The sequence below is a fragment of the Pedobacter sp. 22163 genome, assembly GCF_052045595.1.
GTDB lineage: Bacteria > Bacteroidota > Bacteroidia > Sphingobacteriales > Sphingobacteriaceae > Pedobacter.
In genome coordinates, this window is sequence record NZ_JBQEPM010000014.1 from 57672 (window position 1) to 109700 (window position 52029).

Below are 52029 nucleotides of genomic sequence, written 5' to 3' on the forward strand. Positions count from 1 at the left end.
CTGTAATTGATTTTGAGGAATTAGACAGAAAAGCGGTGAAGAATAAGGCTAAACTTCTTAAAAGCTTCGCAATGAAGCGTGATTGGACATTCAAGAAGTAGTGAATAACAATCTCAAAATCAAATGCCAATTAAGCCGCGCATCTCTTTATGGCTTAATTGGCATTTTCGGTTGCTGACAAAACAAGTTGGGCATTTCGGCAAAAATAGAGATGAGCCACTTCCAATGAAATACACGGTTATTTATTGAAGTTTATTAAAAAACCAGTATTATTCCCAAAAAACGTCTACCATTCTTTTGCCAAATTTTCCATTGCGTAATTTAATTGGGCGTTTTTCACTTTTTATAATCTGTTTATGAACTAAATAAGTTAGAATTTGGGAAAGCTGCTTACTAGAATATTTATGCCCTTTTGAACTACACTCAGCGCTAATTTCCCATATAAATTTGGGGGTTGATAGAAAATTGCTCTTGAGTAGTTTTTTTTCAATAAATGATGATGCCTTTCTAGTATCTATTGTCTCGGAAAAATATTCGGGTACGTTTTTAAAGTTTGCATAAAATTCAAGCAACTTTGTTGATTTTCGAATGCTATGAGGAATTTTGTGATTTAGGTTTAATAACATCCAACCTTCAAGGCCAAAACTATTAGCTAGCTTTTCGGCCGTTTTTCCAGTTAAATTTCTAGTACCGTTAATTAAAGAATAAAGGTGACTATCAGAAATCTTAGTGAATTCAGCGATTCCGGGCAATTCTAAACCAGCAATTTCCATTAACATTTTAATGCGTTCGCCGAGAGCTTTTGAATATTCTGCGTTTTCATCTTTCGCCATTCTTCAAATTGAAGAACTATTTTGTCCTAAAAATTATTCAAATTATTTCTTTTATTGAGACAAATTGTTAACTTTACGTGTTGATTTATAATGAGTAATAGATTACTCGTTTATTTGAAGTAAAATAAATAGGCAATTGAATTTTTGAATCTTGAGCGGAAAATGTAGGAGTTTTTTGTGAGCCCAAGATACAGGAGTTATTGCCCATTTACTATCTTTGCCGATAGTGATGGGCTCTCCTTGTATATGCTCACGGCTTTCCTACAAGCTTCCGCAATATATTAAGTTTGAGCTCATCATTATTTGCTCCATTCTTTAAAGTTCATTATTCATATGCTTTTAAGCAAGAATGATGAAATACAAACATTCACATCTTTTCGATCACCTTATCTCATTAGTGATCTGTGCACCAGAATAGCTTTTATCATTAAGGCAGGGAAACCTAATGGGTAATGATAGACTAGGTGTTTCATAATGCGTCTTGCCTTAATTTTCTTTTTAAGATTAAAATTCCTAAAACAACTAACCGGACTCATGCAAAAAACGATCAAAATAGGCGTAAGGACTATGCTATGCCTTTTAACAGGGGTAGAAAAAAACACTCAAGGGCTCGATTTTCTACAAAAAATCGAATTATTGACGAGGGGCATATTTGAAGAGCTTAAGCTCAAGGTATTATTTCGCAGCACCTCATGGGCTGCTAAGAGGGAAAACAGATCTCATGCCTTATTTTTTTGTCATCCGTTTTCACGACTAATTTGTAGATATTTAAAATGATACTGCTATGGAACAGATAAAACCATACGCTGATACCGCTATTCATTTTGAAAAGTTTCGAAAAGGAAACGAAAAAGGCCTTGAATTTTTCTACAAATTATTATATCCGCGGACATATTATTATGGCTACAGGTATATAAAAGATGATGTCAATGCAGGCTGTATCGTAAATGAAGCATTCCTGCGGCTCTGGCTATCCAGAAAAGTTATTACCTGTCCAGAGCATATCGAGACTTTTGTGAGAAAATTAACATCGGATGGATGCAGGGCTTATTATAAAACTTCTTCAAGTAGGTTCCAGCGCAATATGTTGCGGCTGGATGAAATCGAAAACTACCAGGAATTTATCGGTGGTTATGATCCAAGCCTAGAAGATGAAACGGATATCTTCCATCTCAATGAACCCAATGAAGAAGAGAAAAAGCAATGGGCGCGGGTAAAAGCGGTTATTCCAAATCTTAGCACTGACCAGCAGCTCTTTATACGGCTCTGCATTAAATATTCTTTTGACTACGGGCAGATGGCCTGGCATATCGGCGGTATCTCCGATTATCAGGTAGCAAGGAAAGTGGAAAAGACGCTCGAATGCCTGAAGGCTGTTATCTCAGATACAGAAAAGCTCAATAAAATTGAAAAAACCAACAGGTTCAGGTTCGAGGGGGATGTCAGCGAAGAGCAGTCGATGATCCTCAAGATGCGCTATGAGCTCCAGTATAGCTTTACTGAGATTGCGGAAGCGTTAAGCCTCGATCAGGGACACATTCAGAAAGCATTCGCAGCTGCATCACTAAAGATTAAAAAAACAAAAATCAGGTGATATGGAAAACAGTACAATGGTTGTTACCCGCAAAATACAGTTGCTGATCGATTCCAAAGATAGGAAGGTAGTCAAACATGCGATTGATCAATTATATAACTGGCAATCGATCTGTTTCCGTGCAGCTAATATGATCATGAGCCATCACTTTGTTCAGGAACGGGTGAAGGATTTCTTTTACCTGACTGAGGATATAAAACTAAAAATAGCTGATGAAAAGAAGGATGAGAACGGTATGCTTAAATCTTCACGCCAGAATACCACGTACAGGCTGCTGTCTAATCATTTCAAAGGCCAGATCCCAACGAACATCCTGAGCAACCTCAACAATACGCTGATCTCCTATTTCAATAAGGAAAAAGATGCCTATTGGAAAGGCGAAAAATCGCTTAGGAACTATAAACGCAATATCCCGCTGCCTTTTGGGGCAGAGGTGATTTTCAAACTAAGCAGGACTGCTGACAACAGGAATTTTACCTTCAGGCTTTTCCAGATCCCGTTCCGGACCTACCTTGGAAAGGACAGGTCTGATAAAAAGATCATACTTGATCGGATCATCGGTGGAACCTTGAAACTTCGTGCCAGCCAGATACAACTGGACAAAGGCAAAATATTCCTCCTGGCAGCGGTACAGATCGAAAAGGAAAAGCATAGCCTGGATCCTACCATTATCGCTGAAGCATCACTTTCCATAGAACACCCGGTTATCGTCAAGGTGGGCAGGCATGAGCATGCCATTGGAAACCGGGAAGAATTCCTCCACCGGAGACTGGCCATACAGGCTGCGGTAAACAGGGTCAAAAAAGCAGTTCCCTTTAACTGTGGGGGGCACGGCAGGAAGCGTAAAATGAAAAGTTTGGAGGATTACCGCCACATGGAAAAGCGGTACGTGGAGCAAAAGCTGCATGTTTACAGCCGGATGCTAATTGATTTCTGCGTTAAGCACCATGCAGCAACCCTGCTACTGATCAACCAGCAGGAAAAAGAAGAAATAGCAAAGGAAGATCATTACCTTTTGCAGAACTGGAGCTATTATAGTCTAAAAGATAAAATCAGTTATAAGGCAGAAAAAGCAGGCATACAGGTCATTGTTGAATAGCATTAAAAAAGAGGTTTCTTGCAGAACCGTAGAGTGAGATTAAAATATGCTCATAAGCCGACAAGAAAACAGGCATGCAATGGCGGACTTCATGTTAGAAATGCCTGATGGTTTTCAATATGGATATATTGGCCGATGTCTGGCGGTTGTCAGGTGGAAAAGCGGAGAAAATTACTGATTGTGATAAAAGAATTGGATATCGACAGCGTGAAAGATAACTTCAGTACCAGGCTAAAGAAATGTCTGGTATCAGATAGTTTTGAAATATGGATATCGAGGCTGCTTGTACAGCCGTATGGTGAGGATACTTTGTCGCTCACTGACTTGTTTTCTTATTCGGGAAGTAAGACCTGGAAGTATGTATTTCCCGGATTTGAAATTGAGATACATCTACTATGGTTTTTCGCATTGTTTTCTTCCCATAATTTGAAATTAAGATACAATGCTCTATTGTAATTCGTGAATGGGGATTAAGCGCTCAAGACCGGATGGTAAAAAGTGGGGTGCACAGTTTGTAATGAAATCTGGTGCATACTTTTAGGTTCCCCAACTTTTGATGGTATGTTGCAGCCAAATAGTAAAAAATGTTGAGCATTTGGTTAGCAGAGAATCACGCAGAAAGTGCGTTAATTTTTCGGCCATCCCAAATGGTTTTTCAGATCCCGGGCGAGCGGGGTTTTGGCGCCTGTTGTGATGCCATTGAAGTATGATTCAACAATTATAGGGATTTCCCATCAATGCCAATTTAATGTCTGTTGTCCGCATTTCTACATACCCAGTTATATGAATGTGTAGATATAAGGATATTTATATATGTGCATATATGAAGTTTTAGCTTTTGCCAAGTAATATTTTTTCGATTTTTTTACTGTCAATAGGATCTTATTGACGAAGAGGTAAAGTTTTCCAAGCACCTCCTTTCTATCATTTAATCACTAGTACTTTTATTATTTTTTTTGCCGATTTAGCTAAGCCGTTCCTTGGTTTTTTAAACTGCAAGTTGTGTTTTTGTTGCACAAAAACCCTATAACTTGCCCGCTTTTTTACTGCCCTTAGGGGCGTAGCGGGTTTGAAAAAACGTCGCGACTAGTTTTTTCTTCTTTGGAGGATGCCTTTTAAATGTTGAATATGACCAGAAAAAAGAATGGGGGCTTTTAAATTAGATGACAAAAGAACCAAATTCCTTAAGGCCGGATTTTCCGAGGTGGAGTATCTTTCGCTCCGAAATCTTTGGCTTTTCCTTCGCTAAAGTCAAGCGATAACGTACACTAAAGACGCCCCAGATTTAAACATGTAAACTTATGTGTAGATCATATTGGCTGTTATAAGAAATATGGCCCGAATAACTGCCAATGGGCAAATCCTTTCTACTCTGCTATATGCTAAATCCTCAATCTTTTTCTTTAAACAAAATAGGTGCGACCTTTTCTAATACCGGGGGTACCTCTTGCAGCCCTTTTGCCTGGAAGAATTCATTGATAAATGTTGAAAAAGCGATTTGCTTTGAGAGCGTGTAGCTTTTCACCTCTTCTTCAGAACGAAATTTCAGATTTTTTTCTCTTTTAGTATGTTGAATATATCTTTTTAGCACTTCGTTCAATTGAATGTCCTTGGCCAGTCCAATTTGGTGATATATCAGCGAATCAATACTAATAATTACCAAAGGTTGTACCTTTTTTACATAGAATCCCTGTGTTTCAAGTTCCTGTAATTCCGCCTGAAACCAATAATCAATAAGTTTATTGAATCCCGGTACATTATATTGATGGTCATGTACAATCAATATAGGGAATATATTTACCTCGCGATAATTGTAATTGTTATCCAGACCAAAATCTTTGAGAAGCAGTCGTTTAATAAACGCTATTAATTGCATCACGCCAACATGCTTTTCCTTTCCATTAACTTCTTCAAAATAGAGCTTTTTTTCGAATTCATCTTGATAGCGTTCAAAATCAAATGACATCTTTGCGTCAGCCGGAATCAAGAAGTCTTTGGATTCCATAATCATGATGTCTGACCCCTTTCTAAGATAATAGTCTGGGCCGCCAATGATCTTTTTTGCAACCATATCCTGGCCTGAAAACTTAATTTTTAGTTTAGGGAGTATTGTATTGATTACATCATAGAAAAGTATGCGTTCTGAAAAGAAATCTCCAAAGAAGCTTTTCAGTGCTTTAACCTGGGCCTTTTCAGGAAGGCCCTTATTTACCTCTCTCAAAAGAAAATACATTCCCTTAAAAATCTTTTCAACTACGAATAAATTAAAGATTATTCTATAATGTCCATCCTTGACTTTATAAAATGGCTTTGAACGTAAAGTGAGAAAATCGAATTCATTCAGCTCATCTTCAGCTTCTATAATCAATTTATCAAGAAACGCGCATGCTTTATCCTTGTTCTCGCCCTCTGAAACCTCAAAATCTACATGGCCTTCTTTATGATTACTCATCATAGAAATTGTAAGTGGTAGGAAGCTTTTTAAGTATTCCTCCCAATCGTTTACGGCAAAATGTTCTAGAAATGCATTATATAGTGGTTTCGTTTTCTCATCGCTTGATAAATACTGAAACAATATTGTTGCCTTCCATAGCTGAGTTATCCATATTTCCCTGATGTCATAGTAAGTTTTATCCGAAGTTGGATAGTTCATACAGAACATCATCATCGGAAACGCCAGTTCTTTCGAAAGATCTTTTGTGGAATCAAATGCGATATGTTGTTTCTTCGTGAATTCTGAATTGATAACCAGATAAGCCTTGAAAAAATTCACTTCGAATTCCTCTTCACTTTGTGTTTGTTGTTCCTCGGGAGCCTTAAAAAAATACTCGAACAGTGTCAAGCTGGAATACGTATTTATTATGCCTACTCTGTTACCCTTCTTTTCAAGTTCTTTGATTCTGTCGTATACCTTGTTTGCAAGCTCATTGTTTTCAGCCCGAAAGCACATGCTTATGAATTCCCTGTTATCTTCATATTTTGATTGTTGGTTTTTAAACCCGAGGAAAGATGCAGCTACATTTAAAATCGTTTCCCTGTTGCCGCCTTTCAAATATTCTCCAACGGTTAAAGGCTTTTCTCCAGGAAATGCTGTTTCAAATTCAAGGAGCAGGCCCATTCTGACCGGGTTTCTAATTTCTGACTTACGTGCAAACATGGTTGATTTAGATTTTGTCTTAACATGAGAGGATACAAACGGCTAAATTGATCTGATGTTCTATCTTGTAGCGAGTTCCAAATCCTAGAATTCAATAAATGGAGGTAAATTCAAATATACAAAAACAATTTTTTATGAACTCCTTCTCGCGGAGTTTGCAGCAAGAGGTGGTAGTTGTAGCGCTTTTAGCGGTAGTGTGCAGCTTTTTATTGGATTCCATTATTTTGATGTTTGCTGGTGTTAAAAAGGTCGTGCAACCTATCAATCTGCATAAAGCTGATTATATCGCGTTATGCAAGATTGCAAAAATTGAAATAATACATTGGGAAACTGGAAAGACATTATGCGTTTTGTCAAACTATTATAGTGCTTCATGATTTGATTGCTGCATGTTAAAATAAGTTAAACGCATGTACCAGAACGAGCACTTTTTAGAAGGTGTAATATGAAAGGTTATTTGACTCTATTTTTTTGTGTCTTTGAATTGTTCAGTCTTTTTAGGACTTTAGGTTGTTGCGCATTATCGTTTCTATTTATGGAAATAAGGGTATCTAAGTCTTGTTTAACGGCGTTGAAATCTGAAGACAAAGTATCAATTTGTTCTTGTTTTATTTTTATGCCGCTGGACATGTAAGATCTAATGTTAAAAAATAGGTTAATGCACATGCCTAAAAAGGTCAAGCTTATTGCCGCAATGGAAAGACGAAATGCGCGTTTTGAAATCTTTAACGCATTCGTAGCCGTTGCAATCTGTAACTGAAAACGTTGTTCATCCCTCGCTATAAAGCCTTGTTCTACAAATCTTGTTAATTCGGGTGTTGTAATTATTTCCTTTGAAGCATAATCCAGCAGTAGTCCCCCCACGTTTTCGTCGGCAAATTTATATTTTACAGATGCAGCATTGCTAGCCCCTTGTCCGAATTCAAATTTCGTTGGTATAATATTGGTTCTTTCGACCAGTATGATATAATGTTCATCAGCTAGCATTTTTAATAAGTTGACAGTAATTATTATATCTAATGTCAATTGACCTACTCGTTCAACAAGGGCCTGAAACTCTGGAGGACTAATAGGACGTTGAACGATTTGAAATAGTAAATCATGAGTCTTGGCAGTTCTGTCGAGAGAAATTCGAACGCCAAGTAGCTTTTTATCCAGTAGTGTTTGGACATTTGTTTCTTTTCCTTCACTAATGATCTTAGTAATATGTTGCTCTTCTGAACTGAATTGACGCATGTTAGTTTTCGATTTGTTTGTAAAATAGTAATCTCCATAATTAAAATAGATAGCCTCTTATGAGGACCTTTACAGCAGGTTTTTCTGCATTTTTAAATTTCCCCAGTTCGACATATATACAATTATCTTTTAAATAAATTATTGGGAATTTCAGATACCTGAATCTTATCGAATTAAAATATTATCCTTAATATACTCTGTCCGAATTTTTGTATCATAGTAGGAGTCCTCAAAAATCTCCAAGCAACAATTTGATCTTTGAGATTTTCATTGGTTCCACTTCAGAATTTCTAAAATCTTCGATTGCCCTTTCAATATACCAAAGAAGATGATGCGCCAATTTAAAATCCGGGGCAAGTTCAAACATTTTTTTCCTTAGAAAATTCTCCACCATTAACAAGTCTTCCTCGCTCTTCGCCGCAAAATCGTTGATCACTTCCAGTAAGAAATGTTTAGCGGTTTCATAAAACCGTGACCTGTTATCTTCCTCAACAAGCAACAGACAAATCAGATCGTCAATTTCAGATAGGGCCCAGGCAGTATCAACCTTGCAGATCTTAAATCCGCTTTGGATATGGTACGGCGCTAAACGTGTTTCCCTAACTTTTGACATGATAAATGAAAAGCCCTTTTTTTCTCCAATTGCCGATAGATATTTTGCCAGGCTCATTTTGGTGTCGTCCGTTAGTTTATCTGTTCCAAATTGTAAAAGGATAACTTCGCTTACCTCTTTTGGAAATTCAGTGTAAAGTACCTTGACCATATGCAAGAAGTTATGATCGTTGTGATTTCCAATGGACAGGAAAACTGGCAAAAGTGTTTCCGCTTCGCCGCCAAGCTCGAGGAAGATGTCTACACCAACGTATAATTCCTGTTCGAGTTTTCCACTCTTTAAAGCCTCATAGATCAAACCAACTGCTTCGAATAACTTTAAGTGACGGCATAATCCAATATGGGTGCCTAAGACCATGGGATCACTTATTCCTCCTCTCATGTTAGCTAAGACCTTGGCCTGTAGCAATTGCTTTTTCTGATCAAAGAACTTTACCAGAAGAGAAGAAATGGAATCACTTTTGTTAAGTTTATGATGTTCTATTCCCCTCATCCCATTTCGGTCCATCCAAAGAAGTTCTAATAGAAACCGTTCCTCACTACTCATCTGGAACCGTTTCCAAAGTCTTGCAAGCAACAATTCCTTTTGACGCCAATGCAGCATATTCTTTTCGATCAAAAAAGCATTCTTAAAGTTTGCCTGCGGTATCTCTTTATTAAAATAATCAGCAGCAATTGATTTAAATACCTCTTCTCCGGATCTTGCCGTGAAATTAAAGCCAAGGATTAATGCCGCTCTGATAAACTCGAATTGTTGTGGATCCTCCAGCACCCTTAAACAGTCCTTAAGATAGACTATTTTCTTATCAGTCATTTGGTCACTAAGAAACCTGTACATCAGTTCTGAATCTGCCTTAAACCGCTTAGGCTTGCTGTCGTAATCAATGTAAAGATCCTCATACGGGAGCGATTTTCGCCCATAGGCACTAAAAAACAATATTGCACCTTCCCTGAAACTCTCAAGCGAGCCAATGTATTTTAAATCATTTTGAAATTTAGTCTCCTGTGAATGGTTATAATGTTTGTCAGCGGGGTCCTCCGTTATTTCCAGCTTTCCAAAAGCATCTTGTATCAGGCCACTAAAATAGCTGGATTCCTCAAATTTTTTCATCAGATAAAGACCACTTCTGAATGAATTCAAAGCAGGCCTGGAGATTAAGCCCTCCTCATGTGCATAAATCAGATAAGACATGCAATCATGGTCGATTATGTTTGAAAACTCGTAGTGATAATTTACATCAGGGTTCAAAAGCAATATCTTTATAGCAAATAACGCTGTCCCTGTGTTTCTGAAAAATTCCCCAAGGTGGGAAAACTCATCCTTAATCGCCTGTCTGCCCAGTTTCGAGATAAGCTGGATCAGAGGAAAGATGATACCCCGATCTTGTGCATAAATAAAAGTTGATGTTGTTTTAAGACCTGAAACAAATGTTCCAAGCGCATCAGTGCGATGAGAATAGAAAGATAGCCATGCACCCGTTCCAACCAGATCATATAGCTTCCTTAAATTTTCAGGCTTTTTCGTAGCCAGGAGAAATTCTCCAAGCTTCTGCTCAGAACCGTTGTGCCTGATGGATTTATTATAATTGACCAGCAAAATAAAACCATCGAGACCAAAATGATAATGCTCATCCACAAGGTTTTTCGCAAGAAGATATTTATAAATTCCCTCCCGGAATTCATGTTTGGTCAGAAGGTCTGTTCTTTCCATTGCGGTCTTGATGACTGGTAGCCCCGTTCCGCCGTAGAAAGAAAAGATATTCATTAAAAGCTTTCCATAGTATGGATCCGAGAAACTTTTAAGTTCTTCAAGCGCCTTTTCCTGGTAATCAGTAACCTGTTCCGCATTTAGCGCCATTTCCTTTATGATCCGGCATATGGTGACCTTGACCACTTCATGGATATCAGGACGAAGAAGCGAGATGAGATACCGAATGGGTGTCGCATTATTTCCTATAAACTGTGCAATATCATCCTCGTCAATCCTTATCGGGCGAGAGCTGCGTTGAATGCAGTTATTAAGGATAGTAGTTAGGATCTCAAGCCTGAAGGAGGAGGTAAACTTACTGCTGTCACTATAAGTCAATAATTCAATGTTATCTTTTTTTATAATTGAAACAAGTGATTCACGCAACGGATCCTTTTCGCCCAACATCGATATTACCGAAGCAACAGTTTGGACCCACTTCGGGCGAATTTTTTTGATTTCCTCGCCCAAACATATAAAATCAAAAATCTTCAATTCTTCCTCAATCAATGCCAGGGCGGCAAGCTGTTCCTGAAGTAGCGCATTTTGAAAAAACCACTTGCCGTTTTCCAATGATAGTAAAGCACTGTGCTGGAAAAGTTCGATCTGCTCTGGATTAAATAATTCTTGTATAAAGTCCTCATCAGCAGCATTCAGCCCGGCAAGTTGAAAAGCTAGGGCAAGCTTTTTAAGTGCCTTTCGATAATCCATCTTCCTTTGTAGGAACAGATTTCCCCGCGATAATTTCCTGTCCGCAGATATCAACAGGGATTCATCAATAAACTTTGAGACAATATCAATCTTACTTGACGGAAGGTTTCGGGGATTCTCTGCAAACCATCTGGTCAACATGACCAGATAAAATGGATGATGAAGGAAATCGCTGATCCCTAGCATCTTGATCTTTTTGTTAAATGCATTTCCCTGCTGCTCAGAAAGCTTAGAGGAAAGATATTGCTCGATCAGAAAATAACCCAAGGGGTTAATGTTGAAGAATTCTATATGCTTTAGCTTGCCGTGAAGATTGTAACGCTGAAAGAATGATTTTCTGCAGGAGAATATAATATTAACCGTAGGGTATTTCTGAATAAACTCAGCGATATGGCCTGTGGTTTCAATAAAGAGGTCGGTTGGCACTTCATCAAGACCATCGATAACTACAAGCAGATCCTTTGATGGGGTATCCCTCCAAGTATTAAAGTTGGCCTCTAGAATTTCATCTATTGCCCGTATGTTTACTGATTTAAGCTCAATCAAAATCGTCTCAAACCATGGAGATCCAACAGATAGCTCATATGCGGTCTGCTTCAGTAACACGCTCTTACCTTCATAGGCGTCGGCCAAAAGACAGACCTTTCTGGAAAGCAACGGATTTTCCCTCATCAGCTCCGTGAGGAAAATAGGTTTTTCCACTCTTCGCCGACTCCACATCGAATCTTCCTTTTCCTGTCCGAGTACAGAGATGCTACGGCTTATGAAATTTTCCTGTGGAAATACTTTAGTTTTTTTAAATGGTTTTCCATGGCAATGTTTTTCGGCATCCTCTATTCCAAAAAAGTGGCTTACAATCCTGTAATATTTGGCCAGTATCGAATTTAAGTAATTCCCGTCCCAAATGATGAGCTCAATACCATGGGTATTTCGCATTCCTGCCTTTTGTTCATTCAGGTAGTTTTGAATACTGGTTTGCTGAAGATCAGCAGAAGTGCAAATCAAAAAACGGTCAGAGGAGTTCAAAAAAGAACCTTGCTCAAACTCTGTAAGGATCGTCCTAACCTTGCTTGGGTTAATTGTCTTAACATGCTTGCACTGTATCGTGAAAAACTTTCCAGTCGTTTGATCAAAACTTAGGATGTCTATTCCATCCTGTTTACTTCCCTTCTTTAGAAATTCTTCAAAAGAGGGAACGGCATATACCTCCTGGGCGAGATAGACCGTGAGCTGTTGGAACTCTTCCCATGTAAGTTTGTCGAAATTAAGTTTGCTGGTCATTTTTTTGAGCCACGTATAAAATTAGTAGAATAAGAAATCTTAATTGACCCTTGTATTTAGCTTTTGTATTCCCAGGTCCATACGGAAAGAAAATATTAGCTCTTTGGACAGTTCTCTTATTTTTTCCTCATGAACGTCGAACACTTCAGAAAAATTACGATCCTCGTGCTCATGGATAAGATATTCCATCAGATCATCAAGTTGAGTAAGTATGAAATCAGGCACAATTAGATGAGCTCTCGCATATAGTCCGTCTAGTTCGAGTGCTTTGGTGTCCACCTGATTTGCAAAATACAGGAATTGTTGCTGGGTCAGCTCACCTCTTTTTTTTGCTGCGGATACGCGGTCTATGATCGCAACGAACTCATAAATATTACCGGTAACCCTCTCGTACATTTTGAATTTCTCTGTATATAACTGATTTCTGATGCCCAAGGTTTTGCTGAGCCGGTAATTGAGCAGACTGATGACAAATGCCGCAAGGGATACAGTGATGGCTATATCCGTCGGTTTTAAATCGGTGATTATGGAAAGCGTCATAAGTTCTTTGCTAGGCTATAAGTTAGTTTAAAGTGTTTTTTTGGTGGACGTCCACAATTCTTGGTAACCTACTCATGATTTGTCCCTTTTTTGTTCATGGCATTTAGAGCTAAATCGGATCTTAACAAAACAAGATCAATTTATAATGAAAATGCGAGAAGAATTGATTAGACAAGAAGTAGTAGAGCGATATATTTTTAAGGAGAAATCAAGGGGCTATGTTAATGATTTGCTAGTTCAAAGACAGAGGTGAAGAACGAATTGGTCTCTGCGGCCCTTCTTGCCTTCGCAATTATTGCCTCCTGTAAAGTCATACGCCCTTCAAGGATAAAAAAGATATCCTGTCCATCCGTGCCGATCAGGTTGGTGGGCTTTCCAATGGCAAAGGCCTTGAGTGCCTGTTGTGTAAATCCGGAATAACTTATAAAAAGCCCTCTGGACCAAATTGCCTTTCCGCTAACCTTACCACTGAAAATTAACAGGTCAGCTTCTGGCGTCTGTTCTGCATGCCACTTGGCCTCCATCAGGTAGGTGTCTTGGTTAAGGTCAAAACTGCCGTCAATTTCTTCTCCAATGATCCTGAAAGATTTCTTCGGCTGAAGCGCAAATGCATCAAACAGTTTTACAAGAAAATCCTGAAAAGCATAACCTCTTTTATGAGCATCCAACGAGGTCAATGATATGTATTCAGACTTCAGTCTCGCTATTAATTCTGGGTTTGTCTCTTTTTTAATCTCAACTTTTTCAGGCTCCGAACTCATCAGGCTTCTCAGGAATGCAGGATCCCATAATTCCGGTATTTTAAAGCCAATATCCTGAATGCTTTTGTTGATGGCCATTATCTCCTCCCTTAAGATGGGATTGCCCTTGTTATTGCGGTAGACCATAGCGGCCTGCACAATGGTCAACATCAATATGCAGAACTTACCTTTTGCGTGTTCAAGGGTGTTTTGTAGCAGAGTTGATATTGCAATCTTTTTGCTGCCACCCTGATATAAATTTCCGATACCAGATTTTTTGGCACATCCTCCAAAAGAAATTGTTGGGTCTCCATAAGGATGGGGATTAGCTGGCAGAAAATCATAAAGCAGGCCGGAGAGGGTGGTTATTGCTTGGGTATCTTTTAAGTTGATTGCCATATTGAGCGTCTAAACAGCTAATTTACAGATTTGCAGTTAATCCACAGCAGATATTTGTTTTAATATTGCAAGGTTTTATCATAGGATGGATTAACATTTTATTCAAGAGATGGACATTTCAATGTTTTATTCTACTTTATTTCTCTTAATAATCGTTTATTTAAATTATGAAAACTCCTGCAACCATTTCCCCAGAAATAATAGCCTTTTTATCTGATATTAACGATCAAAGTCCTTTCTTTCTGGACGTTAGGCCTGCTCCCGAAGCGATGGTAGGTGGATGTTTTCTCAACGTGTCCAAAGCTGTTGAGGAAATTGGAGGTGAAATGATTAGTGGCTGGCAGGTGTGGCAAAGCAGCTTTCTACTGGAAGCAGAGTACCACGCAATATGGAAAACCCCGGGTAATGAGCTCTTGGATATTACGCCCAAAGCAATTAGGGAAATTGACAAGATTCTGTTTCTACCAGATCCGAGCAATCCATATGTTGGTAAGAATGTAGATAACATCCGGATTAATATCTCCGGAAACAAGCTTGTCGATGACCTCATACTTGTAGCAGAACTGGAATTTGCGATATTGAACAGGGGAGATAGAGCATATAAACGAGAGGTGAGTTTAAGTCTGACAGAAAATCAAAAGTTACTAACGCTTCGATGGATGAAAGTTGGTATACTGGCCATGATCAGTTACCCTGCAACTATCGACTTTCCCTGTTTCTGCGGAAGTACGCTTCCATACAGGAATTGCCATTCAAAAAATATTACTGAATAGAAATAGAGTTAATCTGGATTTCCAATAATGCAATCTCTTCTGATTTATAGATTTATAATCTTCTTTGAAGAGGTATTTCTTATCAAAATTGTCTATTCAGGATTGACGGGCTTTTTACTTCTTATTTAATATTAATTGAGTAATTCAGGATAATATTTAATCGGTAAATTAATTTTATTTATCTGCATATATAACCTACCATTGCTACAGATATGCAGATAAATTGAACCCTGCCTGGGGTTCCTTTTTCTTTTGCCTTTGCCCTCTCATGGGCAATAAGAACCCTTGGAGGGTTCTTCAAGCGGGGCTTACGGTATCGTAAGGCAAGCAAAGTAGGGCTCTGCCCAACTTCCGCTTGCTCCTTTTCCGAAAGAAGGAAAAGGACTTCTCTGCAATGTGCCAACCCCTCATGGTTCGCCGTTATTGCCCAACAAGGTAACGCGGCTTGCAAGGTTTGGATGGTAGGACGGTTCGTATTCGATAAGGCCGATTGCGATCAGCTCGCCCATGCATTTGTGGTAGGTTGCATAGGAACGGATGGCCGAATGTTTCATCAGCTCCCGCCTTGAAACCCGAAACGGGTTTTGGCGCGATGCCTTGTCGTGGTACATGAGTATGGCCGAATAAAGGCTGAGGTGCGATTGACGGAAACGCCTGTTTCCGCTAGCGAGTTTCAGGAAACTGGCCAATTGTTCTGCCGTTCTCATTACGAATTACCAATTTCGCCCAACAACTGCTCGATGTCCGCATGTGCATAGTAGAATATACCACCGATCTTTTCATAGGGAAGTATTCCCTTAATGCGAAGGTTCTGCAAGGTGCCAGAAGAGATCTTCAATAGCTTCCTTACCTCCGAACTTCGAAGGAATTGTTTGTTGGTTACCGTTTCGTTGGTTTTGATGGTCTGTTTGATCTGCTCTATAAGTTCTGACTTGAACCTGTGAAGCTCTTCTCTGGTTAGGATCTCAATCTGCATAATGCCTCCGTTTTTAAGTTTACGGAAGCAAAATTGTATGGAAATACGTCGGTAACAATGACCATAAGTTTGCTATGGTCATATACGATAGTTGAACTGCCTGTTATTTTTCGATATAGTTGACAGGCACTATTCTGAAAAGTTTATGTTCAGCTTTGATTTCTGTTCCCTTTGAGGTTACATCTCCTTTATTGCCAACATAATAATTACGTAGCGTTTCTACTGATAAATCATCGCCACCGTCAGAAAAGTACTTGCCGATCAGTCTTGGATAGACGATCTGGTGATCGCTCAAAATCAGTTTTCTGCCTGATGGCAGTTCAAGTTTCTCAACCTGCTTCAACAAATCGATAAAAGTAGCAACATAACCTTCTTCAATTCTGATCTTCTGGCTTACTTCGAAAACTTTTAGCTCATCAAGGCGGGCTTGGAGTTCTTCGATTGTTTCCTTTTGCCTTTGAATTGTATTTTCCTTTTCTTCAATTACCAAGTGAGGTGGCCTAGCATCCCATATGTCTATGCTCTTCAGGTATTTTTCGAACTTTTGCAGTCTTTTCAAGCTATCCTTATGAATACCGTGATTATTCGAAAAAGGATCTTGTATTTCGAAGTGCTTTATCCTTATTTTAACAATCTGCCACACATGTCGGAAAAAATCTTCTTGATTAACAAGATTATTTTCCAAAGCATATTTAAGGTGATAGTTATAATAATCTGCAAATTCTCTTTCCTCTATTCTGTAGATTTTTAGCAGGAAATGGTTGTCATCATGGCTGTGCCATAACCCCATGAATGTTCCCAAATCATATGGATGGGCAGAGAATGAAAAGGGCTTACGGGGTTTGAAATAGCTAACATTCATAAACAATAATTCTTGAACAACCTAATTTAAGGTTTTTTCGAAGAATGCACATCGAACAAATGCCGTACGTATAATCTTATGCTTAAGAGAATTCTTTTATTCTATACCAGCTTACTGTTGAAAAGTGCCTGGTAGTAGGTTTCAAGATCTTTTGCTGTATGCTCAAATTTTTCGCATATCCCTCTGCAGTATGAACTGGTCGTTTTTACCAACATTTCCAACCGATTGATATCTTCTATGGCAGAATGCAGCTTGAGCTGGTAGTACCAGAATTCTTTAGCGGTCAGAACCATGGCAATCGGCTTGCCATTAGCCATATCGAAGTTCAGCATGGAAATCAGGAATTTTCGAACCTCTATCAGATCGTTCGGATTTCCCTTTGCGTATGCCTGGAATAGTTCATCCCGTGTCTTTAGCCAAGATTGAAGATCGCTATCATGAGGCTTTCCATTCAACGTTATTGACACATCCGTAGCAGCTTCAAATGCTTCCTTCATGCTCAGATTTATTGAAAGAGTCATCGTGGCATCTTCTTTTTGGAACCCTGCCAAGATCGGAAACATCTTTTCCTGTTCGCCCTTGACGATTGACAGACTTTTGTACAGGTTATCAAAAGCCTGTATCCGTTTGACCCTGCCTTTCAACCTGATATTTTCAAAGCCGACGAAGAAAGCCTTGAAAGAGCTACTATAGGAAATCTCTTTGAAATTGTCCAGTGCAGGGCAGGGCTTGACATAGAGATTGAAGTTGGAAGGACTCCCTTTTAAGGTAATAAAACTCCCAAAGGTGCTCAGCGACGATGACTGCTCGTAAAGATACTTTTTAAAGATCAGATAGTTCCTGTGCACCAGTTCCCTTATCGCCCGTCTTTCCCTAAATCTGCTGATCGCCTTAAGCAGTTCGTTTACCATAATCCCTAAGCAAAAGACAGATAGCGAAACAATAATGGTCGCGGTTGGATTTTTGTCAATACCCAGATAGCTGGATAGCCATTCAATAAATTCATTCATTGTTACGAAAAAGGAGCCTTAAATGTATTAAATCTCTAAACTACTAACAATTTTAGAAAAAGTCATTCACAGGGTGCATTGAAAAAACCAGTAGCCTTGACCCTCACTCGCCAATATTAAAGTAGTCTGTAATCGCCTGGCATTCAAAAGTAAAAAGGTACAGTATTTTTTAGTAAGACAGGGGCATTTATTGTTGGTTTTTCCCATTCGTAGAACCAATAACAAAGCATTTATTAAGTCATTCTTTCAATAAAACTATTGTATATTTTTTCTCCTGATATTCCTCATATATATATATACTCCTCTGGATCAATATTCCTCAAACCGAGATTTACTCCAATATGTGTCTCGTCCTGCTATAGCTTGTCGTTGTTCCAAAGCAAGCACAAAACGATAATTAATTTCAGGACAAGACATAGGAATGTTTGTTGTTTTTTTGAACAAGAGGTATTTCGCAGTAATGCTTAACCTTATATTATGTCGCTATTGTCGGTTTCCACACTAAAATCTATTTTTTCACTACGTATTTTAAATTATCAAATAAACGGTGAATAAATCTTCTATCATTTGTAATAACTTCGCCCTGTCCTTTAGATCCCGCTCTGAAACCCAAATTAGCGCCATAGTTTGTCGTTAATTTGCTGGGAAAATCAACCAATACCATGTATGTTTCTACATCATTCTTATCAGTTTTAACAGTTGTTGATGTTATGGAAATCGAGCTAACTCGGCCAGTGATTGATCCATATTCTAAATATGGGTAGTCTTCAAGTTTGACGATAACTTCCTGGCCAACTTTGATCTTACCAGCACCTCTAGAGGGTAAAATTAATTGACCTGCTACCGTTTTCTCATCTGGAACTATTGAGAATATTGGCTCGCCAGCCTGAACAAATTGATTTTCATTAAAGAATTTAAGGAATTGCACATGACCATTAAACGCAGCCCTGAAAACATATTTCTGATGCCATGTTTTAATATTGTCAACAAGGTCATTGTAAGACGCAATTAAGGCAATCCGTAGCTCTTTTTCTTTCTCCGGCTTCTGGATTCCAATTTCCTGGATCTTACTTTCTGTTTGTTGGCTCGACTGCTTAGTATTAATGAGGCTATTCAATGCATTTTCTACAGCCTCTCTAGCAGCCAGATAACTCATCTGGCTTTTATCAAGTTCGGCCTCGCTAATTACTTTTTTTGAAAAGAGTATTGAATCTCTTTTAAAAAACTTATAAGCGTAATTTAATGAATTTTTAGCCATTTGAACCCTTTTAGATGTCGTCGATTCAGCATTGTGCTGCTCGGATAAAAGGTTGCTGAAACTTGATTTCTGTTTATCAAAAATTTTATCTTCCTTGTAATTTATAAATTCCTGCAACGCATTCCTGAATGCATAATATTTTATATTAAGCTCCCCAAGCGAAAAATTGTGGGGAATCTTTTTTGATATATCGGTTATATTATCAGCATTAGGCTGGTATAATTTTAAAAGGCTGTCTATATAGGAAATGTTGATGGGATTAGTTGAATTTTCAATATACCCCAAAATTTGTCCTTCCCGAACTTGATCAAGGGATCTGATCCCGTTTAATTTAAGTTTTCCATTTGTGTTAGCAATCAGTTTCAATGGGGAACTATTTGAATTTATAGTAATCTCACCTGTTATTATATCAGGATACCTCACTATCCATCCAAAGATGATCATTGTCACAAATAAAAAAAGTACTATCATTGATATCCAAAAGCCAAAACGTGTCGGCATCTTCTCAATAATATGTTGAACTTGATTTGTTCTTTGGTCAGTTCTATGTAAATGTCGATTGTTCATAGGTAAGACCTAGTTAATTTGTTGCTATTTCCTGAACAGCTGGGTTGTTTATCATCATCGGTAATTCTAGTTGGGAGTGCACCAACTGAAAATATCTTCCTTTTCGTTCCATTAAGGAACTATGGTTGCCAATTTCTACAATGCTTCCATTTTGCATTACAACAATCTGATGAGCTTTTCGGATTGTGCTTAAACGATGTGCAACGACAATTACCGTCTTTTCCTTAAATACATCATCTAAGGCTTGAGTGATTTTCTGCTCATTTAACGTATCTAAACTATTTGTTGCTTCATCAAAAAAGAGATAGTCTGGGTTTTTGTATAGTGCTCTTGCGATCAATATTCTCTGTTTTTGTCCGCCGCTCAAACCGCGTCCCTGTTCACCCATTACAGTCTGGTATCCCAACGGTAAAGCCTCTATTTCTTGTGTGATATTTGCTGTATTCAATGCTTTCTTTAATTTTTCATAGTCTATCCTTTCATCATCAAGGACTATATTATTTAGGATAGTATCATTAAAGATTTTTCCATCCTGCATAACGGCTCCACATTTATCCCGCCACTGTCTAAGGCTAATATTATTAATGTTCATATCGCCAATACTAATTTCTCCAAATGAAGGCTTGTAAAGTCTTAGCAAAAGCTTTAGCAACGTGGATTTACCACTTCCGCTATCGCCAACAATAGCTGTTACTTTACCTTCTGGGATAACAAGCCTAATACCCTGAAGTATTGGCCTACCATTGGGTGTATATTGAAAAGCTACATTTCTTAATATCAGGCTTTTATTGGAGGGTAATTCAGTGCTGTTGTTTCCCGTATTTTCATGTTCGTCTTCAAGTTGATGTATTTCATTTAAACGTAAAAAACTGATTTTGGCAAACTGATAAGAAATCACAAACTGTATGAATTGTACAACTGGAGCATTTAGCATTCCAATAATAAATTGAGTCGAGATCATGACGCCAAATGTTATATCACCATTTATTACAGCTTTGGCACAGTAAAATGTTATGAAAAGATTTTTTAGACTATCAATAAATTGAGCTCCCAAATTTTGCGTATTGGTAATACTCATTACACGGAGATTGACTTTGTAAAGTCTTGCCTGGATATCCTCCCACTTCCATCGCTTTTGTTTTTCATAATTATTTATCTTGATATCTTGTATTCCAGAAATTACCTCAACCCAGTAACTCTGGTTCTTACTTACTAGATCGAAGTATTCCCAGTCCAATTTTTTTCTGATATTCAAGAACGCCACAACCCAAGACACATAAACAACACTTCCACCCAAAAATATATAAAAAATTATTGGGTTATAAATAAACATAATGACCGCAAAAACAAAAAAGGTGAACGTCGAAAATATCATGTTCAGTGAGTTATTCATGATAAAACTCCTTATCCGCTCGTGATCTTGGGCCCGTTGCAAAATATCCCCAGTCATCTTATTTTCAAAAAATGTTATTGGCAATCTCATTAATTTGATGAGATAGTCTGAGATAAGCGCAATGTTTACCCTTGATGTAATATGAAGCAAAATCCAATCCCTGACGAGATTACTCAACAGAACACTGACAATTATTGCAACATTTGCCAGTAATACAATATTTATAAAATTTATATCATGTGTTTGGATTCCAACATCAATTACAGATTTACTGATAAATGGAAGTAGTCCCTGCAGAAGTGTAACGATAAACATTACAATAAACAGATTCACGAAGCTTTTCTTGTACGGTGAGAAATAGCCTAAAAAATTATCAAATGTTTTTTTTCTTTCGATTTTTTCCTCTTTTTCGCGCTGGTGAAAATCTGCTTGAGGTTCTATCACCATCACTAGTCCAGTAGTACCTTCTTTAGCAGTCTCCTTGTCAGGCTTCACCCACTTTGTGGAAAATTCATCAACTGAATAATTTACATGACCTCTAGCTGGATCTGCTATATAGATCGTTCCGGTTAGGCCTTTCGTCTTATCGCTTGATTTTTTTATTTTAAAATCGTAGACTACAACAAAGTGGTTCTCATCCCAATGTACTATCGCTGGTAATGGGAGTTTGGTTAAAAAGTCATTAGTCTCACACTTTATTGCCAAAGTTCGCAAACCAATTTCCTCGGCTGCGTGACTTAAATCAAGAAAGCTAACTCCTTCTTTCGTTATTCCACACTTATCCCTTAAGTATTGTATGCTATAAAATCTGCCATGATGCTGTGCTACCATCTTAAGACAACTTGGGCCACAATCCATGGCGTCAAGCTGCCTCTCATCCGGAAAGGTTTTCCACTTCATAAAATTTGTTTGAAAGGTTAATTACTAGCAATAACTGGTTTTTTTTTTGAAATAAAAAATATTTATCACATATTTACTAGATCAAAATTAACGTAATCAAAATGAAAAGAACAATTTTAACTTTTGCGGATATGGAAAGGGATTTCCATATTGTTCCTACTGAAGAACTCAATCAATTTCTTGGCGGAATAACTTTTGACAATTGGTTGGAGCTATTAAAATACATTGCTGAACACGGTATAGATGACAATATCAAAAACACTCATTGGGAGTTGGATGGAGCAGGAGGACTAAATAGAATCGACATTGTCCAAAAAGATAACCAATGGGGCTTTTATGCGACATCGGGTAATGCATGGGGAAGTGAGCCAACAGGAGGCGCAGGTTCTATTTCGGTAAACGTAAATTCAACTTGGGTACCAGTTACGAGTACATTAAACAATGGTGCGACCGCATATCTCGAAGCGATTAATAAAATCTACCAAAGCGGAAGTGGCTACATAATGGGTTATAAAACAGGAAGCGACATAACGTATGAGAACTTTTGGAACAGAACTTTCAATCTCCTCACTAGTTCAACTATTGGTGCAATGACTGGGGGGGTTTCAAGTGCTTTAGAAGGAATATTTGGGACAGTTGTAGGTGGAGCGGTTATGGGGTCACTGGAAAATTTTGTGCCTGCACTATCTGTAACTTCTGAAGCCGACAAAGTTCGAAACGACATTGTTCTCGCCACTTTACAGAATCATGGAATTGCAAACTATACTCCTGGTATGACCATGGGCGGAACCGTTAAATTTACAAATACTGATCTTGATCCGTTTACATTAACGATTGATATGCGTGACTTAATGAAGGCGATGAAAGAGCATATGGTTAATAGGGGATTTATTGACAGTGAAGGAGAAATTGATGAAAGTAAAAGAGCGGCTTACATGAGTGAGTTTAATCAACTAACTCAAAATGCATCCACTCTTTTAGGTTTGACACAAAGTTTGGGTGGTCTTTCAACAAGGGGGAGTTATCCCAACGGCGGAATTGTAGGAGGCGGTGGCTCTACTGGTCCAGTAGGTCCTGGATATACAGAGCCTCTCCCGGATGGCACTTACTTACCTATGCCAGAGCCGACAATTTATGATCATCAACCAGAATTCTTCATATATAATGAAATGCCGGATTCTAACTTAGTTCAGCATGTTTCTTCTGATCCAATAAGTTTTATCTATCCTTATGGCGGTGGATTTGTAGAAAATGACATCTGGACAGATGAAAATGGCGATAGATGGTTGATGATATTTTGTGAAAACATGAATGATCCTCATTGGGATGGTGGTGTAGGTAGTGGAGCGAGATGGGCAGCTTCTAAGCTCAATAATGGTGGTTAATGACTAATTATTTAGAATCGTTGAAAAAAAATCATATTGTCTTTTGCGTTTTGGTTATTAGTTTCATGATCTATCTTAGACCAACAATAACATCAATGTTGTTGGATAATTCAAATTCAAATAAAACCCGTGGAAGTTTAATTGGATCTTGGAAACTGGTGGATGGAAGTGATGGGGCTTCTTATCTTGGAGCTGATGGAAAGGTTATATCATTTGATAGATACCTATTATATACCTCACATCGTGTACTACCACAACAATATGTAATAAAATATATTCCTTATAATAGGAAAAGAGGGGATTATCACAACCTGGCGACAGTAGTACTCTCTTCAAGCGATAAATTTGATGAGTGGATGGAGCATAGCTATGCTATCACTAGCATAACTGCCGATACACTAAAGCTCGTTCCAACCTTTATGATCTTAGCGAGTAGAATGGCAAAAGAATACACATTCAAGAAATTAGATACAAAATAAAAGAATTTAAAAATGATCAGAAAGACGTTAGCCTTAAGATCGTACATCTTAACAGGTTTAGTTTCACTTTTACTCACAAATTGTAAAAATGAAAAGATCCTTGAGACAAAGATTCATGGAATATGGTACGGACAAAGACAGGCTGTGGGCGAAAACTATACGATGGCCCTTGAAAAAATCGTTGATGCGGAAAGAAAAAGTAAACAAAAGAGTGAAAATGTGAATTTGTGCTTCAAAGAAAATGGTATATTACAGATGATCGATAACAAGAATGAAACCAATATTATTGATTCTGCCAAATTCAAGATTGAAAGCGATAGTACATTGAAAGCCGGAAATTATAAAACCAAAATAATTAAAATAAGTAAAGACACCCTTATACTCTATTCTGCTGAGGAACCAATTTTAAAGTTATTAAGGGTATTTACACGAAAAAAATAAGACTAAGTTTTGATATGATGGCTAAAAAAATGCCATTCTTTTAAGAGATTTTATTTTCTGGACATCCGTAAAAGTTAATTAGCTGGAGGCAGTTGAACGTGGTTCCCATTTCAAAAGCGGTTTATGTTAATTTTTTTTAGATTGTTTATGTTGTTGTAGAAAGATATTGATATATTTACATATAGCAATTGCAGCTAAAACGTATAAAGAAAAGGTGAGCGATTCGGTGAGTACCAAATCCACAGTCCCCTAGATAATTAATAAACGCTGATATTTGAACAAGGTTCGAATCCCAGCGGGGATTAGATTCCAACAATCTTATTATCAAATCCGTTGAATTTTGAGAACCCAATTTCATTTATAGTTGCAACACAATCAATTAATTACTAAATTTAAATATTCATTTACAGCCAAATTGTAACAAAAAAATGGTGAGCATTTGGTGAGCTGATTGTAATGTTTGTCCTTTAAGATATTAATTTATAGGCGCTTATGGTTGGGTGTTCGAGTCCCGTCCATTCCGCGAAAATAATTTTAAATAAAAGCCTGTAAATTAAATTTTTACAGGCTTTTTCGTTTTCTGGAAACACCAAGGCATTTATTTTTTTAGTCCCAATATCATTCCAATGCTGTAATATCTGTTTCTTTTTGATGAGGTAGCCAAAATAATTTGGTGAATATTAATAAACAAGACCACAGCGCTGTCTATTCAGCTCAAAAACGGTAAAACTGGTAAATAAAACAGTATTCTGTATAAGCCCATTGCAAGCTTTAGTGGCGAACTTTGCGGTACCGTTGGTGAGAAATGCGATCTGAAACTAAAAATAACCGTGAATAGTACATAAAATAACTTCATTGCAATGAAAACAATTTTCAGGATAATGGTATTAGCTTTTATAATGGGAATTTCATTCTCTATAACCGCCTGCAATAGCAATAAAAATCAAGAAAAAATGATAACAGAAAACACTACGGCTCTTTTCCCTAAAGGAGAAAAATTAACCAACGGATATTTTACGGGAGATGCTTATCTGCAAACGCTTCTGGCAAAAGATAAGAACAACGATTTTGTATTGGGGAGCGTAACTTTTGAACCAGGCGCAAGAACCAACTGGCATACGCACCCTAAAGGGCAGGTGCTGATAGTAACCGAAGGCGAGGGCCTTTACCAGGAAAAAGGGAAAACAGCCCGGATCATCAAAAAAGGAGATGTAATCAACATTCCAGAAAATGTGGAACACTGGCACGGAGCTACTGCCAGAACAAAAATGGTACACATTGCCATTACCAATTATGAAGGCGAAACCAACGCAGTTTGGTTAAACCCTGTAACTGATGAAGAGTTCAATGCAGCGAACAAAAATTAAGCAATCAAAATGATGGGCAAAAGCAGATTTTTAAAGGGAATACTATTTTTTGTGCTCACAATAAGTATGATCAAAATGAATGCACAACCAAACAAAACAGCTAATACCGATTTATCTGCACAACAGCAAAGCCTGGTAAAGATTTCGGCACTTACAGCTACGGGAAACCTCGAACTGTTAAAAGTTGAATTGAATAAAGGCTTGGATTCAGGACTTGCAATTAACGAAATCAAAGAAGCGCTCGTTCAGCTTTATGCGTATTGTGGCTTTCCAAGAAGCCTTAATGCCATTAACGTTTTTATGGCTGTAGCAAAGGAGAGGGAAGAAAAAGGAATCAACGATAAAGTAGGGAAAAAAATTATTGTAGAAAATAATCCTAAAAATAAATACGAACAGGGCAGAAAAGTGTTGGAAGAACTCACCAAGACACCACAATCAAAACCTGCCCCGGGCTTCGGAGCATTTGCGCCACGTGTTGATGCTTTTTTAAAGGAACATTTATTTGCCGATATTTTTGTTAGTGATGTGCTGAGTTATCAACAAAGAGAAATGGTAACAATTGCCGCTCTGGCCTCTATGCCTGGTGTTGATAGTCAGCTGCAGGCTCATATTAACATGGGAAAGAATACAGGCATAACTGAAAACCAATTGGAGCAATTAGCAATGTTGGTTGAAACAAACGTTAATAAAACACAAGGAAATACCATCAGGAAAATAATAGGAAAACCATTGGTTCCTGTAATTGAAAAGGATATGATGGTGCGTATTTCTGAAATCGAAATTTTACCCGAATACCTCGAAGATTATAAAACCATTTTGCAACAGGAGGCCGCAGCTTCTGTAAAGATCGAGCCTGGTGTAATTGCCATTTTTCCTATGTTTCAACAGAAGACCCCCACTGAGGTTAGGATCATAGAAATATACGCTAATAAAGGAGCATATCAATCTCATTTACGAACACCACACTTTCAACACTACAAAACAACGACCCTAAAAATGGTAAAAACATTAAAACTGGTAGATATGAACAGCCTGGATAATGAAACGATGCTGGAGGTTTTTAGTAAACTAAAATAGGATGTATCAGGGATGGCAAGGATCTGGTTTTTAAAAGCGTTGCAGCCTGACAAGATATTACGCGTATTTTTTGGCTTCAATCAATTCATAGAATTCCGGTATTCGTTGGGCGAATGCCCTACCTGTTGTTTAAAGAAACGGGTAAAATGTGAGGGATATTTAAAGCCAAGCCTATAAGCAACCTCACTTACCGATTTGCTGAGATCAAGTATCTGTTCTTTCGCGGCATCAATCAGTTTTAAGTGTATATACTCCAGCGCAGATTTTCCTGTTTCTTTTTTTACCAGGTCGCCGAAATATTTTGGAGACAGGTTGAGCTGTGCTGCACAATAGGAAACAGAAGGCAATCCCAGCGTTTGCAGCTTTTCCGATTGGAAGTAGTCGTTCAGTAGTCCCTCAAATCCAGTCAATACATTTTTATGAACATGTTCTCTGGTAAGAAACTGCCGGTCGTAAAACCGAACAGAATAATTCAGGAACATTTCGATATTGCTAACAATCAATGTTCTGCTGTGCTTATCAATAGGGTGAGCCAATTCATACCGGATCTTATTAAAACACTCCAGCACTATTTCTCTTTCTGCATCAGATACGTGAAGTGCTTCATTAACATCATAAGAGAAAAAGCTGTATTCGTTAATGCATTTACCGAGATGGGTTCCACGGATCAGATCGGGATGAAAGAATAATCCCCAGCCTGTCGGCTGTATCATGTTTTCGCTTTCCTCAAAGCCAAATACCTGTCCGGGTGCAATAAAAAGAAGCGTTCCCTCTTCGTAATCATAGTGATTGCGGCCATATTTCATCTCGCTGCACTTCTCGTCTTTTAAAAAGATCATGTACACATCAGAAATATAACGTGCCTCTTTTACCGGCTTCGATAACGACTGATCAAGAACACTGACCAAAGGATGCAGGGTCTTCTGCCCCCGCTCGTTATTGATCTGAGCCACACTTTCAATTCTAAGGGGATTTCCCATGCTTCGGTTATTTTAAAGTGAAAATAGCTTAAGTATTTCAATAATCCCTGCAGAAGCACTAATGAACAGAAAAATTGGCAAGAGAAACAGGAATATGTATAATGATTTAATGTAAAAGTATAAAGAACTTCGCCTTGGTGATTTTATTAACGCAATATTTCAACAACTAAAAGAAGGTAAGAATGAATTGACTTTTGGATATAGCAAAATGTTATCGAAAGCAACGCCGCTCGAAATACAGGGAATGTTTAAAAGAATGAACCCCATAAAAAGAAACAACCAATATTCTGAAGTTAGCGTGTTTGAAATGAAAAATTGAGTGCCTAAAATGGTGCCAGCGGACCTCTGATGGTGCTGAAAAAGTTAGAAAGAGTTCGATAAAATCGTTTACACTATTTATTATGAAACTACAATTTTAGTCCTCGTACTAAAGATTACCTGAACATTAGCGAAAGTACCTATAAACGTAAGGTAAAAGATGGCACGTTAAAGCCTATTAAACTTCCTGGTGGCGATCGCTTTTACGCGAAAGATTTACTGGCTGCCTACCTTGAAAGCCAGCAAAAAGGGCCGTATTTAATTACCCCTGCTTTACCCGTTCTGTACCCTTTGTTGCTACCAGGTTAACCCCAGGGTTACCCCGGCGTTACCTTTTCTTTACCTAAAAGGTAAAGCCGGAGCTTGCTTTCGCAGAATGGCACCACCGCTAACGGTTATGCTGCCCTTAAGCAGGCCGCCACCCAATGTAAACAAGCTAAGGGATAATCGCAAAAGATGTCAGTCTGAGGTAGTCGAAGACCCGTTTTTCGATATGTTAAAAGCCCTTCGACTCCGCTACCATCGACATTATATTGTAAATCATTATTAATCAGCGCTTTAACGACTTTCGAATTTCCATCCAGCTGGGCCATAGCACTATATCCCCGTTCTACTTAAATCCGGCCTAACAAATTTTTCGGGCTGCACTGCCCAAGCCTAACTGCTGGCTTCAAAAGAAAACGGCGAATCCCTCATGAGTGCAGCTGAAAACTATAATACAAAATGAATAAATTTTCAGCCGGCATTTTTTGTTTCTTTTTGATGCCAAAAAGAAAGAGCTCTTCGGCGGCGGCGAGCCGAGGCAAGCCCCTGGTGTATGGAAAAGAAACAATTGTACGTCACTCATATTGATTTTTATAAGATAAATTATCCCTCAGGCTGACAACCGCAGCGCTTAACTTAATTCCATCGGGTCGCCACAAGCGCCCGGGCGTTTGCACTGCTGCCCATAAATGTTAGCGGTCCATTTTAGCTCAAAAACGGTCTTATTTAGCTCAATTTAGCTCATTTTAGCTCAAAATGAGGCGCCAGTGCTACTAAGCCGCTACGTTTGGACATGGATTTAAACATACCGGTATAAACAGAATCCTTTTTTAAACAAACATTTTTTCACTTAAAAAAACAAAAATTATGGCAACGTATTCAAAAGGCGCAAATGGCGCATTCTCGGGCATAGCAGGCCGTGTAATTGGCAGCAACTGGCGCAGCGTAGATTGCCTGAAAGGCCTGTCCAAAAAAACAGTAAAGCCAGTACCGAACCAGCTCCGGAAAGCCATCAGGTACTTTGCCGGTTGGACCAAGCGGAAAATGAAGGCTGAGTTAAAGCTATTGATGGCCTGTATCATGATAATTATGGCCTTCGGGACTTTAAAAAGTAAAAAGACACTGCATGCGGAAAATCTTCAACCGAACAGCCAATACAAGGAGCACACCCGCCAGCAAAGCTTGGCAACGGGAAATACCTTACTGATTGATACCAGTAACAGCGAATATGTGGTGCAAATTAACCCATTGGGGAAATTTTACTTGACCAGGCTTGCTAAGGAGAAAACAGTCACTGAACTGAATATTAAATGCTCCATGTAATGGCAGCTTACAGGAGCATTTACTTCACGTTTACCTATTTGCTGATTTTTTTTTTAACAGTTCTTCGTATGCAGGTTCCTCATGTTTTTCCATACCATCAGAAATTTTTATTCCGGCTTTCTCAAACTCGCTGATTAATCTTTTATCGAAATCAGCGATATATGATGCAAATGATACAGAATCTTTTTGTTCAGGAATTGTTGCAAAAGGAACATGCGGTTCTTTAAACCTGTGCAACACCGCTTGAGTGCTATCGTTGCCTTCTAAAAGAAGTGAGTCGCCGTAGTCTGTAATCTTAGCTACATAATCTTTGGTAAGGTATTTTAAGGAATCATTTTCTATTTTATAAGGAAGCTTAAACCGGCCAACTTTCTGATTATAGAAAACTACATATTGCGAATCAATATCAAATTCGCTATATCCATTCGCTTTGGAAAACCGATGCCATTTTCCGATCAGTGATTTTTTATTTCCATCTGTATTTTTAGGATTTGGCGAATGGCAGGCGGGAAGGATAAAAATGAAAAAAGCAAGGAAATAAAGTATGGATCTCATGATAACTAATGTTAAATAATATTAAAAGCATTTTTAATCCAGGTATTGATCAGAATTACCTGCAGTATATACTGCCCGGCTTGTTGCCAGGCAGTAACGTGGTTGTTATCGGTTTAAACAAGCATTTACTTTGCTGCCCAAATGGTACAGTTAATATTGCCATTCGTATTAGAACCCCATGTCTCAGCAACCATAATTGCAGGAATATTTAACTGACCAAGCGTATACCCGAAACTTTGCCATTTGTTATAGTGGTTGGCAAAAGTAATGACGCGATTTTGCCCGGTAGAAACCTTTGTAACCCTGGAGCTGTAAATCTGCCTGAAACCGTCGCCACCGTCGATATTTTTACCTGTCATCCATCGGGTCCATACATTATAACCTGCACCATCGGTTTCAAATGTTCCCAGGTAAGTGCCGCTATGAGGTGAAACCGAACCCCATGTTTCATTCACATAATACTCATAATAAGGGCTTCTGCTCCATCCGTACCAGCCAAAAGTACCACCTCCAGAGTTTGAATAAGTGCTCAGATTATACCCTATCTTATAGGTTTTTGAGCCTACTGAATAACCTTTACCACAAGTAAAATTACCGTTAAACCCGTTCCAGTTAACACTGTAATTTCCACCGGTACCATTGGCGTAATTAACTGTGCCCGTTGCACCGTCACTCTTCCAAAGCGACCAAAAGAAGCCGTTATGTGTACCCGATTGGTAAGATTCTACCGTGGCGACAGCTTTGGTAGGAGGGGGCGGAGCAGTAACTTCCCCGGGCGCGATCTTTTCATCTTTTTTACAGCCTGTTAAACATGTAGCGCTTGCAAACACTAAGGTTGCAGCCACAACAAGAGTAACCTTCCTGGTTACACTTGTAAGTGAGTTTTGTTTTTTCATATAAGATATATAATTGGTTAGGGAAGCAAAATAACCGTATTCAGATCTGGGATATGGCTAATAATCGGCAAAAATGTTATACAAATGTTCATTCGGTGCTTGTTATAATTAATTTCAAGATCATCCTTGCCATTGTAAAAGCAAATGGTGCCTATGCCATTGGCCTGTGCAACGGGCGGCGCTTAATGGCCCTTGCTGCTGAAATATCGGACAGGGTTTGCGGCCAGTATTATACGCTATGGCAAATTGGGCAATTGAAGACGGGCAAAAACGAGAAGAGCCACTTTTTAAAACGATGGAACAGTTTCCCGGTATAAGTTAATAACCTAGCATCCGCACATCATAAATCAGTCGCTACGGAATGTTGGGCTTTTTATTTTCGGATCGATTGATTGTCATTTCGATACCATAAAGAGAAGAATATACTAAAAAGTATTTTTAATTAAACTTTTTGGTATATTTTTGTGGTGTAAAATTTATTAATATGCTTACTAAAGCCGAAAGAACAAAGCAATTCATTCTGGAAACAGCAGCCCCTATCTTTAATCAGAAAGGAATATCAGGCGCTAATATAGACGATGTGCTTGCTGCTACAAAATTGACTAAAGGATGCCTTTATGGCCATTTTGAAGGTAAGGAAGACCTTGCCTTGCAAGTTGTTGATTTTATGCTGAAAACCAACGGTGAAAAAATGTTATCAACTATCGGTAAGGGTAAAACAGCTAAGGCTAAAGTGTTTGCCTTTCTCGATTTTTACAAGGATCCTTTGAATACCTATTTAGAAGGCGGGTGCCCTATATTTAATGTTGCGGTTGAATCTGATGACCATTTTCCGGCAATTAAAGAGAAAATAGCCGGTGTAATACGGCGCGGACAGGAAATATTTGTTGGTATTTTAAAACAGGGCATTAAGGACGGAGAGTTTTCTGACGAACTTGACCCTGCTGTATATGCATTTAAAGCTGTAGCTGCTGTTGAAGGTGCGGTGATTATGTGCAGGTCTATGAACACGGCAAAACCGATGGCGGGTTTGCTCAAAAACCTGAAAGCAGAATTAGAAAGTTACGCAATGTAATTTTTTTTCATTATAAATATACTAAAAGGTCTTTTTTTAATTTCTAACTATTAAAAACATAATACCGTTTTGCATTTTAAATTCAACGCAAAGCTACGTGTATAAATATACTAAAAAGTCTATAATTAAAAATATGGAATCAAAACAAAAAACGGTTTTAGTCACAGGTGCCTCATCAGGCATTGGGCTGCTTGTTGCCAGCAGGCTCCACGAAAATGGCTACAAGGTTATCGGAACCAGCCGCAACCCCGAAAAATACCAGGCAAAACTGCCATATAAGTTACTTCCATTAGACCTGAATGATGACCGTTCTATAACATCTTTTGGTCAGTTGCTCTTCAGTCAGATTAAACAGTTGGATGTGCTGGTTAACAATGCTGGTTACCTTGTAAACGGACTTGCGGAGGAAACTCCCATTGCATTAGGCAGGCAGCAGTTTGAAACCAATTTTTGGGGAACGATTAAATTAACCAACGAGTTGCTACCCTACTTAAGAAAGCAAAAATATGGGAAAATAATCACCCTCGGTTCTTTGCTGGGCTTAGTGGGGCTTCCGAATGTGTCTTATTATGCGGCTTCCAAACATGCACTCGAAGGTTATTTTAAATCGTTGCGTTTTGAGTTGAACCAGTTTAACATCAAGGTAGTAATGGTTGAGCCGATGAGTTTTAAAACCAATATCGGCGAAAGTGGAACTGTTGCTACAGGAACTATTCCTGCGTATGATACCTTCAGGCAAAAGGTAACCGCCTATACTAAAAATACATTTGATAATGCACCCGATCCTGCACCGGTTATTGCTACTTTATTGCAAACAATAAAGGAAAAGAATCCAAAGTTTAGTTATCCTGTCGGAAAAGGATCATCAGTTGTACTGCTGCTTCAGCATTTCGTTTATAAGGTTTTCGAAAAATCCATTCTGAAATCTGTAAATGCTTCAAAATAAAATCATCATTAGAAATTATAATCATGCAAATAAAAGGAAAAACCGTACTGATCACCGGTGGGGCATCAGGTATAGGGCTGGAAGCGGCAAAACAATTTTTGGCTAAAGGCGCCAGCGTAATCATTACTGGCAGAAACCAGGGAAAATTAGATGATGCCAAGAAATTATATCCGGCAATTATAGCCATTAAAAGTGATGTCTCAGAAGCCGATGATGCGCAAAAACTTTTTAACCAGGTGCAGCAATTGGGCGGCATTGATATATTGTACAACAATGCAGGTGTTTTAACTGATCCGATCAACCTTGGTATATCAAATGGGCAGCATTTTGAGGATGCGGAATATGAAATGAATGTCAATTACCTGGGGGTGATCCGGCTTAACAATCTTTTCATAGATATGCTGAAATCAAGGAAAGAAAGCGCAATCATCAACACAACCTCGTTACTTAGTTATGTTCCATCATTACTGGAAGCTACTTATTCAGCCTCTAAAGTAGCGTTGCAGTTTTACACCAGATCCCTTAGAAAACACCTTGAGATTTTGAACAGCAGCGTAAAGGTTTTTGAACTTTTACCTCCACTTGTGGCAACAGATATGACCACGGACATGAACGGGAAAAAAATGAGCGCGGCAGATATGGTGAAAGATTTTATTGCTGGCCTTCAAAAAGATAAGCTCACGATCCGTATAGGTGATACTAAAGTAGTATATATACTTAACCGGCTTTTTCCAAAAATGGTTTTTAATCTGGCTAATCCTAAGAAAAGTTATAAAGTAATATCGCAATAAAAATCACTTCATAAATTCCATCATATTGTGCTGGTGGTTAATAATATACAATAATATGAAAGCATTTATAATAGACAAATACAAAAGCAAGGAAGGCGGTAAAATTGTAGATGTACCCATTCCTGTACTGAAAGCAGATGAAGTATTGGTAGAAGTATACGCTGCTGGTGTAAACCTTCTCGATTCCAAAATAAGAAAAGGGGAATTCAAACTTTTTTTGCCTTATAAAACACCGTTTGTTTTGGGGCATGACCTGGCTGGTATAATAACTAAAGTTGGTGCGCAGGTGCGAAAGTTTCAGGTTGGAGACCATGTTTATGCCCGGCCTGCAGATCATCGCATTGGAACTTTTGCAGAATTCATTGCCGTTAATGAGGCTGATTTGGCAATAAAGCCTGCAGAACTGACCATGGAAGAAGCGGCATCTATCCCACTCGTGGGCCTCACTGCCTGGCAGGCACTCATCGAAAAAGGGAAACTGCAAAAAGGAGAGCGGGTTTTCATTCAGGCTGGCTCAGGCGGTGTGGGCACATTTGCCATTCAGTTGGCTAAATATCTGGGAGCTACTGTGGCTACCACGACAGGTACAGCCAATATCGAGTTGGTAAAAAGCCTCGGTGCAGATGTTGTTATAGACTATAGAAAGGATGACTTTGAGAAAGTTCTGAATGATTATGATCTCGTGTTAAACAGCCAGGACGGATTGACGCTTGAAAAGTCGCTACGGGTATTAAAACCAGGTGGAAAGCTCATCTCGATCTCTGGTCCTCCCGATCCGGATTTTGCGGAACAAATCGGTGCCTCCTGGTTCGTGAAACTGATTATGCGCCTGTTAAGCTCGAAGGTAAGAAAGAAAGCAAAAAGGCTGAATGTGAATTTTTCCTTTCTGTTTATGAGGGCCAGCGGATCTCAGTTGAATGAAATTACGAGGCTTATAAATGCCGGGGCTATTAAACCTGTGATAGACAAAATTTTTCCGTTTCAATCAGTCAATGAAGCAATAGCTTATGTAGAAAGTGGCCGTGCCAAAGGAAAAGTGGTAATAAAAGTTAAATAATTTAATTGTTAAAACATATAATTATGAAAAAACTAAGGATAATATTATTGCTGTGCCTTTTTGCGGCAACAAAAACTTTCGCACAAACTCCAGAAGCTGATAAAATTTTAGGCGTATGGCTGAGTGAAGATAAAACTGGTAAAATTGATATTTATAAAGCAAAAGGGAAGTATTTCGGCAAGCTGATCTGGGGTAAAACGATGTACGAACCGAATGGAATTACTTCCCGGAAAGACGTGAAAAACAAGGATGAAAAATTAAGAGGACGTAACCTTAAAGATTTAATCATGCTTTACGATTTTACCTACCATGATGGCGTGTGGGATGGTGGCGGGATTTATGATCCTTATAGTGGTAAAACATACAGCTGTACATTGAAACTAAAAGATAGTAAGCTGAATATCAGGGGTTATGTTGGTGTGTCTTTATTTGGCCGGACAAGTGTTTGGGAAAGGGTGAAGTAATGTTTAGTTAAGATGTGAATTAGTTAATATATGGGCCTATAATTTCTCTTTTTGTAGCGTTTTATTGCGCTTTGTCGTTTTTCATTAAAAACCAAATAGACGATGAAAAAAATAACACTGCTATTATTGATGGGTATTGCCCTGTTTTCGTGCGAAAAAAATAAAACTTCTGATTGTGGAGCGAAAATGTGTACTGAAGAATTTGCCTCTGTAATGTTTAAATTTGTAGACAATAAAGGTGCTGGAGCTGAAGTAAAAGATTTCAATGTAACTAACCAAAGAACAGGGGAGCGGGTAATGGCTAATTCGAGTATTTATACCAGTACCATAAAAGGCGTATTTATTATCGTTGATGATAATAATAAACTTGGTTTGTCAGAACAGGGCGATGATCTGAAAATTACGGGCACCTCTGTAGAAACCGGGCAGACTAAATCTGCCATCATTAAAGTAAGTGGGGGCAAGTGCGCTTGTCACATCAATAAAATTTCAGGACCGGAGCAGGTTGCTTTCGATTAATAAATAAGAATAAAAAAAGCTGTACCGGTTATGGGTACAGCTACATTATTAACTTACTTCAAGAAATAATTAATCCAGCAATGTCCAGGTTTTTCTGGCCTGTACCTGCTGTACAACCTGCTGTTCGGCAACCACAATATTTTCTTTGCGCTGGCCGATATATTCTAATCCACTCAATTTATTCCAAAGCGCTACCAATACATTCATAAATTCGTTGGCCATTAGCATGCTGTTGTTAATTTGTTTATGATCGTAAACCAGTTCGATGGTTTTGGCTAAAAGCTCTTCAAAGTTTCCTGGGGTTACATCTTTCCACTCGTAAAAATACTTTAACAGTTCTTCTCTTTCGCGGGGATCAATCAGTTTAATGGCTGTAAAAAAAATGTGCGCCAAACTGGAGAAATAACCCACTAAAACTGCTGGTGATTCGCGGTGTGCAATGTTTCTGTATTCGTAAAATAAACCTGCAATGTAATCTACAATTTTCTCTGAAATTAAGCGGATGTTCTTGCCTAGCGGCGTAATGTTGTCTCTTCCTCCTGTTTTGTCGATAATTTTAAAAGCCGCCAGCTGTAAATCATTTAGTAAAACACTAAAAGATTCATAATATCTAATCAGGGCTGGATGACTTGTTATGGTTGAGCTGGGCGGTATATAACTGCTGTTGATTGATAACCTGCCATTTTCGTAGTAAACCTGGCCGATGGTTAAGAAATAGCTATCTGCTGTTTGCGAACCCACCTCGCTCTCCGGTAAAACCGCAATAGCATAACTTTTGGCAAGTTCCGGGTAACGGATTGGGTTTTCTTCAGGGTTTGGTGTGCCTGTTGGTACACGGTTAAACGGACTCACCACTAATAAAATAACATAGTTACGCGGTTCCGACTGGCCAAAATAGTGGTTGTGTACCAGTGTATCCATATTATCCGATTGTACAATATCAATGTGGCAGCCTTCGGGCGTAATGGCATTACAATATCTTACCCTTACCTCGATATGGTTGGTTGCTTTTTCGATAATTTCGATATCGTGAGAACTTTTATAACCTGCAAAAGGCGGTAAAAATCCGTAATTACTGTTATTTAAATGTAGAGAGGCAGCATCGCGTACAAAGTCCTGCAAATAAAGATCACTTAATGTAAAATGATCACTGGAAAGCTTCATGCCATTAATCCAGTTAATGGATTTATATTTTAGCGGCTTTATCATGGTAGATGTTTTTAATTATAGATTAGATAAAGATAGCACTTTCTCCAACTTCATTGGGCCTGTTTGCGTTTTCAGATACCCGTTTAGCGTAAATCGTCATTTTTTCGGTAATGCCGTTTTCAATAATGTCGAGATCCGGGTCGATGAAAATATTGCGTTTAAAAAAAGAAGTTTTGATAAAGAAAATCCATTTATAATTCTCCATATCGTCGCCCCTGAACTCTACAGGGCTTTTGGCAAATTTTAAATTGTAATCATCAATAAACTTGTGGAACCAGATGCCGAAGTTCATGTTCTCTACAGCTTTTACCTTTACCTTTAGAGGTTCGGGATCGCTGCTTTTTTTGTAAAGCTCCAGCTCCAGTACCAATAAACGGTTAAAATCTACATGGTCCATGTTGATGTCCAAAGGAGTGTCAGGATATTTCCAGATCTTGTAGATTTCTGAAGGGATACCAAGCAGTGAAACATAAGCCCACCAAAAAATAAGTGGAACAAAAAAGCAGGTGATACTGCCAGCGCCAAACCACCCAAAGTTTACCGAGCTTAACCAGTTAAAGGCGAGCTGAAACAAATAAACAGCCAAAATAGCCGAAATTAAAGTGGCGAAAAAGATAAAAACCTTGCGCTCCAGTACATCTTTAGGGTAGTATTTGGTTAACAGGTAAACGAAAACCGTGCCCATTAAGAGATAAAAAATACAGCATATAATGTAGCCCCAGGGCATAAAATTAAAGTTTAGGAACCCTAAAAATCCCGGAAGGGCTAAAATAATGCCGATAAGCAGAACACTTACGATAAGTCTTTTGTTATTGAGGAACTGGTTCTTTTTGTTGATGATAGAAAGCACCGCTGTTGATACGATGAAGATCAGCGGGAACAAGAGAAAGCGGATAAAAAATGATTGAACGTCCATTAAATTTTTATAGATGAGATGTATTGCAAATATAGTATCTTTAATATTTGATTATAATCGTTATTTTTTTCGGTAATAAAAATTTAACCTATAACAAAAATGAAGCCTTAAAGTTTAATGAAAAAGGAAACTTTGATTAATAACGAACTATTTACAGATTACAAAGCCGTTGCCCACGCTGCCGACCTGATTGAGCGTAAGGTAATTGATGCCGATAGGATTGAAATTATCCCATTGGGGCCTGATAAACGTGCTTTTGCAAAAGATATTGAGGATACCACTGCTTATTATTCTGAAAAAAGAAGGCACGAACGCATCCGAATCAGCACCAACCGCGAAGGATTATATGATATGCTGCCTGAAGGGCTTTTCCACCGTCCGCCAACCGGTAGTGCGGGTATGGACGAGGAATCTATGATTAAAGATATCAGGGATAGGAGGGAGGAAGAAAAAGAAGCCAGGTTATTTTTTACACCCTTTGATGCAGAAATTAATTATGTAAGGATCATGACCGAGCTATATGAAAATATGCTCGATAAAAAAACAACCTATTCCGATTTAAGTCAGATTTTTGAATTTGGATGGGATGAATTTAATTTGCTCAATAAAGAACAGAGCATCATCTGGATGCACCTGCTACCCGAAATCCAGCAAAAGAGAAATGATATTAGTTTTGTATCAAAAGTACTTACTGCACTATTTAACCTACCACTTACCATTGTGGATGCTACAGCCAATATTGCGCCGGTAAAAATTGCTGAAGAAATGCAGATGCAGCTGGGTGGAAGTGCATTGGGGATTGATACCATCATTGGTGATAGCTTTACCCCCGAACACGAAGCTTATAATGTTAATATCGGTCCAACTTCACCACAGGAACTGGTTAAGTTTATTCCCGGACAAAAAAACAGGGCTATTTTAGATATGGCCATCAGCTATTTAATCCCTGTAGATGCAGAGGTTAACGTAGAACTCCTTACCGCACCCGATTATCAGGAAACGATATTGAGCGAGGATGGTGAAAGTGCTTATTTAGGGTATACGGTATATCTTTAAATAAACCAAGAGTTCGTCATTGCGAGAAGGCTTTTTCAGCCGACGAAGCAATCTTAAAGCGCTGGTGAGTAGCGATCGTTGTAAGATTGCTTCGTCGTTCCTCCTCGCAATGACGATGTTTTTATTGATACCTATCTTGATAACTTGTTTACAAACAGGATAATTTGCATCGAAAACCTTAAACCGCTTTATACAACACCGGCTTTAACAACATCCTATAATGCACATTCATCGTACTCCTTAAATTTAACTTCGCCAAAGTTAAACTCAACAGTTCTTCCCAATCCTGCACGCTAAGGTTAAGCTGATCTGCAGGTTCGATCAAAATATCAGTGGTTTTAATAAAGCCTGCATTTGGTTTATTATCCATTATCAAGCCTCTGGCGAGGGTAATGCCCTTTAATTTGCTGCCCAGTTCGTAACGGCAAAAATTGATCACATCAGCCTTCGTAATAATCCGGTCGGCCGTTGTTAAACCATATTTATAAGCCTGCACCCTATTGGTTGCATTCAACCTCGACCGGCCACCTTTCGTTTGGCTCAATAAAAAGATACTCTCTGCATTTACCTTATTGTTATCGTATACCACTAAACGGCTTCCGGCATTAATCTGGTTGGCCTCTTCTGCTTGTGTAACCCAGATATCGAGGAATAAAATATCCGCATCGCCAATCGGTTTCAATACAATATAGCTGGGCAGTTCTTTAATGTCTTTAAGCGCCGAGCGGCTTTTTTGTTCAATTAGCGCAATATTCTGTTCCAGGTTTTTTAGGATGGTGCTTAAAAAATCAGGTCCGTAAGCGGTAAAAGCTGCTTTCTCATCGCGTAACAATTCAAAAAGGTAGTCTACCAACTCTTTGGCATTTCTCGTATCAAAACGTTCCGTGCCTCCGTACCGGATCGAGAAAGATCCGTCTCCTTTTTCGTTCTCATTGGTGTAAGGAATCTCGTTATAACTTTTCCCTTTATTATCTTTAAGGTTTTCTACCGCAAGCATCTGATCCAATGATTCCGTTTTAATCGGTATAATATTGTTCATCGTTTTAAGCCGGTGTTTGATCTGGCTTAGCCGTTTATTTACCACCGGGAACGCATTGATATAAATATGAAGCTCGTTCAGCATTTCCTGGTTTATAGCTGCCGGAAAAATTACTTTAAGCCATTTTACCGAATTATCGATCTGGTTTAAAACAGCCGGCTGGAATAGGTTGGCAAACTCAGGAGGTAGCTCCTTGCTTTCGTCGATATTAAAATCATTAAGATCGCCCAGGGTAATAAACCTGTTGCTGTAAAACTGTAAAACATCTGCTTTGATCAGGTTAAGCAATTGTTTGTGCTGAAACGGTGCCTGTACCTTACCCGTTAAAGGCTCATCCATAAAACGTTCTGTATAGGCGGCGAGCTCGTTGTTTTTGTAGAACCATTTTCCCAGTGAGAGCAGATCGTAAGTGTTTTCGGGCACCGAATAGTTTTTCCAGTCGAAAAATAAATTCAGTTTATTAAAATCCATCCAGTCTTTAATGCCGTTAAAACCTATGTATATGGTATTTTTCTCTACAGAAGTGCCCGGCAGGGTATTGTGTATAGGCTGTTTGCCCAATTGTTCTACATTAAAAAGGGTATTTCCGGTAACGATGTATTTTATCGATGCATTATTTAATTTTACGGTATGCAGCGGGCTAAAAAAAATATCGGTTTTCTTGGCCTTATCATTTTCCTGCGGAATATTCTTTTTAAATGCAAACTGCGAATAGATTGAAAGGAAATCCTGTTGTTCAATCGGCCTGGCGTGCATAACAGCATGGGCCGGTAACGATGAAGTTAAATGATCGGGAGCTAAAATACGGCTGATCTTATCAAAAATCCTGTTCTCTAAATTTTTAACATCATTGGATACATTAAAAAGCTCGTTGCTTAACGCCTCAATAATCAGTCTAACAAGTGGATCGAAGTCGTTACTGTCTTTAATATTCCAGAAATCTTCGGCATTTTTTAAAATTCTGTTCCGGATCTCATCTTTTGATGAATAAAAAACTGGTTTCATGTGTAGAATATTTGGGGCGTTTTAGATTAAGTTGATAATGGGCTAAGAAATAAAGCGGTGTTAAAAAAATATTTTTCTCCTGTGGTTTTTATTAGTGCTCTAACACTAATATCTACCTTTTTTTTAATCTCGGTTATCTTACGTAGGGGATATACATTTTCTACCTCAGTAATGTGTACTTCTACCGCGGTATTATAAATCCTAAATTCATAGTCGGTGATGGATTTTAGCAACGATTTGCGGAATTTTTCCTCCCAAATGCTTTCGCTCACGATTAGCTCAAAGTCGAGATCCCATATCTCACAGCCAAAATCATTATGGAACCGGTGCTCCCCAAAGCGGGTAAAAATAATCAGTTCTATGTGGTTCGAAATCGATTTTCCGAGGTCAGTTGGCTGAAGGCCGCCGCCTGAGAAAACCGACCTAAATCTGAAGGGTTTGTTGTAAAAATTTTCAGACATACACGGTTTGGCTTAAAGTTTGCTAAAAGTAAAAGAAATAATATCTTTTTAATAACCAAACAACAAATATTAAAAATTGTTATAGTACAATGTTAATTTGAAAAAGTTTGTGTGATTTTAGTGTGTTTGATTGTCGGATTAATTATTATACTATTGCTATGTGAAACTATTAATGCTCTATGAAACCCATTAATGCCATCGAAATTAGGACCGCTTACACAAGGTTTATCTTAAACTTTGTATTCCTAACGCTTTTCTCTATTCTCTGTATTTATCTCTTTTTTGCCGCATCCGATTATGAGTATACCCTGCTCGATAAAAAGGTAAAGGAAACCGAAAAACTATCTTACCTAAGAAAAGATATCAATACCAATTTCGATCTTATCCTTGTGCGTTTTAAAGAACTTGCCCAATACCGCGATTACAATGCCAACGAAATGAGCAAACAGAGTATCCTTTTGGGCGATATCCAAAGCGCCAACAACAGGATTAAAGACCTTATTTCCAAAAAAACGCAAACCAGTCCGAGTTTTGATCTCTACACCAAAATAAACAATAATGTTGGTGCAATGGCCGATCTACAGGATTCGCTTATTAAATCAAGGGGCGATATCCAAAGGTATAAGGAACAGATAAACGATTGCCACCGCGCAAACCAGGCTACGGCAACCAGGATCAGAAACGGACGGTTCGGCCGATAATTAAACGATTATGATAAAATTAAGTATAAAAGAAAGACGCGAACAATTCTTGTTTTTTATAGCGCTGTTTGTTTTTACCGTGGGGCTTTTAAGTTTTGGTATTTTTTATAGCGATAAATCGCGCTACGAAATCTCCAAAGAAGAGCTGGAGGTAAAAATCAGCGAGAACGAAACATTCGAAAGCATGGTAAAAGAAACTTCGCCTACCATTGATACCACTTACAAACAGATTACCCGCTACAACCCAAATGTACAGGCGGTTTTCTTGAAAAACGATATACAGAATTCATTAGGCTCTATCAGGGCTGCGTTTGACCGTAAAGCATCAGACCAGCGTTATAAAATATTTGTTCAAACGGCACAGCTGTACGACAGGTTATTTTATGATAGGCAGGAACAGAACAGAAACATTACGGATATCGAATTGCATAAAAGACAATTGGACGATTGTATTCTCAACAGGCGGCAATTGCAGCAAACCATATCTACCAGATAAATACCTCAAAAACAACCTATAAAAAAACGCTACCTATGTCTGACACAAACACCAAGCAAGTTAATTCAAATTCGCAGGGCTATGTTATTCTCTACATCCTATTAGCTGTATTGCTCTTAACAGGTCTTATTTTCCTATTTAAAAGTTCATTGTTCGAAAAAAGGGCAATTGATGCGCGAATCTTAAAAGATGAAATTTATTTAAACGAAAGTCTGGTTTTTACCGATAATACACCAAAAGCTACGAAATGGTTATGGGAATTCGGAAACGGCGAAAAAGCCACCACAAAAACCGGTTCTTACCACTACACAAAGCCCGATACTTACATTGTGCGCTTAACCGTTGATGGCGAACTCCGTCAGGAATTTCCGGTTACTGTACGCGATACCGTTCATACACCAGTTGTAGATAGTGTATTAACCATCAGTGGACCAACGGCAGGTTTGGTTAACGAAGAAATCAGGCTTGAAGGAGATGGGGAAGGAAAAGATTTTGAATGGTCGTTCGGCGAAACCGGGCGAGTAGATGTTAAAGGAAAAACCGCTTTATACACCTACCGTGCCCCAGGCAAATATGTGGTACGCCTGCGCTCGGATAAAAGCCGTAAACCTGCTTTCCTAAACATTTTGATCACTGATCCAAATGCCGAAATCGTTGAAGATATTGTTGCCCCAGGTGATGGCGAACGTAAAACCATCGATGATATCAGGGCCCGTTTACAAGCCATTGCCAATGGTGCCGATTTTAACTCCAACTATTACTATCTCGTTAACAAATACATGTGCGGCAACGAAAAAGTAACGGTAAATGTAGAAATGAACGGTAAGAAAAAACAGACCGATATTTATTCATACTGCATGGGACTAACCTTTGGGGGAGAAATAGCCGTTGACGAGGCGCAGCTAACCATCAAGCCAAATTCTACCTGTGCCAGTTTGGTAAACATTAAGCAACATTCGGGAACGGCCCAACCTGCGGCAACAACTGCTGAAGCACCGGCCAAAACAAGATAAATTAACCGCTCACCTAATTTTAAAGCTCATCTACAGATTATGAAAAAATACTATGCCTTAACCCTCCTTTTTATAGGAATATCGTTTGCCTACGCACAATCGCCGGCATCCTTTGGCAAAAGAGTAAAATACATGCCTAAATCTTACGAAAGGCCTTCAGAAAGTATAAACGTAATGGACAATACCAGTAGCAGCAGTTTGCCATGGATTGTTTTTTCAGACCGTGAAGATAATTATACCACTACTGCACCGGGTGGAAGCCTGATTATGAAAAAAATCAGCTTTATGGAACCTTTCTATGTTTCAAAAGAGGAAAACGGCTACCTGAAACTGATTAAATACAAGGCCGGAATGATCAGGGGCAGAAAAATAAACGATAAAAAAAGTGCCATCAGTTATGGTTGGATCGCAAAATCTAAACTGCTTTTATGGCAACGCGCTTTCTCTAACCAAAAAACAGGTTATGCAGAAAAAGCCATCGGTATCGTAAACGGGAAAAATGCCTTAACCGAACCCAAGTTCTATTTCGATACTACCGATTCTATCCTGGTTTACAATACACCCGAACTTAAAGACCGACGTACAAAAGTAAGGTTGCACGAAATTGCCTATATCTACAAAAAATCAGAAGATGGCAAGAAATACCTGATAGGTGCTGATGACCAGCTGGTTGCAGATACCGCTTTAAAAAGTATTTACGGTTGGGTTTCTGCCGAAGCCGTACACAGCTGGGGCGATCGTTTGTACATTACCTCGGTTAAACCCGGCGATTACGACAGGGATGATTCTACCTCGGTAGCCATCAAAAACGGAATCGATAAAGGAACAACTTTCACTGTAGATCCATTATTGCCAAGGGAAAACCTAATCCTGCGTAGCGTACCTGTTGTTTCGAACGATGAAGGAGGTAACACGGTAGGTATCGCTGCAGATGTTTACAATAAAAAAGACAATAAAATATTAACCATTAACGGTTCTGCGCTTTCTTATCAAGACTACCTGAACCTCCGTAAAAATAAAACCAAAGTAAATGTTGTTTTTGTAGTGGACGGTGGTAGCCCAATGACCAAATATTTTTCTGGAATGACCAATACCATCGCTTCTTTCGAAAATATTATGGGCGATTTTGGTAAAGGAACAAAAGTGAACTTTGGTGGTGTAGTATACCGTGGCGAAAGTGGTTGCGCTTTAAAAGGCATTTTTGTAAGCCCGATCCAGAATGATTACAGGCAGTTGATGACTTTCCTTTCAAATCAGGCTAAAAATACCGTTAGGTGTAATGGAGAAGTAAGCGAGGAACCTGTTTTTCAGGCAATAAAAACCGGATTAGGCTTATTTAAAGCAAAAAAGAACGAAACCAATTTAATTATTTTAGTTGGCAGTACCGGAAATACGGGGGGAACCAACAATTACCTCATTAACGAATTGAGTGAGCAGGTTGCGCAGGCAGATGCCCGTATTTTAGCCTTACAGGTGTATAGCGATTTTAATCAGTCATTTAACGATTTTGTAATCCAGTCGCGTAAACTCGTTTCCGAATCGGCTATCCGCTCTGCCGAATATAGAAAAAACACCATGGTAAAAGGTGAGGGTTTAAAAAGCTTCCAGCCTTATAATACCAGTTTACAGGATTCTATCTCTTATTATTTAGATTACCCTAAAAACAGTTTAATACAGGGCGGGGTAGTTTTCCCAACAAAAGGTTCGGTAAATTCCAACCAGAGCATGACGATTGCTTTACGCCGTTTCGTAAAAGAAACCAATTCCGATATCTATAATCAGATCAGCTCGTTGGATAGTGCTTTCCGTTTAACAGGTATATCACGTAAAAACCTGACTGCCGATGTAGAAGGTTTATTGCCGGAACCCGTTGGCGCGGAAGTTGCAGACCGCATGCCGCACAATGCGTTTAAATACTATAGCACCGCAAATCTGTCGGCTGATGCAGTGAAAAATAACCCTTCAACATTACAATATGCCATCGTTTTAAATAACATGGAATACAAACAGATTGTAGATGTGTTTTCGATTATGTTGGGGCAAAATTTGCAGGCCGATCAGTCTTCTTTCAGGAGTAAACTCGTTAAAAATTATGTGAAAATGCCAAAACAGATGCTGGGTATTAAAGAGTCATCGGGCAACATAAAGCGTTTAACCTTGGCCAACTACATTAAATTGGTAACTGGTTTACCTTTAAACAACAAATTTTTAGAGAAATACACCGTTGGTGATTTAAAGAACAGTTCTAAAATGCCGCTTGAAGAGTTCGAAAGCTACATTAAATTATTAAATCAATCTGTTCAGCAGATTAAAAGGGCTACCCAGATTGAGCAGCAGTTTATTTCGAACGGCAAAACATATTACTACATCACCGAAAATAATTTTAACCCGGCAGTATTGCCTACAACCAACTAAGGGATATGGCAATTACAAATTTAAGCGAATCGGTCAAAACAGCCCTGCACATTGCACAGTCTTTAGCTAAAGAGTACAGAAACGAAGTGTTTACTGCGGCTCACCTGCTTAAAGGATTGATGCATAAAGATGTTGGCCTGCGTTCGTTCATTACCTCTATTGGTAAAGATGAAGAATATATCAGCGAATGGGCTGAAGTACGGATTGACGAACAGGCAAAATCGGCAAGTTTTACGGATACTGTAAGCGGTGCGCCAGAAATTGCGGTGATATTTGAAGAGGCCGATAATGTACGCATTAAACTGGGATTGGATTTAATTACCCCGGTATGTGTATTAACCGCATTGGCAAAACCGGGTATAGGTTTTCAGCCCGATCAGTTAAAATCGTTCCCGATTAAGGAACGCGAGATTTTGGATCTGTATGTAAAAGATGAAGAAATTTCGAGGGTGGTTTCGCCTGATAAAACAAGCGCTGGTACTGAAAACAAAAGTACTGGCAACGCCCTGTATAAATACTGTATAGATAGGTTACAGATGGTTCGCGATGGTAAAACCGACCCTATTATTGGCCGTGATAAAGAAACCAGGCAGATGATGGAAATCCTTTGCCGCCGCACCAAACCAAATGTAATCCTAACCGGTGATGCTGGCGTAGGTAAAACCGCTTTGGTTGATGGTTTTGCCATTGATATCGTGAACCAGAATGTGCCCGAGAGTTTAAAACCCGTGCAGCTTTTTGAACTCGATTTAGGTTCGTTAATTGCAGGAGCCTCTTACAAGGGAGAAATAGAAGACCGTTTAAAAAACATCATCAAAGAAATTAAGCAGTTTGAAAAGGCTGTGCTGTTTATTGATGAAATCCACACTTTATTGGATAGTAAGGGGCCGCTGGGTGCGGGTATAGGTAATTTGCTTAAACCAGAACTGGCCCGTGGCGAAATTACGGTTATCGGTGCCACAACCATCGATGAATACCGCAAAATTATTGAGCCTGAGCAGGCTTTCAGCAGGCGTTTTGAAGTGTTGCAGGTAAATGAGCCAAACGAAGAAAGCACCATTAAAATGCTGCAAAAACTGGCCATAAAATACGAAGAGCACCATACCTTAACCATCGAACCCGATGCTTTGGGCGAATGTGTGCGCCTGGCCAAACGTTACATGAAAGATAGGAGGCTCCCTGATTCTGCATTCGATCTGCTCGACCGTACAATGGCCGCCATGAAAATGATGAACGACACCTCCGATCAGGTAATCGAAAGTTTGGAAACCGATCTGGAAGCTTTAAATGCCAATACCGAAGAATCGGAAGCAGAGAAATTTGCCGATTATAAATGGCTTTTCTCTTTGCTTCAGAATAAATTAAGTCCGGTTTTACTGGGCCGCTTAACCGATGAAACACAGACCGATGCTTTCGAAACAGCCGATGAGTACCAGGGGTATATTACCAAAAGCCTGCAGGAGTTAAAAAAATATGCTGCTGAAAAAAGTGATCGCATCAACAAACAGGACATTGCTTCTATAGTGGCCTACAAAACAGGTATCCCAATGGGTAAACTGCAGGCTGGTGAAAAGGAAAAATTGCTCAATATGGAAGCTTACCTTAAAAAACGTGTGGTAGGACAAGATCAGGCTTTAAAAGCTGTTTCAGATGCTATACTCGAATCGCGCAGCGGATTGAATAAAAAAGGACAGCCAATAGGATCCTTCTTTTTACTGGGGCCAACCGGAACCGGTAAAACCGAACTGGCCAAATCAATCGCCGAATTTTTGTTCAACGATGAAAAAGCGATGATCCGTTTCGATATGTCTGAATTTAAGGAAGAGCATAGTGCCGCCTTACTTTATGGTGCGCCTCCCGGTTATGTAGGTTACGAAGAAGGCGGTTTATTGGTGAATAAAATCAGGCAACAGCCCTATTCAGTACTGCTTTTTGATGAAATTGAAAAAGCACACCCTTCCGTTTTCGATACTTTTTTACAGATCCTGGACGAAGGCCACATGCACGACCGTTTAGGAAAAGAGGGTGATTTTAGCAACTCACTGATTCTTTTTACCTCGAACATTGGTAGCGAATGGATTGCCGAACAGATTGGAAAAGGGGTAATTCCTGCTTCAAATCAGTTAATGGAGGTAATGGCCGGGCATTTCCGCCCCGAATTTTTAGCCAGGATCTCCGAAATAGTTCCTTTTGCGCCGATAAACGAAAGTAATGTGGTGCGTATTTTCGAAATCCAGTTAAGCAGTTTGGTACAATCGCTCAATAAAATGGGTATCGATTTTGAAATTGCAGAAGACGCCAAAAAAATGATCGCTTTAGATGGTTTTACACCAAAATATGGTGCAAGGCAGCTCTCTGCAGTTATCAGAAATCTTTTACGCAGGCCGATCTCGAAATACATCATTTCTGGTGAACTAAAAAAAGGATCGAAGGTTGTGGTAAGCAAACATGCTGAGGAAGATAAACTCGAATGGAGTATTATTCAGCCAGAAACCGTAACATTGGAACAAAAATTGAGTTAAAACGTTAATTATTATATTATTAGAAAAAATAATCGTAAACCTAAATCAACATACTATGTTTAATTATGAAATTGGTGGTAACGAGCGAAAAATTGACACCTCAGAAGCCTTCGCAGAAATTGCCCACAACAAAACACTTTTTGTACAGAAACTTACCGATAACGAGCCGATAAAACCCGAAAAAGTAGAGGGATTAAAAACGGTGAAAGATGTATTCGCACATTATAAACCAAATGTGAAGGTAGCTTTCGAAAAGCAGGATGGATCTACCGTTGGCGAGACAATAAACTTTAACGATCTGGGCGATTTTGGTGTAAAAAACATCATCAACCAAAGTAACTACCTTACTAATGTGAACATCGAAAGAGAAATGTCGCTTAATGTAATCAAACAGTTAAAATCGAACAAAACCTTAAAAGCTACTCTTGATGACGAAGAAACAAAGTCGGCCTTCATTAACGCTTTGAAGAACTTTGTTGACGAATTGGAGCAAAATAAATAATCTTAACGCCAAGAAAACATGTCAAATCCTCAAGAATTAAAAACCGACGAAAATACAGGCCAGGCAGGCTTTAAACCAGCTGAAGCCAAAACCTTAGAAAAAACATCACTTAAAGATAGCCTCGAAAAACTGGCCCGTGTTGGCGGTTTTGATCTGTTGGAAGCCACTGTTGATGGTCTGCAGAATTTAAACCCTGAACGTAAAGCCCGTAAACAGATCTTTTTAACCGGTGATGAGAAAAAGAAAGAACGCGAAGAACTGAAAAAGAAAATCCAGCTTTGGATCGATGTACTTGAATCTTCTACTTCAGTTGCCGATATGGTAGAAAAAAGTACCCAAAAACTGAATGCTGCCGAAGAAAACCTGAATAAAAACATCGGTACCGCATTAGAAAGTACAAGAGAGTTGGAGCAGGCATACCGTTCGGTACATTTATTCTATAAAAATACCGAATCTGACAAACTTAAAAATGTGGTGCTGTTAAATGCATCAATGGATCAGATCAAAGATCTTGATAATCCACGTTTTATCGAATACGTAGATGATGAGCTAAAACAGAATTATGACCGTTTGGATCTTCGTAATAACTACTCGTTAATGGTTGTGCCTGGCTACATGGGCTCTAATAAAGTGTTAGAGAGATGGGGTAAAATTGCGCATAACAACAAAGCCATGCTGGTAACCGATTTTGCCGATCTTGATCAGCCGGATGATGTACTTGATTTATTTACCGCAGCAAACTTTACCGGAGGTGATGCATTCAGATCGAATGTAATTATGACCTGTAACTGGTTGGTTGGCCGCGGTAAAGTTGCAGAAGTGGGTGAGGAAGACGATTTAACCGTACCCGGATCAGCAGCACTTGCAGGTAAAATGTATTACACTTTAATGTCGCAGGTTACTGCAGGTAAAAAACATGGTGCTATAAATGAGGTAGATGGTGTAAAATTCGATTTAAAGAAAAGTGAAATCTCTCATTTAGAAAGAGTAGGCTTGGTGCCAATGGTTAACGAATATGGTAAAGTAATGGCTTTCTCTGCTAAAACCTTATTTAATGGCGATAACATCGGTTTACAAACATATTCTGTTGTACGTGTATTCGATTATATTACCAAAGTATTATTCGATTTCCTGAACAGAAGGGCTTTCGAAAACTGGACTTCTAAAACGGAACAGGATCTGCGTGGCCAGATTGTTAAATTCTTGGATGGTATCCAGGGCGCCGACCGTTTAATCGAGCGATTTAAGATTATGCGTTTCGAGAGAGATGAACAACAGAAAGACAGGATCCACCTGGATATCCACATCACACCATATTTTCCGGCTAAAAGTTTTGTGGTAAAACTGGATGGACACAAAGGTGAAGATGAAAATACCACATGGAGTTCAGAATATAATCAGCAATAGTTTTTGATAGCTGAAAATAAAAACCCAACCTCAGCGTTGGGTTTTTTTATGGGTTATGCATAACACTTAACAAATTCTTTATAATTTTGTAATGCATCGGCCTGATCAGATTAATCAAAAAAAATGAAGCAAGTACTTCTCCTCAATGGAGATATTGAAAAAAACGCATCTACAAGTTTCCTGATTAATGCCTATAAGCAAGGGGCAGAAAGTGTTGGTGCTACCGTTAGGGAGTTGGCCATTATCGATCTGATATTCAATTCGAACAAGCTGTTTAACAACAGACAGATTGCCGAGTTAGAGCCCGACCTGCAAAAAGCTTTAACTGCCATTAGGCAGAGTAACCATGTGGTGCTTTTTTGTCCCGTATACGTTGATCATATCCCGGCAAAAGTTAAAGGTTTTTTCGATCGTCTTTTTATGCCCGATCAGATTTTTACAACCCAACAGCAGAATGTAAACAACAATTTTAGCGGCAGGTCGGCCAGGATTGTATCAATTTTGGATGAGGCAACCTTTAAAGAGTGGAAAGCTAATAAGAAAACTACTTATTTATCCATTAAAAAAATAGTGTTCGAAAAATGTAAGATGAGCCCTGTATTAACCAATACCATTGGCGAACTGCATTCGCTCGAGAACCACTATAGCCAAAAATGGCTGGCCAAAATGGAAAAATTCGGCTCACAGCTCATTTAAATTTCGCCATTTATGCCGCCATGGTTTGTATCTTACAGACCATCACATTTACTTTAGTGATACGCTGTCCTAAAACACGACACTTTGTGTACAATCGCTACGGTTTTGTAGCGCAATCACTTACCCTAATGTATTTGTAACACTAAAAATATCTTAAAACTTTTCCACACGTTTTCCACAATAATAACTCGTTTAACTAATCGTTTAGTGCGTTTTCAGGATTTTATCTTGATTTCAAAAATAAGATTATTCGCTATAGATGAGCAATATAAAGTGTAATTGGCCTGATCTTTGGTTATGCTGATACTGTAGCGGAGGCTACACTAAATCAAATTTTTTTAACCTTTAAATTTTAAAACTATGGCTTTCAAAGCTAGATTAAATTTTTCAGGCAAGGAGTACGATGTGCTTCATTGTGCCTATGCGTTAAACCGTGATGTAGATGCTAAGGGAAGACCTTCTTCCGGAGTTTACGGCGGTACCATCGATATTGAGATCGAGTCAACCGAAGACACCTCAATAATCGAGGCGATGGTAAACAACCAGTACAAACCTATTACAGGAACGCTTCTGATCAAGAAAACAGAGGAAGATGCCAAAATGAAAGAAGTTAACTTCGAGGATGGCTACATTGTTAAATATTCCGAAGGGATCAACATTGTGGGCGATCACCCGATGACGCTCAAATTCCAGATTTCAGCCAGGAAGCTTAAATTGGGCAACGCCGAGCACCTTAACGATTGGCCAAAAGCCTAAGGGTTGAGGGCAGAAAGGTTGAAGGTGTAAGGTTTAGGGTTTAAGGTATTTAAACGCTAAGCGCCATGCGCCAAACCCCATGCTCACCGCAATTCATTCATTTTTCAAAACATTAAAATTTACTACAATGGCATTCAAAACCCGTTTAAACTTAGGATCAAAAGAATTTGATGTACTACAGTGCAGCTTTTCATTAAATAGAGATGTTGA

Annotated in this window: 47 protein-coding genes (1 of these 47 cut by a window edge); 28 read left to right on the top strand and 19 right to left on the bottom strand. The window is 38.8% G+C overall.

What is annotated here, in order from left to right; translation table 11 throughout:
• Nucleotides 1-101, top strand: partial view of a hypothetical protein gene (locus ACTJKN_RS25780; RefSeq protein WP_440828490.1) — the 3' end only. Its footprint begins 307 nt before the window's first position; 101 of the gene's 408 nt are visible here — the last part of the coding sequence; the start codon falls outside the window, past its left edge; its stop codon occupies nt 99-101.
• Between the two features lie 168 nt (nt 102-269).
• Here the strand turns inward: ACTJKN_RS25780 and ACTJKN_RS25785 are convergent, their stop codons facing one another.
• Nucleotides 270-833 (bottom strand): helix-turn-helix domain-containing protein, encoded by a 564-nt coding sequence (locus ACTJKN_RS25785; protein ID WP_440828491.1) that lies wholly within the window; start codon nt 831-833, stop codon nt 270-272.
• Nucleotides 834-1617: 784 nt separating this feature from the next.
• On the opposite strand from ACTJKN_RS25785, the gene ACTJKN_RS25790 reads away from it, so the two are divergent.
• Nucleotides 1618-2427, top strand: a complete 810-nt coding sequence (locus tag ACTJKN_RS25790) for an RNA polymerase sigma factor (RefSeq protein ID WP_440828492.1) — start codon at nt 1618-1620, stop codon at nt 2425-2427.
• Nucleotide 2428: 1 nt separating this feature from the next.
• Nucleotides 2429-3526, top strand: coding sequence for a hypothetical protein (locus tag ACTJKN_RS25795; protein WP_440828493.1), 1098 nt, complete (start codon nt 2429-2431; stop codon nt 3524-3526).
• Between the two features lie 1390 nt (nt 3527-4916).
• Here the strand turns inward: ACTJKN_RS25795 and ACTJKN_RS25800 are convergent.
• From ACTJKN_RS25800 to ACTJKN_RS25820, 5 genes are all read right to left on the bottom strand, one after another.
• The gene (locus ACTJKN_RS25800; protein WP_440828494.1) at nt 4917-6683 is read right to left on the bottom strand and encodes a hypothetical protein; all 1767 of its coding nucleotides are present in this window, start codon (nt 6681-6683) and stop codon (nt 4917-4919) included.
• 453 nt (nt 6684-7136) lie between these two features.
• On the bottom strand, nt 7137-7919 hold the full coding sequence (locus tag ACTJKN_RS25805; RefSeq protein ID WP_440828495.1) for a hypothetical protein: 783 nt from the start codon (nt 7917-7919) through the stop codon (nt 7137-7139).
• Nucleotides 7920-8148: 229 nt separating this feature from the next.
• The gene (locus tag ACTJKN_RS25810; RefSeq protein WP_440828496.1) at nt 8149-12270 is read right to left on the bottom strand and encodes a restriction endonuclease; all 4122 of its coding nucleotides are present in this window, start codon (nt 12268-12270) and stop codon (nt 8149-8151) included.
• A 39-nt stretch (nt 12271-12309) separates the two neighbouring features.
• Nucleotides 12310-12810, bottom strand: coding sequence for a hypothetical protein (locus ACTJKN_RS25815; protein ID WP_440828497.1), 501 nt, complete (start codon nt 12808-12810; stop codon nt 12310-12312).
• 221 nt (nt 12811-13031) lie between these two features.
• Nucleotides 13032-13949: a hypothetical protein gene (locus ACTJKN_RS25820; RefSeq protein ID WP_440828498.1), complete on the bottom strand. Its 918-nt coding sequence runs from the start codon at nt 13947-13949 to the stop codon at nt 13032-13034.
• Between the two features lie 167 nt (nt 13950-14116).
• On the opposite strand from ACTJKN_RS25820, the gene ACTJKN_RS25825 reads away from it, so the two are divergent.
• Nucleotides 14117-14722 (top strand): hypothetical protein, encoded by a 606-nt coding sequence (locus tag ACTJKN_RS25825; RefSeq protein ID WP_440828499.1) that lies wholly within the window; start codon nt 14117-14119, stop codon nt 14720-14722.
• 407 nt (nt 14723-15129) lie between these two features.
• Here the strand turns inward: ACTJKN_RS25825 and ACTJKN_RS25830 are convergent, their stop codons facing one another.
• The 6 genes from ACTJKN_RS25830 to ACTJKN_RS25855 all read right to left on the bottom strand — a co-directional run bounded on the left by ACTJKN_RS25830 (nt 15130) and on the right by ACTJKN_RS25855 (nt 21688).
• The gene (locus ACTJKN_RS25830; protein ID WP_440828500.1) at nt 15130-15429 is read right to left on the bottom strand and encodes a hypothetical protein; all 300 of its coding nucleotides are present in this window, start codon (nt 15427-15429) and stop codon (nt 15130-15132) included.
• On the bottom strand, nt 15429-15698 hold the full coding sequence (locus tag ACTJKN_RS25835) for a helix-turn-helix domain-containing protein (RefSeq protein ID WP_440828501.1): 270 nt from the start codon (nt 15696-15698) through the stop codon (nt 15429-15431). The genes ACTJKN_RS25830 and ACTJKN_RS25835 overlap by 1 nt, the downstream gene beginning before the upstream one ends.
• Before the next feature lie 103 nt (nt 15699-15801).
• A complete protein-coding gene (locus ACTJKN_RS25840; RefSeq protein ID WP_440828502.1) occupies nt 15802-16560 on the bottom strand; it encodes a hypothetical protein in 759 nt (252 codons plus the stop codon).
• Nucleotides 16561-16661: 101 nt separating this feature from the next.
• The gene (locus ACTJKN_RS25845) at nt 16662-17570 is read right to left on the bottom strand and encodes a hypothetical protein (RefSeq protein WP_440828503.1); all 909 of its coding nucleotides are present in this window, start codon (nt 17568-17570) and stop codon (nt 16662-16664) included.
• 508 nt (nt 17571-18078) lie between these two features.
• Entirely contained in the window at nt 18079-19395 is a 1317-nt protein-coding gene (locus tag ACTJKN_RS25850) for an HlyD family secretion protein (RefSeq protein WP_440828504.1), read from the bottom strand.
• 13 nt (nt 19396-19408) lie between these two features.
• Nucleotides 19409-21688: a peptidase domain-containing ABC transporter gene (locus ACTJKN_RS25855; RefSeq protein WP_440828505.1), complete on the bottom strand. Its 2280-nt coding sequence runs from the start codon at nt 21686-21688 to the stop codon at nt 19409-19411.
• A 101-nt stretch (nt 21689-21789) separates the two neighbouring features.
• Between ACTJKN_RS25855 and ACTJKN_RS25860 the strand changes: the two genes are divergently transcribed.
• The 5 genes from ACTJKN_RS25860 (at nt 21790) to ACTJKN_RS25880 (ending at nt 26437) form a co-directional block, all read left to right on the top strand.
• On the top strand, nt 21790-23073 hold the full coding sequence (locus ACTJKN_RS25860; protein ID WP_440828506.1) for a hypothetical protein: 1284 nt from the start codon (nt 21790-21792) through the stop codon (nt 23071-23073).
• A complete protein-coding gene (locus tag ACTJKN_RS25865; RefSeq protein WP_440828507.1) occupies nt 23073-23552 on the top strand; it encodes a hypothetical protein in 480 nt (159 codons plus the stop codon). The genes ACTJKN_RS25860 and ACTJKN_RS25865 overlap by 1 nt, the downstream gene beginning before the upstream one ends.
• Before the next feature lie 12 nt (nt 23553-23564).
• Nucleotides 23565-23993 carry a hypothetical protein gene (locus ACTJKN_RS25870; protein ID WP_440828508.1) on the top strand — a complete coding sequence of 143 codons (429 nt, stop codon included), beginning with the start codon at nt 23565-23567 and terminating at the stop codon, nt 23991-23993.
• A gap of 953 nt (nt 23994-24946) precedes the next feature.
• Nucleotides 24947-25360 (top strand): (R)-mandelonitrile lyase, encoded by a 414-nt coding sequence (locus ACTJKN_RS25875; protein ID WP_440828509.1) that lies wholly within the window; start codon nt 24947-24949, stop codon nt 25358-25360.
• A 75-nt stretch (nt 25361-25435) separates the two neighbouring features.
• Nucleotides 25436-26437 carry a carboxymuconolactone decarboxylase family protein gene (locus ACTJKN_RS25880; protein ID WP_440828510.1) on the top strand — a complete coding sequence of 334 codons (1002 nt, stop codon included), beginning with the start codon at nt 25436-25438 and terminating at the stop codon, nt 26435-26437.
• An 80-nt stretch (nt 26438-26517) separates the two neighbouring features.
• On the opposite strand, the gene ACTJKN_RS25885 is transcribed toward ACTJKN_RS25880, so the two are convergent.
• Entirely contained in the window at nt 26518-27417 is a 900-nt protein-coding gene (locus ACTJKN_RS25885; RefSeq protein WP_440828511.1) for a helix-turn-helix domain-containing protein, read from the bottom strand.
• 444 nt (nt 27418-27861) lie between these two features.
• Between ACTJKN_RS25885 and ACTJKN_RS25890 the strand changes: the two genes are divergently transcribed.
• Nucleotides 27862-28044 (top strand): hypothetical protein, encoded by a 183-nt coding sequence (locus ACTJKN_RS25890; RefSeq protein WP_440828535.1) that lies wholly within the window; start codon nt 27862-27864, stop codon nt 28042-28044.
• Nucleotides 28045-28866: 822 nt separating this feature from the next.
• On the top strand, nt 28867-29322 hold the full coding sequence (locus ACTJKN_RS25895) for a hypothetical protein (RefSeq protein WP_440828512.1): 456 nt from the start codon (nt 28867-28869) through the stop codon (nt 29320-29322).
• A gap of 30 nt (nt 29323-29352) precedes the next feature.
• Here the strand turns inward: ACTJKN_RS25895 and ACTJKN_RS25900 are convergent, their stop codons facing one another.
• Nucleotides 29353-29877, bottom strand: a complete 525-nt coding sequence (locus ACTJKN_RS25900) for a hypothetical protein (RefSeq protein WP_440828513.1) — start codon at nt 29875-29877, stop codon at nt 29353-29355.
• A gap of 125 nt (nt 29878-30002) precedes the next feature.
• On the bottom strand, nt 30003-30773 hold the full coding sequence (locus ACTJKN_RS25905) for a glycoside hydrolase family 11 protein (RefSeq protein ID WP_440828514.1): 771 nt from the start codon (nt 30771-30773) through the stop codon (nt 30003-30005).
• Nucleotides 30774-30868: 95 nt separating this feature from the next.
• Here ACTJKN_RS25905 and ACTJKN_RS25910 point away from each other — a divergent pair, with 95 nt between their 5' ends.
• The 7 genes from ACTJKN_RS25910 (at nt 30869) to ACTJKN_RS25940 (ending at nt 35625) form a co-directional block, all read left to right on the top strand.
• On the top strand, nt 30869-31090 hold the full coding sequence (locus ACTJKN_RS25910) for a hypothetical protein (protein ID WP_440828515.1): 222 nt from the start codon (nt 30869-30871) through the stop codon (nt 31088-31090).
• A 167-nt stretch (nt 31091-31257) separates the two neighbouring features.
• Entirely contained in the window at nt 31258-31848 is a 591-nt protein-coding gene (locus ACTJKN_RS25915) for a TetR/AcrR family transcriptional regulator (protein WP_440828516.1), read from the top strand.
• Between the two features lie 133 nt (nt 31849-31981).
• The gene (locus ACTJKN_RS25920) at nt 31982-32794 is read left to right on the top strand and encodes an SDR family NAD(P)-dependent oxidoreductase (protein WP_440828517.1); all 813 of its coding nucleotides are present in this window, start codon (nt 31982-31984) and stop codon (nt 32792-32794) included.
• A gap of 23 nt (nt 32795-32817) precedes the next feature.
• The gene (locus ACTJKN_RS25925) at nt 32818-33585 is read left to right on the top strand and encodes an SDR family oxidoreductase (RefSeq protein ID WP_440828518.1); all 768 of its coding nucleotides are present in this window, start codon (nt 32818-32820) and stop codon (nt 33583-33585) included.
• A gap of 55 nt (nt 33586-33640) precedes the next feature.
• Nucleotides 33641-34642, top strand: a complete 1002-nt coding sequence (locus ACTJKN_RS25930) for an NADP-dependent oxidoreductase (RefSeq protein ID WP_440828519.1) — start codon at nt 33641-33643, stop codon at nt 34640-34642.
• Between the two features lie 23 nt (nt 34643-34665).
• Entirely contained in the window at nt 34666-35106 is a 441-nt protein-coding gene (locus ACTJKN_RS25935) for a DUF2147 domain-containing protein (protein ID WP_440828520.1), read from the top strand.
• 102 nt (nt 35107-35208) lie between these two features.
• The gene (locus tag ACTJKN_RS25940; protein WP_440828521.1) at nt 35209-35625 is read left to right on the top strand and encodes a hypothetical protein; all 417 of its coding nucleotides are present in this window, start codon (nt 35209-35211) and stop codon (nt 35623-35625) included.
• 69 nt (nt 35626-35694) lie between these two features.
• Here ACTJKN_RS25940 and ACTJKN_RS25945 read toward each other — a convergent pair whose 3' ends face one another.
• Nucleotides 35695-36834: a hypothetical protein gene (locus tag ACTJKN_RS25945; RefSeq protein ID WP_440828522.1), complete on the bottom strand. Its 1140-nt coding sequence runs from the start codon at nt 36832-36834 to the stop codon at nt 35695-35697.
• Nucleotides 36835-36856: 22 nt separating this feature from the next.
• A complete protein-coding gene (locus ACTJKN_RS25950; protein WP_440828523.1) occupies nt 36857-37750 on the bottom strand; it encodes a TssN family type VI secretion system protein in 894 nt (297 codons plus the stop codon).
• Between the two features lie 117 nt (nt 37751-37867).
• On the opposite strand from ACTJKN_RS25950, the gene ACTJKN_RS25955 reads away from it, so the two are divergent.
• Nucleotides 37868-38806 (top strand): type VI secretion system baseplate subunit TssG, encoded by a 939-nt coding sequence (locus ACTJKN_RS25955; protein ID WP_440828524.1) that lies wholly within the window; start codon nt 37868-37870, stop codon nt 38804-38806.
• Nucleotides 38807-38984: 178 nt separating this feature from the next.
• On the opposite strand, the gene ACTJKN_RS25960 is transcribed toward ACTJKN_RS25955, so the two are convergent.
• Both ACTJKN_RS25960 and ACTJKN_RS25965 read right to left on the bottom strand, forming a co-directional pair.
• Entirely contained in the window at nt 38985-40850 is a 1866-nt protein-coding gene (locus tag ACTJKN_RS25960) for a type VI secretion system baseplate subunit TssF (protein WP_440828525.1), read from the bottom strand.
• A gap of 26 nt (nt 40851-40876) precedes the next feature.
• Nucleotides 40877-41311: a GPW/gp25 family protein gene (locus ACTJKN_RS25965; protein ID WP_440828526.1), complete on the bottom strand. Its 435-nt coding sequence runs from the start codon at nt 41309-41311 to the stop codon at nt 40877-40879.
• 179 nt (nt 41312-41490) lie between these two features.
• Here ACTJKN_RS25965 and tssO point away from each other — a divergent pair, with 179 nt between their 5' ends.
• The 9 genes from tssO (at nt 41491) to tssD (ending at nt 51819) form a co-directional block, all read left to right on the top strand.
• On the top strand, nt 41491-42012 hold the full coding sequence (gene tssO, locus ACTJKN_RS25970; RefSeq protein ID WP_440828527.1) for a type VI secretion system TssO: 522 nt from the start codon (nt 41491-41493) through the stop codon (nt 42010-42012).
• Between the two features lie 10 nt (nt 42013-42022).
• On the top strand, nt 42023-42508 hold the full coding sequence (locus ACTJKN_RS25975; RefSeq protein WP_440828528.1) for a type VI secretion system transmembrane protein TssO: 486 nt from the start codon (nt 42023-42025) through the stop codon (nt 42506-42508).
• A gap of 35 nt (nt 42509-42543) precedes the next feature.
• Entirely contained in the window at nt 42544-43521 is a 978-nt protein-coding gene (locus tag ACTJKN_RS25980; RefSeq protein ID WP_440828529.1) for a PKD domain-containing protein, read from the top strand.
• A 39-nt stretch (nt 43522-43560) separates the two neighbouring features.
• A complete protein-coding gene (gene tssR / locus ACTJKN_RS25985) occupies nt 43561-45936 on the top strand; it encodes a type VI secretion system protein TssR domain-containing protein (protein ID WP_440828530.1) in 2376 nt (791 codons plus the stop codon).
• A gap of 5 nt (nt 45937-45941) precedes the next feature.
• Nucleotides 45942-48458 carry an ATP-dependent Clp protease ATP-binding subunit gene (locus ACTJKN_RS25990; RefSeq protein ID WP_440828531.1) on the top strand — a complete coding sequence of 839 codons (2517 nt, stop codon included), beginning with the start codon at nt 45942-45944 and terminating at the stop codon, nt 48456-48458.
• A gap of 55 nt (nt 48459-48513) precedes the next feature.
• Nucleotides 48514-48960, top strand: coding sequence for a hypothetical protein (locus ACTJKN_RS25995; protein ID WP_440828532.1), 447 nt, complete (start codon nt 48514-48516; stop codon nt 48958-48960).
• Between the two features lie 18 nt (nt 48961-48978).
• Nucleotides 48979-50367, top strand: coding sequence for a DUF5458 family protein (locus tag ACTJKN_RS26000; RefSeq protein WP_440828533.1), 1389 nt, complete (start codon nt 48979-48981; stop codon nt 50365-50367).
• Between the two features lie 123 nt (nt 50368-50490).
• Entirely contained in the window at nt 50491-51063 is a 573-nt protein-coding gene (locus ACTJKN_RS26005; RefSeq protein ID WP_440828534.1) for an NAD(P)H-dependent oxidoreductase, read from the top strand.
• Nucleotides 51064-51423: 360 nt separating this feature from the next.
• Nucleotides 51424-51819, top strand: coding sequence for a type VI secretion system tube protein TssD (gene tssD / locus ACTJKN_RS26010; protein WP_025141859.1), 396 nt, complete (start codon nt 51424-51426; stop codon nt 51817-51819).
• The last annotated feature ends 210 nt before the right edge of the window (nt 51820-52029 follow it).

Coding starts and splice junctions, on each gene's coding strand:
- ACTJKN_RS25785 (WP_440828491.1), bottom strand. CDS start 833: ATGGCGAAAGATGAAAACGCAGAATATTCAAAAGCTCTCGGCGAACGC.
- ACTJKN_RS25790 (WP_440828492.1), top strand. CDS start 1,618: ATGGAACAGATAAAACCATACGCTGATACCGCTATTCATTTTGAAAAG.
- ACTJKN_RS25795 (WP_440828493.1), top strand. CDS start 2,429: ATGGAAAACAGTACAATGGTTGTTACCCGCAAAATACAGTTGCTGATC.
- ACTJKN_RS25800 (WP_440828494.1), bottom strand. CDS start 6,683: ATGTTTGCACGTAAGTCAGAAATTAGAAACCCGGTCAGAATGGGCCTG.
- ACTJKN_RS25805 (WP_440828495.1), bottom strand. CDS start 7,919: ATGCGTCAATTCAGTTCAGAAGAGCAACATATTACTAAGATCATTAGT.
- ACTJKN_RS25810 (WP_440828496.1), bottom strand. CDS start 12,270: ATGACCAGCAAACTTAATTTCGACAAACTTACATGGGAAGAGTTCCAA.
- ACTJKN_RS25815 (WP_440828497.1), bottom strand. CDS start 12,810: ATGACGCTTTCCATAATCACCGATTTAAAACCGACGGATATAGCCATC.
- ACTJKN_RS25820 (WP_440828498.1), bottom strand. CDS start 13,949: ATGGCAATCAACTTAAAAGATACCCAAGCAATAACCACCCTCTCCGGC.
- ACTJKN_RS25825 (WP_440828499.1), top strand. CDS start 14,117: ATGAAAACTCCTGCAACCATTTCCCCAGAAATAATAGCCTTTTTATCT.
- ACTJKN_RS25830 (WP_440828500.1), bottom strand. CDS start 15,429: ATGAGAACGGCAGAACAATTGGCCAGTTTCCTGAAACTCGCTAGCGGA.
- ACTJKN_RS25835 (WP_440828501.1), bottom strand. CDS start 15,698: ATGCAGATTGAGATCCTAACCAGAGAAGAGCTTCACAGGTTCAAGTCA.
- ACTJKN_RS25840 (WP_440828502.1), bottom strand. CDS start 16,560: ATGAATGTTAGCTATTTCAAACCCCGTAAGCCCTTTTCATTCTCTGCC.
- ACTJKN_RS25845 (WP_440828503.1), bottom strand. CDS start 17,570: ATGAATGAATTTATTGAATGGCTATCCAGCTATCTGGGTATTGACAAA.
- ACTJKN_RS25850 (WP_440828504.1), bottom strand. CDS start 19,395: ATGAACAATCGACATTTACATAGAACTGACCAAAGAACAAATCAAGTT.
- ACTJKN_RS25855 (WP_440828505.1), bottom strand. CDS start 21,688: ATGAAGTGGAAAACCTTTCCGGATGAGAGGCAGCTTGACGCCATGGAT.
- ACTJKN_RS25860 (WP_440828506.1), top strand. CDS start 21,790: ATGAAAAGAACAATTTTAACTTTTGCGGATATGGAAAGGGATTTCCAT.
- ACTJKN_RS25865 (WP_440828507.1), top strand. CDS start 23,073: ATGACTAATTATTTAGAATCGTTGAAAAAAAATCATATTGTCTTTTGC.
- ACTJKN_RS25870 (WP_440828508.1), top strand. CDS start 23,565: ATGATCAGAAAGACGTTAGCCTTAAGATCGTACATCTTAACAGGTTTA.
- ACTJKN_RS25875 (WP_440828509.1), top strand. CDS start 24,947: ATGATAACAGAAAACACTACGGCTCTTTTCCCTAAAGGAGAAAAATTA.
- ACTJKN_RS25880 (WP_440828510.1), top strand. CDS start 25,436: ATGAATGCACAACCAAACAAAACAGCTAATACCGATTTATCTGCACAA.
- ACTJKN_RS25885 (WP_440828511.1), bottom strand. CDS start 27,417: ATGGGAAATCCCCTTAGAATTGAAAGTGTGGCTCAGATCAATAACGAG.
- ACTJKN_RS25895 (WP_440828512.1), top strand. CDS start 28,867: ATGGCAACGTATTCAAAAGGCGCAAATGGCGCATTCTCGGGCATAGCA.
- ACTJKN_RS25900 (WP_440828513.1), bottom strand. CDS start 29,877: ATGAGATCCATACTTTATTTCCTTGCTTTTTTCATTTTTATCCTTCCC.
- ACTJKN_RS25905 (WP_440828514.1), bottom strand. CDS start 30,773: ATGAAAAAACAAAACTCACTTACAAGTGTAACCAGGAAGGTTACTCTT.
- ACTJKN_RS25915 (WP_440828516.1), top strand. CDS start 31,258: ATGCTTACTAAAGCCGAAAGAACAAAGCAATTCATTCTGGAAACAGCA.
- ACTJKN_RS25920 (WP_440828517.1), top strand. CDS start 31,982: ATGGAATCAAAACAAAAAACGGTTTTAGTCACAGGTGCCTCATCAGGC.
- ACTJKN_RS25925 (WP_440828518.1), top strand. CDS start 32,818: ATGCAAATAAAAGGAAAAACCGTACTGATCACCGGTGGGGCATCAGGT.
- ACTJKN_RS25930 (WP_440828519.1), top strand. CDS start 33,641: ATGAAAGCATTTATAATAGACAAATACAAAAGCAAGGAAGGCGGTAAA.
- ACTJKN_RS25935 (WP_440828520.1), top strand. CDS start 34,666: ATGAAAAAACTAAGGATAATATTATTGCTGTGCCTTTTTGCGGCAACA.
- ACTJKN_RS25940 (WP_440828521.1), top strand. CDS start 35,209: ATGAAAAAAATAACACTGCTATTATTGATGGGTATTGCCCTGTTTTCG.
- ACTJKN_RS25945 (WP_440828522.1), bottom strand. CDS start 36,834: ATGATAAAGCCGCTAAAATATAAATCCATTAACTGGATTAATGGCATG.
- ACTJKN_RS25950 (WP_440828523.1), bottom strand. CDS start 37,750: ATGGACGTTCAATCATTTTTTATCCGCTTTCTCTTGTTCCCGCTGATC.
- ACTJKN_RS25955 (WP_440828524.1), top strand. CDS start 37,868: ATGAAAAAGGAAACTTTGATTAATAACGAACTATTTACAGATTACAAA.
- ACTJKN_RS25960 (WP_440828525.1), bottom strand. CDS start 40,850: ATGAAACCAGTTTTTTATTCATCAAAAGATGAGATCCGGAACAGAATT.
- ACTJKN_RS25965 (WP_440828526.1), bottom strand. CDS start 41,311: ATGTCTGAAAATTTTTACAACAAACCCTTCAGATTTAGGTCGGTTTTC.
- tssO (WP_440828527.1), top strand. CDS start 41,491: ATGAAACCCATTAATGCCATCGAAATTAGGACCGCTTACACAAGGTTT.
- ACTJKN_RS25975 (WP_440828528.1), top strand. CDS start 42,023: ATGATAAAATTAAGTATAAAAGAAAGACGCGAACAATTCTTGTTTTTT.
- ACTJKN_RS25980 (WP_440828529.1), top strand. CDS start 42,544: ATGTCTGACACAAACACCAAGCAAGTTAATTCAAATTCGCAGGGCTAT.
- tssR (WP_440828530.1), top strand. CDS start 43,561: ATGAAAAAATACTATGCCTTAACCCTCCTTTTTATAGGAATATCGTTT.
- ACTJKN_RS25990 (WP_440828531.1), top strand. CDS start 45,942: ATGGCAATTACAAATTTAAGCGAATCGGTCAAAACAGCCCTGCACATT.
- ACTJKN_RS25995 (WP_440828532.1), top strand. CDS start 48,514: ATGTTTAATTATGAAATTGGTGGTAACGAGCGAAAAATTGACACCTCA.
- ACTJKN_RS26000 (WP_440828533.1), top strand. CDS start 48,979: ATGTCAAATCCTCAAGAATTAAAAACCGACGAAAATACAGGCCAGGCA.
- ACTJKN_RS26005 (WP_440828534.1), top strand. CDS start 50,491: ATGAAGCAAGTACTTCTCCTCAATGGAGATATTGAAAAAAACGCATCT.
- tssD (WP_025141859.1), top strand. CDS start 51,424: ATGGCTTTCAAAGCTAGATTAAATTTTTCAGGCAAGGAGTACGATGTG.